The 57671-nt window shown below is 44.3% G+C and carries 60 protein-coding genes and 1 tRNA gene (2 of these 61 cut by a window edge); 23 read left to right on the top strand and 38 right to left on the bottom strand.

The window, feature by feature from the left end:
- From OA34_RS01795 to OA34_RS01760, 8 genes are all read right to left on the bottom strand, one after another.
- Positions 1–750, bottom strand: the beginning of a protein-coding gene (locus OA34_RS01795) for a bifunctional proline dehydrogenase/L-glutamate gamma-semialdehyde dehydrogenase (RefSeq protein WP_286682800.1). It extends 2847 nt beyond the left edge of the window; 750 of the gene's 3597 nt are visible here — the first part of the coding sequence; it begins with the start codon at positions 748–750; the stop codon falls past the left edge of the window.
- A 154-nt stretch (positions 751–904) separates the two neighbouring features.
- Positions 905–1621, bottom strand: a complete 717-nt coding sequence (locus tag OA34_RS01790) for an ABC transporter ATP-binding protein (RefSeq protein ID WP_039672116.1) — start codon at positions 1619–1621, stop codon at positions 905–907.
- Positions 1614–2396, bottom strand: a complete 783-nt coding sequence (locus OA34_RS01785) for an ABC transporter ATP-binding protein (RefSeq protein ID WP_039672115.1) — start codon at positions 2394–2396, stop codon at positions 1614–1616. The genes OA34_RS01790 and OA34_RS01785 overlap by 8 nt, the downstream gene beginning before the upstream one ends.
- Entirely contained in the window at positions 2393–3343 is a 951-nt protein-coding gene (locus tag OA34_RS01780; protein ID WP_039672114.1) for a branched-chain amino acid ABC transporter permease, read from the bottom strand. The genes OA34_RS01785 and OA34_RS01780 overlap by 4 nt, the downstream gene beginning before the upstream one ends.
- Complete coding sequence (locus tag OA34_RS01775; protein WP_039672113.1) at positions 3340–4242, bottom strand: branched-chain amino acid ABC transporter permease; 903 nt, start codon at positions 4240–4242, stop codon at positions 3340–3342. Before OA34_RS01775 ends, OA34_RS01780 begins: the two co-directional genes overlap by 4 nt.
- Before the next feature lie 157 nt (positions 4243–4399).
- On the bottom strand, positions 4400–5527 hold the full coding sequence (locus OA34_RS01770) for a branched-chain amino acid ABC transporter substrate-binding protein (protein WP_039672112.1): 1128 nt from the start codon (positions 5525–5527) through the stop codon (positions 4400–4402).
- A gap of 67 nt (positions 5528–5594) precedes the next feature.
- The gene (locus tag OA34_RS01765; protein WP_039672111.1) at positions 5595–6251 is read right to left on the bottom strand and encodes a hypothetical protein; all 657 of its coding nucleotides are present in this window, start codon (positions 6249–6251) and stop codon (positions 5595–5597) included.
- Positions 6244–6468: a hypothetical protein gene (locus OA34_RS01760; RefSeq protein WP_039672110.1), complete on the bottom strand. Its 225-nt coding sequence runs from the start codon at positions 6466–6468 to the stop codon at positions 6244–6246. Before OA34_RS01760 ends, OA34_RS01765 begins: the two co-directional genes overlap by 8 nt.
- A 273-nt stretch (positions 6469–6741) precedes the next feature.
- Between OA34_RS01760 and OA34_RS01755 the strand changes: the two genes are divergently transcribed.
- Genes OA34_RS01755 through OA34_RS01745 form a run of 3 tightly spaced genes read left to right on the top strand, consistent with a single transcriptional unit; the run spans position 6742 to position 8645 of the window.
- Positions 6742–7494 carry an SDR family oxidoreductase gene (locus OA34_RS01755; RefSeq protein ID WP_039672109.1) on the top strand — a complete coding sequence of 251 codons (753 nt, stop codon included), beginning with the start codon at positions 6742–6744 and terminating at the stop codon, positions 7492–7494.
- Between the two features lie 55 nt (positions 7495–7549).
- A complete protein-coding gene (locus OA34_RS01750; protein ID WP_039672108.1) occupies positions 7550–7774 on the top strand; it encodes a VF530 family protein in 225 nt (74 codons plus the stop codon).
- Complete coding sequence (locus tag OA34_RS01745; RefSeq protein WP_286682799.1) at positions 7734–8645, top strand: DMT family transporter; 912 nt, start codon at positions 7734–7736, stop codon at positions 8643–8645. Before OA34_RS01750 ends, OA34_RS01745 begins: the two co-directional genes overlap by 41 nt.
- Here the strand turns inward: OA34_RS01745 and OA34_RS01740 are convergent.
- Positions 8623–9048 (bottom strand): ester cyclase, encoded by a 426-nt coding sequence (locus tag OA34_RS01740; protein WP_039672107.1) that lies wholly within the window; start codon positions 9046–9048, stop codon positions 8623–8625. The genes OA34_RS01745 and OA34_RS01740 overlap by 23 nt on opposite strands.
- Complete coding sequence (locus OA34_RS01735) at positions 9049–9297, bottom strand: hypothetical protein (RefSeq protein ID WP_039672106.1); 249 nt, start codon at positions 9295–9297, stop codon at positions 9049–9051.
- A 144-nt stretch (positions 9298–9441) separates the two neighbouring features.
- Between OA34_RS01735 and OA34_RS01730 the strand changes: the two genes are divergently transcribed.
- Complete coding sequence (locus tag OA34_RS01730) at positions 9442–10335, top strand: polysaccharide deacetylase family protein (RefSeq protein WP_286682798.1); 894 nt, start codon at positions 9442–9444, stop codon at positions 10333–10335.
- On the opposite strand, the gene OA34_RS01725 is transcribed toward OA34_RS01730, so the two are convergent.
- Positions 10336–11124, bottom strand: a complete 789-nt coding sequence (locus tag OA34_RS01725; RefSeq protein WP_286682797.1) for a putative hydro-lyase — start codon at positions 11122–11124, stop codon at positions 10336–10338.
- A 237-nt stretch (positions 11125–11361) separates the two neighbouring features.
- On the opposite strand from OA34_RS01725, the gene OA34_RS01720 reads away from it, so the two are divergent.
- Entirely contained in the window at positions 11362–12198 is an 837-nt protein-coding gene (locus OA34_RS01720; RefSeq protein ID WP_039672104.1) for a DUF4392 domain-containing protein, read from the top strand.
- 3 nt (positions 12199–12201) lie between these two features.
- Positions 12202–12624: a thioredoxin TrxC gene (gene trxC / locus OA34_RS01715; RefSeq protein WP_039672103.1), complete on the top strand. Its 423-nt coding sequence runs from the start codon at positions 12202–12204 to the stop codon at positions 12622–12624.
- Positions 12625–12746: 122 nt separating this feature from the next.
- Here the strand turns inward: trxC and OA34_RS01710 are convergent, their stop codons facing one another.
- Both OA34_RS01710 and OA34_RS01705 read right to left on the bottom strand, forming a co-directional pair.
- Complete coding sequence (locus OA34_RS01710; RefSeq protein WP_286682796.1) at positions 12747–13172, bottom strand: HepT-like ribonuclease domain-containing protein; 426 nt, start codon at positions 13170–13172, stop codon at positions 12747–12749.
- Positions 13165–13449: a nucleotidyltransferase family protein gene (locus OA34_RS01705; protein WP_039672102.1), complete on the bottom strand. Its 285-nt coding sequence runs from the start codon at positions 13447–13449 to the stop codon at positions 13165–13167. Before OA34_RS01705 ends, OA34_RS01710 begins: the two co-directional genes overlap by 8 nt.
- 161 nt (positions 13450–13610) lie before the next feature.
- Here OA34_RS01705 and OA34_RS01700 point away from each other — a divergent pair, with 161 nt between their 5' ends.
- Positions 13611–13940 (top strand): hypothetical protein, encoded by a 330-nt coding sequence (locus tag OA34_RS01700; protein ID WP_286682795.1) that lies wholly within the window; start codon positions 13611–13613, stop codon positions 13938–13940.
- Between the two features lie 18 nt (positions 13941–13958).
- Here OA34_RS01700 and OA34_RS01695 read toward each other — a convergent pair whose 3' ends face one another.
- A complete protein-coding gene (locus OA34_RS01695) occupies positions 13959–15263 on the bottom strand; it encodes an EAL domain-containing protein (protein WP_039672101.1) in 1305 nt (434 codons plus the stop codon).
- Positions 15264–15400: 137 nt separating this feature from the next.
- On the opposite strand from OA34_RS01695, the gene OA34_RS01690 reads away from it, so the two are divergent.
- Positions 15401–15748: a hypothetical protein gene (locus tag OA34_RS01690; RefSeq protein WP_039672100.1), complete on the top strand. Its 348-nt coding sequence runs from the start codon at positions 15401–15403 to the stop codon at positions 15746–15748.
- Here the strand turns inward: OA34_RS01690 and OA34_RS01685 are convergent.
- Positions 15745–16107 carry a hypothetical protein gene (locus OA34_RS01685; protein WP_039672098.1) on the bottom strand — a complete coding sequence of 121 codons (363 nt, stop codon included), beginning with the start codon at positions 16105–16107 and terminating at the stop codon, positions 15745–15747. The genes OA34_RS01690 and OA34_RS01685 overlap by 4 nt on opposite strands.
- An 85-nt stretch (positions 16108–16192) precedes the next feature.
- Positions 16193–18013, bottom strand: coding sequence for a PhoX family protein (locus tag OA34_RS01680; RefSeq protein ID WP_039672097.1), 1821 nt, complete (start codon positions 18011–18013; stop codon positions 16193–16195).
- A gap of 161 nt (positions 18014–18174) precedes the next feature.
- Between OA34_RS01680 and OA34_RS01675 the strand changes: the two genes are divergently transcribed.
- From OA34_RS01675 to OA34_RS01650, 6 genes are all read left to right on the top strand, one after another.
- The gene (locus OA34_RS01675) at positions 18175–19923 is read left to right on the top strand and encodes an Aq_1262 family (lipo)protein (RefSeq protein ID WP_039672096.1); all 1749 of its coding nucleotides are present in this window, start codon (positions 18175–18177) and stop codon (positions 19921–19923) included.
- Between the two features lie 88 nt (positions 19924–20011).
- On the top strand, positions 20012–20590 hold the full coding sequence (locus OA34_RS01670) for a DJ-1/PfpI family protein (RefSeq protein ID WP_197051118.1): 579 nt from the start codon (positions 20012–20014) through the stop codon (positions 20588–20590).
- A gap of 91 nt (positions 20591–20681) precedes the next feature.
- The gene (locus OA34_RS01665) at positions 20682–21284 is read left to right on the top strand and encodes a DJ-1/PfpI family protein (protein WP_039672093.1); all 603 of its coding nucleotides are present in this window, start codon (positions 20682–20684) and stop codon (positions 21282–21284) included.
- 66 nt (positions 21285–21350) lie between these two features.
- Positions 21351–22481, top strand: a complete 1131-nt coding sequence (locus OA34_RS01660; protein WP_039672092.1) for a Fic family protein — start codon at positions 21351–21353, stop codon at positions 22479–22481.
- A 196-nt stretch (positions 22482–22677) separates the two neighbouring features.
- Complete coding sequence (locus tag OA34_RS01655) at positions 22678–22878, top strand: VOC family protein (RefSeq protein ID WP_286682794.1); 201 nt, start codon at positions 22678–22680, stop codon at positions 22876–22878.
- Positions 22879–22989: 111 nt separating this feature from the next.
- On the top strand, positions 22990–24036 hold the full coding sequence (locus tag OA34_RS01650) for a DNA cytosine methyltransferase (protein WP_286682793.1): 1047 nt from the start codon (positions 22990–22992) through the stop codon (positions 24034–24036).
- Here the strand turns inward: OA34_RS01650 and OA34_RS01645 are convergent.
- The 5 genes from OA34_RS01645 to OA34_RS13425 all read right to left on the bottom strand — a co-directional run bounded on the left by OA34_RS01645 (position 24033) and on the right by OA34_RS13425 (position 29653).
- Positions 24033–25370 carry a hypothetical protein gene (locus OA34_RS01645; RefSeq protein WP_039672091.1) on the bottom strand — a complete coding sequence of 446 codons (1338 nt, stop codon included), beginning with the start codon at positions 25368–25370 and terminating at the stop codon, positions 24033–24035. The genes OA34_RS01650 and OA34_RS01645 overlap by 4 nt on opposite strands.
- A gap of 10 nt (positions 25371–25380) precedes the next feature.
- Positions 25381–27498, bottom strand: a complete 2118-nt coding sequence (locus tag OA34_RS01640; protein WP_039672089.1) for an ATP-binding protein — start codon at positions 27496–27498, stop codon at positions 25381–25383.
- Positions 27495–27881 (bottom strand): very short patch repair endonuclease, encoded by a 387-nt coding sequence (locus tag OA34_RS01635; RefSeq protein WP_039672088.1) that lies wholly within the window; start codon positions 27879–27881, stop codon positions 27495–27497. Before OA34_RS01635 ends, OA34_RS01640 begins: the two co-directional genes overlap by 4 nt.
- A 96-nt stretch (positions 27882–27977) precedes the next feature.
- The gene (locus OA34_RS01630) at positions 27978–28742 is read right to left on the bottom strand and encodes a dimethylarginine dimethylaminohydrolase family protein (RefSeq protein ID WP_039672087.1); all 765 of its coding nucleotides are present in this window, start codon (positions 28740–28742) and stop codon (positions 27978–27980) included.
- Positions 28742–29653, bottom strand: a complete 912-nt coding sequence (locus tag OA34_RS13425; protein WP_286682792.1) for a hypothetical protein — start codon at positions 29651–29653, stop codon at positions 28742–28744. Before OA34_RS13425 ends, OA34_RS01630 begins: the two co-directional genes overlap by 1 nt.
- Positions 29654–29772: 119 nt before the next feature.
- Between OA34_RS13425 and OA34_RS01620 the strand changes: the two genes are divergently transcribed.
- Both OA34_RS01620 and OA34_RS01615 read left to right on the top strand, forming a co-directional pair.
- Complete coding sequence (locus OA34_RS01620; protein ID WP_039672086.1) at positions 29773–32133, top strand: phosphoketolase family protein; 2361 nt, start codon at positions 29773–29775, stop codon at positions 32131–32133.
- Positions 32134–32179: 46 nt separating this feature from the next.
- Entirely contained in the window at positions 32180–32746 is a 567-nt protein-coding gene (locus OA34_RS01615; protein ID WP_039672085.1) for a toxin-antitoxin system YwqK family antitoxin, read from the top strand.
- Here the strand turns inward: OA34_RS01615 and OA34_RS01610 are convergent.
- From OA34_RS01610 to OA34_RS01600, 3 genes are all read right to left on the bottom strand, one after another.
- Positions 32741–33670 (bottom strand): lactate/malate family dehydrogenase, encoded by a 930-nt coding sequence (locus OA34_RS01610; RefSeq protein ID WP_039672084.1) that lies wholly within the window; start codon positions 33668–33670, stop codon positions 32741–32743. The genes OA34_RS01615 and OA34_RS01610 overlap by 6 nt on opposite strands.
- Before the next feature lie 73 nt (positions 33671–33743).
- The gene (locus tag OA34_RS01605) at positions 33744–35420 is read right to left on the bottom strand and encodes a putative bifunctional diguanylate cyclase/phosphodiesterase (protein ID WP_286682791.1); all 1677 of its coding nucleotides are present in this window, start codon (positions 35418–35420) and stop codon (positions 33744–33746) included.
- Between the two features lie 10 nt (positions 35421–35430).
- Positions 35431–37047: a methyl-accepting chemotaxis protein gene (locus OA34_RS01600; RefSeq protein WP_039672083.1), complete on the bottom strand. Its 1617-nt coding sequence runs from the start codon at positions 37045–37047 to the stop codon at positions 35431–35433.
- Between the two features lie 246 nt (positions 37048–37293).
- On the opposite strand from OA34_RS01600, the gene OA34_RS01595 reads away from it, so the two are divergent.
- The 3 genes from OA34_RS01595 (at position 37294) to OA34_RS01585 (ending at position 39930) form a co-directional block, all read left to right on the top strand.
- Positions 37294–38007: a response regulator transcription factor gene (locus tag OA34_RS01595; protein ID WP_286682790.1), complete on the top strand. Its 714-nt coding sequence runs from the start codon at positions 37294–37296 to the stop codon at positions 38005–38007.
- Complete coding sequence (locus OA34_RS01590; protein WP_286682789.1) at positions 37955–38473, top strand: 7TMR-DISMED2 domain-containing protein; 519 nt, start codon at positions 37955–37957, stop codon at positions 38471–38473. The genes OA34_RS01595 and OA34_RS01590 overlap by 53 nt, the downstream gene beginning before the upstream one ends.
- Positions 38474–38541: 68 nt before the next feature.
- Positions 38542–39930, top strand: a complete 1389-nt coding sequence (locus OA34_RS01585) for a sensor histidine kinase (RefSeq protein ID WP_039672081.1) — start codon at positions 38542–38544, stop codon at positions 39928–39930.
- A gap of 205 nt (positions 39931–40135) precedes the next feature.
- Here the strand turns inward: OA34_RS01585 and OA34_RS01580 are convergent, their stop codons facing one another.
- Both OA34_RS01580 and OA34_RS01575 read right to left on the bottom strand, forming a co-directional pair.
- Positions 40136–40459: an integrase arm-type DNA-binding domain-containing protein gene (locus OA34_RS01580; protein WP_286682788.1), complete on the bottom strand. Its 324-nt coding sequence runs from the start codon at positions 40457–40459 to the stop codon at positions 40136–40138.
- A 186-nt stretch (positions 40460–40645) separates the two neighbouring features.
- Positions 40646–40720: transfer RNA gene (locus OA34_RS01575), tRNA-Asn, on the bottom strand.
- Between the two features lie 174 nt (positions 40721–40894).
- Here OA34_RS01575 and OA34_RS01570 point away from each other — a divergent pair.
- Positions 40895–41848: a TAXI family TRAP transporter solute-binding subunit gene (locus OA34_RS01570; protein WP_039672080.1), complete on the top strand. Its 954-nt coding sequence runs from the start codon at positions 40895–40897 to the stop codon at positions 41846–41848.
- 66 nt (positions 41849–41914) lie between these two features.
- Entirely contained in the window at positions 41915–43990 is a 2076-nt protein-coding gene (locus tag OA34_RS01565; RefSeq protein ID WP_039672079.1) for a TRAP transporter permease, read from the top strand.
- Between the two features lie 24 nt (positions 43991–44014).
- Here OA34_RS01565 and OA34_RS01560 read toward each other — a convergent pair whose 3' ends face one another.
- From OA34_RS01560 to OA34_RS01520, 9 genes are all read right to left on the bottom strand, one after another.
- The gene (locus OA34_RS01560) at positions 44015–44926 is read right to left on the bottom strand and encodes a radical SAM protein (protein WP_286682824.1); all 912 of its coding nucleotides are present in this window, start codon (positions 44924–44926) and stop codon (positions 44015–44017) included.
- Positions 44927–44977: 51 nt separating this feature from the next.
- Positions 44978–46000: a uroporphyrinogen decarboxylase gene (gene hemE, locus OA34_RS01555; protein ID WP_039672077.1), complete on the bottom strand. Its 1023-nt coding sequence runs from the start codon at positions 45998–46000 to the stop codon at positions 44978–44980.
- Positions 46000–46512: a YqhA family protein gene (locus tag OA34_RS01550; protein ID WP_039672076.1), complete on the bottom strand. Its 513-nt coding sequence runs from the start codon at positions 46510–46512 to the stop codon at positions 46000–46002. The genes hemE and OA34_RS01550 overlap by 1 nt, the downstream gene beginning before the upstream one ends.
- The gene (locus OA34_RS01545; RefSeq protein ID WP_039672075.1) at positions 46512–47540 is read right to left on the bottom strand and encodes an aspartate-semialdehyde dehydrogenase; all 1029 of its coding nucleotides are present in this window, start codon (positions 47538–47540) and stop codon (positions 46512–46514) included. Before OA34_RS01545 ends, OA34_RS01550 begins: the two co-directional genes overlap by 1 nt.
- A gap of 87 nt (positions 47541–47627) precedes the next feature.
- Positions 47628–48791 carry a sigma-54-dependent transcriptional regulator gene (locus OA34_RS01540; protein WP_039672074.1) on the bottom strand — a complete coding sequence of 388 codons (1164 nt, stop codon included), beginning with the start codon at positions 48789–48791 and terminating at the stop codon, positions 47628–47630.
- 23 nt (positions 48792–48814) lie between these two features.
- On the bottom strand, positions 48815–49207 hold the full coding sequence (locus OA34_RS01535; protein WP_039672073.1) for a hypothetical protein: 393 nt from the start codon (positions 49205–49207) through the stop codon (positions 48815–48817).
- On the bottom strand, positions 49183–49623 hold the full coding sequence (locus OA34_RS01530) for an LPP20 family lipoprotein (RefSeq protein WP_039672072.1): 441 nt from the start codon (positions 49621–49623) through the stop codon (positions 49183–49185). Before OA34_RS01530 ends, OA34_RS01535 begins: the two co-directional genes overlap by 25 nt.
- A 39-nt stretch (positions 49624–49662) precedes the next feature.
- Positions 49663–52197, bottom strand: a complete 2535-nt coding sequence (gyrA, locus tag OA34_RS01525; RefSeq protein ID WP_039672071.1) for a DNA gyrase subunit A — start codon at positions 52195–52197, stop codon at positions 49663–49665.
- A gap of 78 nt (positions 52198–52275) precedes the next feature.
- The gene (locus OA34_RS01520) at positions 52276–53034 is read right to left on the bottom strand and encodes a transposase (RefSeq protein WP_039672070.1); all 759 of its coding nucleotides are present in this window, start codon (positions 53032–53034) and stop codon (positions 52276–52278) included.
- A gap of 84 nt (positions 53035–53118) precedes the next feature.
- On the opposite strand from OA34_RS01520, the gene OA34_RS01515 reads away from it, so the two are divergent.
- On the top strand, positions 53119–53604 hold the full coding sequence (locus OA34_RS01515; RefSeq protein ID WP_039672069.1) for a hypothetical protein: 486 nt from the start codon (positions 53119–53121) through the stop codon (positions 53602–53604).
- Positions 53605–54020: 416 nt separating this feature from the next.
- On the opposite strand, the gene OA34_RS01510 is transcribed toward OA34_RS01515, so the two are convergent.
- The 3 genes from OA34_RS01510 to OA34_RS01500 all read right to left on the bottom strand — a co-directional run bounded on the left by OA34_RS01510 (position 54021) and on the right by OA34_RS01500 (position 57328).
- On the bottom strand, positions 54021–54518 hold the full coding sequence (locus tag OA34_RS01510) for a phosphoribosyltransferase family protein (protein ID WP_286682787.1): 498 nt from the start codon (positions 54516–54518) through the stop codon (positions 54021–54023).
- An 87-nt stretch (positions 54519–54605) separates the two neighbouring features.
- Positions 54606–56399: a translation elongation factor 4 gene (gene lepA / locus OA34_RS01505; protein ID WP_039672067.1), complete on the bottom strand. Its 1794-nt coding sequence runs from the start codon at positions 56397–56399 to the stop codon at positions 54606–54608.
- On the bottom strand, positions 56399–57328 hold the full coding sequence (locus OA34_RS01500; protein WP_039672066.1) for a ribose-phosphate pyrophosphokinase: 930 nt from the start codon (positions 57326–57328) through the stop codon (positions 56399–56401). The genes lepA and OA34_RS01500 overlap by 1 nt, the downstream gene beginning before the upstream one ends.
- 168 nt (positions 57329–57496) lie before the next feature.
- Here OA34_RS01500 and OA34_RS01495 point away from each other — a divergent pair, with 168 nt between their 5' ends.
- A protein-coding gene (locus tag OA34_RS01495) for a DUF4405 domain-containing protein (RefSeq protein ID WP_039672065.1) crosses the window boundary here: on the top strand, positions 57497–57671 show its start. The gene runs 653 nt beyond the window's last position; 175 of the gene's 828 nt are visible here — the first part of the coding sequence; its start codon is at positions 57497–57499; its stop codon lies off the right edge, out of view.

Raw genomic sequence — 57671 nt, 5'->3', positions numbered from 1 at the left:
TTCGAGCGTTTTGGTAAACGCATAGAACGTTAACGCCAAATCGCGATACTCTTCCATATCGAGGTTGATAAATTTATTTTCTTTTTCGCCTTTGGCATTGGTAAAGCTATATTTTTTTGCTTGCGCATAAATGCGGCTCAAACGTTTCACCAGTTCGTCGATCGTGTCTTCGAACGAAAGCGCGTTGATTTGCGAAAAAATCGTCGAGATTTTGATGGAAATATAATCGACGTTGGGATTTTCAAGCACTTTGAGGTATTTTTCAATGCGCTCTTGCGCTTCGTCTTCGCCCAAAACGATTTCGCCGATCAGGTTGATATTTACGCGCGTTCCCTCGGCACGTCGTTTTTCAAGGTGCGCGTTCAACGCCTCGTCTTCGCCTTTTAAGACGACCGTTTTGGTATCTTCGCGAACGTTTTTCACAAAAAGCGGTACGGAAATTTGCGGCAGATAAATACCCGCATGTAAAAATAAAAAGACTAAAAATCGCTCGCTCGTCGTAAAAAACGACGCCATACCGTATTTGTCAAATAAGTATTCGATCTGATTGGCCACGCGTGCGGGATTCGCGCTGCGAAAGCTCTGATCCATCAGTTCGATTAAAAAAACTTTGTCTTTGGGATGGCTGAGCATCGTGTTCATCTTGAGGGCAAAATTGCGATCAAAATCACTGACAAGCTCGCTTGCTCGGTTTTGCCATATCTCTGCCAAGGCAATAGCACGTTGAATCACTTCGGTATCTGGTTGCATGTTCGCTCCTTTAGCGGTTTATAATTGATGTTAATGCTTGCAAAACGCATTTTGTATGAAATCTATTTTTAGTATTCCTATTTGTACTACTTTTTTTACCATAGGAAAATCGGCCAAAAAAAACCGCCTGCCAAAAGCAGACGGTCACGACACCTTACTTCTTCTTGCCCAAATATGCTTCTTGAATGACTTCGGAATTGAGCAGCTCTTCACTGCTTCCCGTATGCGTAATCTTTCCTAATTCCAAAACATACCCTCGATCGGCAAGTTTAAGCGCGGCTTTGGCATTTTGCTCGACGAGCAAGACCGTCACGCCGCTTTTAGCAATCGCTTTAATCGCCTTGAAAATCACTTTGACCAAAACGGGAGCCAACCCTAAACTCGGTTCGTCCAAGATTAAAAGTTTGGGCTTGCTCATGATCGCCCGACCGATAGCAAGCATCTGTTGCTCGCCGCCGCTTAGCGTTCCGGCAAGCTGTTTGCGTCGTTCTTTCAAACGCGGCAAAATCTCGTAAATCCAATCCAAGGTCGCTTGATCGTATTTTTTCAACGTATAAGCACCCATCATCAAATTTTCTTCGACGCTGAGCGTACTAAAAACGCGCCTGCCCTCGGGCGAATGGCTCATACCCAACGCAACGATTTCGTGCGCTTGGAGTTTGCTCAGTTCCCTTCCGTCAAAAACGATGCTTCCCGAAGCGGCTTTAAGCAAGCCGCTGATCGTTCGGAGCGTGGTCGTTTTTCCGGCACCGTTCGCGCCTAAAATCGTTACGACTTCGCCTCGCGCGACGTGAAGATCGATACCTTTAATCGCGGCAATCGCACCGTAATTGACATGTAAGTCTTTCACTTCAAGAAGCATATCACGCATCTTCGTCCTCCTCGTCGCTTCCGATGTACGCTTCGACGACTTTCGGATCGGCTTGCACGAAAGAGGGGACGCCTTCGCTGATTTTCGCACCGAAGTTGATCACCGTGATGTACTCGCTAAGGCTCATCACCATCTCCATATCGTGCTCGATCATCATGATCGTCACGCCCATTGCCTGAATTTTACGTATCATCTCGGTCAACTCGATCGTCTCGTTTTCGTTGAGTCCGGCGGCGGGTTCGTCCAAAATCAGAAGTTCAGGCTCAGCCGCCAAAGCGCGCGCCATCTCGATACGTCGTTGAATACCGTACGACAAATCGCCCGCGGGCGTGGTCGCATAGAGCGATAGATTGAAAAACTCCATCAACTCGCCCACTTTCGTCCATTGGTATTTTTCGTCTTTAAAATACGCGGGTGTAGGAATGATGCCGTTGTACCAGCGTTGTTTGGATTTGATGTGGCGTCCGGACATAATATTCTCCGCAACGCTCATTTCGGAAAAGAGCCGAATCGTCTGAAACGTACGTAAAATGCCCAATCCCGCAATTTTATACGGACTGATGCCCTTAATGTCTTTGCCTTTCCATAAAATCTGTCCGATTTCGGGCGTATAAATACCCGTAATACAGTTAAACAACGTGGTTTTACCTGCTCCGTTGGGTCCGATAATGCCGTAAATCTGCCCTTTTTTCACTTTCATCGAAAGGTTGTCGATTGCCACGAGACCGGAAAAAAGTTTGCTGACGTTTTTAATTTCTAAAAGATACTCGCTCATTTCGCCCCCTTTTTAAGGAAGCTTGGAATATTGCCGAATTTCACCGGCCAAATACCTCGAGGTCTCAAAATCATCGTTAAAATCATCGCGACGCCGAACACCAAATAGCGTGCCGTTTCAAATTCCCTGAATACCTCGGGCAAAACAAACATCACGAACGTTCCGATTAAAACGCCGGGCAACGATGCCGAACCTCCGACCAATACGATCGTAAAAAACATAATCGACTGCGTCACGTTAAAGGCTTCGGGGCTAACCGCGGAATACTGCACGGAAAACATACTCCCCGCAGCCCCCGCAATGCCCGCACCCAAGATAAATGCGTACAATTTATAATAGCGCAAACTGATTCCCATACTTTGCGCCGCAATATCGTCTTTGTGAATGTAAAACATCGCGCGTCCGAACTTACTGCGATCCAGACTCCGCATAATAAACAGTGTGATACCGAGCAAAATAAACGCCATATAGTACATGTGAATTTGACTTGAAAAGTCGTAACCGAAAACGCGCACCACGTCGATTCCAAACAGTCCGTTTGGACCTCCGGTCAACCCGAAAACGTCGTTTTCCAAGATTTGAATAAAAATGATGTTAAATCCGATCGTCGCGACCAAAAGATAATCGCCTCTGAGATGAATAATCGGCGCAACCAAGGCAAACGCGCATGCCATCGGAATCACAACCGAGGGAATCCACGTCGCTAAAATCGCCCATCCGAACTGCACGTTCAAAATCGCGGTCGTATACGCACCCAAACCGAAAAACATGGCGTGTCCCATGTGAAAAACGCCCGCCCGTCCTAAGATAATATCTTGCGAAAATGCGACGCAGGCGAACACCAAAAAGGTCGTTCCGACGGCTAACCACGCCGAATCGACAAACAGCGGATACAAACCCGCGAACCCTAAAAGTAAAAGAGCGATCAGACTGGTTTTATTCATCATACTTTCTCCGCTACTTTTTCGCCGAGGATTCCGGTCGGTCTAAAAACCAAAATAACGATCAACAAAACAAAGGTAAACGTCTCCGCCCACTGTGTCGAGATGTAGCCGGTAATCATGGCGTTAAAGAGTCCCAACAAAAGACCTCCGAGCATAGCTCCGGGAATATTGCCGATGCCGCCCATAATCGCGGCGACAAACGCATTGAGTCCGTACATCCATCCCATATCGAAAGTAATGCCGCGATAATACGCTCCGATAAAAAGTCCCGCAACCGCACCGAGTGCCGAGCCGATGATGAAAATAATCATAACGATACGATTGACGTTAATTCCCATCAATTTAGCCGCGTCCTGATCGATAGCAACCGCACGAATCGCCGTTCCGATTTTAGTTTGATTGATAAAGAAGTACAGTCCGACCATTAAAACCGAGGAGAGGCTCAAAATCATCACCTGCGTAAACGTGATGACGATTCCGCCTATGCTCCAAAGCGTCGAGGGGAAAAAGTCGGTCGGGAAAATCTTCATATTAGGTCCCCAAATCAACATCACGGAATTTTGGATCACTAAACCCGCACCGAGCGCCGAAACGACGGCACTCAGCCTCGGAGCCGTTCGCAAAGGCCGATACGCCAAGCGTTCGAGTAAAACGCCTACGAACGCGACGACCAACGCGCTTAAAAGAAATACCGACACCACCGCTAAAAGCGACGTCGTTCCTTCCGAAAAGAGCGAACCGTAAACGCTCAAACCGACAAAAGCCGAAAAGGCGACGAGGTCTCCGTGAGCGAAGTTGATGAGACGCATCACCCCGTAAACCATCGTATACCCTAAAGCGACTAAAGCGTATAAGCTTCCGATCGTTAAACCGTTGACCATTTGTTGAAGAAAAATATCCATGGACGTTACTCTATCCTTTTCACAGTATGAAACTTCGTACAAAACACGCGTTTGCACGAAGCAAAAGTGCCGAAAATGCAAGGTTTAATCGAAAAAACCCTGCATCGGCGTGCTTGAAAAGCATGACGCGACAAGCCTGTTTTTACATGTTACCTTTTTATTGGTAAACGATTTTATAGCTTTTGTCCGCTTGAACTTCATAGGTCATATAACCGCCGCCGATACGCTCGCCGTCTTCTCTAAACGTCACAGGACCCGTGATGCCGGGGAAATCTTTGAGTTTATGCATTGCTTCGGCAACCACTTTGGTATCTTCGGATTTGGTTTGTTCCATCGCATGTAAAATCGCGCGCAAGCCGTCCACGTTCATCAAAGACCAAATCGAAGCGGGCATCGCGTTATACTTGGCTTTGTAATCGACTAAAAACGTTTTAGCGATGTCGTAAGGTAAAATGTCCGGAGTCGGCACGTTAATCATAAACGTTCCTTTCGCACTCTCTCCCGCTAGTTTCATAAAATCGGGGTTGTCGTTCGAGTCGCCGCCGACGAAATCGGCTTTAATACCGAGTTGTTGTTGTTGCGCCCTTAGCAATCCGCCGTCGGTATAGTAACCGCTAAAGTAGATGACGTCCGGTTCCATCGCTTTGATTTTGGTTAGCGTGGCGGTGAAATTTTGCGTGCCGGATTTGATTTTTCCTTCGTAAACGATGTTGGCGTTTTTCGCTTTTAACGCTTTAATCGTCGCATCGCCTAAGTCGGTCGAATAGCTTGAATAATCGGAGAGAACGACGATTTTTTTGTACTGTTTACCGTCAACGAAATATTTTGCCGTAAAATCGGCTTCCGCACTGTTGGGGAAGGAATTTCTAAAAAACGTCCAATATTTATGCGCGATCAACGAGTCGCTCGTACCGTCGCTGGTTTGAAGAACACCGGCTCTAAAATAGGTCGTTTGCGCCGCTTCGGTCGCTCCCGAAGTGTAAGAACCGATGACCGCTTTCACGCCTTCGTTGACCAATTTTTTAGCACAAATCGCCGCTTGTTGCGCCGTACCTTGATCGTCACATGTTACGACTTCGATTTTTTTACCGAGTATGCCGCCTTTGGCATTGTATTGCTCAACGATCAATTTAACGCCATTATCGATACTTTGTCCCTCGCTGGCGTACGATCCCGTAATCGGTGCTTGAACCCCGATTTTAATAACGTCTGCGGCAACGCTCGCACCGGCTAAAATAGAACAAACCGCTAGCGAAGCGGCAATTTTTGGTAACATTTTCTTCATCCCTTCTCCTTTTAAAAATTTTGAAACGACTTTTAAAGGCTTACATGTAAGCGTTCAAAACTCGTTTCTACTTCGGAAAAATGACGTAACAGCCCGCCGCCCACTCTCCGAGTTCTTCCACTTGCGTAATCGGCGTGGCGTAAAAATTTGACGAAAGTGAAGGAAAACGGTTGACGACTTCATCGAAACTGTGCACGATTTCGGGAATACGCTTGGCAAGTTTTTTACGCGCTTGCGTCGAAATATCCGCATAAAACGCAAAAATACCGTAATCAAGCAGCGATTCGTTTTTACTTTTGCGCTGAAGCATCTTGCACAAACGCTCGATTTCGAAAGTATACTCGGCTTTTGCGTTACACACGCCGTTTTTAAGCGTCATAATCACGCGTGAAATCGAATCGTTGTGGTTGTGGTGAACGAAACGTTCATCGAGCGTAATGCTAAACGCTCCTTGAGAAAGCGCGTTTTTTTCCATAAACGTTTTAAACGCTTTACGATTGGGAAGCGAACAGCGTAAAATATCCGAAACGCTCGCATCGATAAAGACTTCGGGGGCGTTTTCGATTAAGCCGAGTGCTTGTGCGACGTGAATACAGAGGATTTTTTGAGGACCGCTGGAGAGGCTCAAACGGTTATTCGTCCAAAATAAAAAATTTTTCTCCGCTTGCGTAATACCCTCTAAGACGGCTTGAACGACGCGCTCTTGGCTTGGAAAGTTACTCATAATAATTCTCCTCGACCTCTTGCACGATGCCGCTTTCGGTTAGAATATCTTCGATCAAGCGATTTTTGGAGATGTTGAGCGCATTGGCAAGTTTTCCCAAAGCATTGTCCAAATTGGCATCGATCTTAATCGTCAGTTGCGCAATTTCGCGTTTTTTGGTTTGATGCTTTTCGATCACGCTTTGAATGACGTCTCGTCCGAGCTTCTGTTTTGCCACGTGCGTCCTTTAGTAAAATTTTGGAATACTAAAAGTAGTACCTTTCAACCGACACGAAAATCTTAATATATTTTTGGAATATTGCGTCAATTTCGGATGATGAAATTTTATACATTATGTATGATTTGGTTGAATTTTAACGTCCAAAACGGCTATTTTAAGGCTATATTTAGAATAAACGAACCGACGAACGGTTTTTTTAAAGAGTTACCAAAGGTATCATTATGGCTTGAAAGATTATAATACGCTTATCTTTTTTGAGAAAGGACGTACATGTCAAAAGTCGTTTTAATTACGGGAGCAACTTCGGGGTTCGGCGAAGCAACCGCCGAAAAATTTGCCGTTTCGGGCTATAAAGTGATTATTACGGGACGTAGGCGTGAACGGTTAGATGCTTTCAAAGCCAAATTTCCCACATGCGACATTTTACCGATCTGCTTTGACGTCCGCGATAAACAAGCGGTTTTCGACGCCATCGCTTCCTTGCCCGAAGCGTATAAAAACATCGATATTCTCGTCAATAACGCAGGACTTGCCTTGGGACTCGGGCACGCGAACGAAGTCGATATCGAAGATTGGGAGACGATGGTCGATACGAATATCAAAGGGTTACTTTACGTGACACGTGCCGTTTTGCCGATTATGGTCGAGCGCAAAAGCGGTTACATCTTCAATCTCGGTTCCATCGCCGGAAACTGGCCGTATGAAGGCGGAAACGTTTACGGAGCGACCAAAGCGTTCGTAAAACAATTTTCACTCAACCTACGCACCGATCTTCGCGGCACCAACGTACGCGTGACCAATATCGAACCGGGATTTTCCGAAACGGAATTTTCCGACGTGCGATTCAAAGGCGACACAACCAAAGCCAAAAAAGTCTACGAAGGAACGAAAGCACTCGATAAGGAAGACATCGCCGATACGATCTTTACCTTGGCGCACTTGCCGCCGCACGTCAACGTCAACCGCATCGAAATTATGCCGACGATGCAAAGCTGCGGCGGACTTTTCGTCGAACGACGCTAATGGATATCGTGACATGTAAGCCTCAAAACCTTACATGTCATTCTTTGAGGAACCCATGAATCAACACCCGAACAACCCTTTACACGGCATCACCCTAGAAGCGATGCTTAAAGAGCTCCAATCGCACTACGGCTGGGAAAAACTGGATGAGATGATGCGCGTCAACTGTTTTCACGACAATCCAAGCATTGCTTCAAGCCTTAAATTTTTCCGTAAAACGCCGTGGGCAAGAGCTAAACTTGAAAAGCTCTACCTCGATTTTCGCAAAACTTCCCGGTAACACGATGTCGTATACGAAAGCATTTTGGATTACCTCTTTGGGTATGTTTTTGATGAGCTTTGAATCGCCGCTGATCAAAATGACGCACGTGAGCGCACAAAATTTCACGTTTTATTTCGGTCTTTGTATGTTTCTAAGCCTCAATACCGTTTTACTTTTTCAGTACAAAACGGCGATTTTTGCTCTGTATCGCCGACATGTCGTTTCGATTCTGGCGTGCGCGTTTTGCATCGCGCTTAGCAATTTTTTGTTTATCCTCGCCATCAAACATACCAGCGTCGCAAGTGCAGTTTTTATTTTGAGTACCGGTCCGTTGATCAGCGCGCTCTTTTCGTTTCTCTTGTTTCGCACTAAAACGCCGCTTCGTACGTTTGTTGCAATCTTTTTTGTCTTTGTCGGTCTGTTTATTATTCTGTTTAACGACTTGGGATTAGGCAATATGGAGGGAAATCTTTACGCTTTCGGATGCGTTTTTGCGTTTATTTCGATGCTGTTTATCTTGGAGAGGGACAAAGAGGTGAACCGCTTGGCGTGTTTTGGGACAGGCACGCTCATGGCGTCGTTTTTAGCACTCTTAAGCGCGCCTATCGTTCTGCCCGATACCTATTCGTTGAGCATTATCGTCTTTATGGGAGGCGTGCTAACACCTTTATCCCGCGCGTTTATCGGCACGGGAACGAAAGTGCTTCCGTCCGTGGAAGTAGCACTTTTAACGATTATCGAGCCGGTATTAGCCCCCGTTTGGGTGTGGTGTTTCATCGACGAAAAACCGCATCCCAATACGTTGATCGGAGGCGTGATTATTTTAATCACGCTCGTACTGCACTCGCTCAAAGCGCATCAAGACGCTATGCGTTTGCGTTCGAATTAGCGATGTTAATTTGTCCGTAGAGTGCGTTTAAGTCGCCCAAAACCCAGGCATCGACGATCTTTTCGTTTTCAAATTTAAAAAAGCACGCGCCCGAATACCGAATACGATTGCCCGTGGGTTCAAACCCGAAAAGCTTACCCGAGTGCGTTCCCGTATACACGAGTCTCACTGCGGCTTTATCGCCCTCAACGACGATGTCTTCGATGACATGGTACAAATTGGGAAATGCGCTAAAAAGCATTTTCGCATAATCGCAAAAACCGTTGATGCTATCCACACGCATCCCTAAAGAACCTCTAAAATTAAACGAAGGGTCGAAAAAGCGGTGCGCTTGATCGAGTTTTTTCTCGTTCCAGAGCACGTCGTAATACTCTTCAACCAACTGTCGTATCTGCTTTGCCATCTATTTCTTATCCTTTTCAAGCCCTTGTTTCGCAGGTGCTTTATGGGAAGCGGCAGAATTTTGGTCATACCAACTTTCGCTTGCATCGTACTCAAATTCGAAGACTTTATCCAAGCCTCGCTTTTCAAGTTCTTGGTCTATATTTTGCGGGGTAATCCCCTTTTTCTTGCATGCATCAAGAATCGCCTCAATATCTTCTTCGGGAATTCCGCTGTAACGCATTTCTAAAACTGCTTCGTTAGCCGTCATACTCTATTCTCGTCAAAACATTGAACTTATCGCTTAAGTTTCCAATTTGGTCTGAAAGCTCAAACACCGCCGTGTCATACAGGTACGAAATTATAATCATTTTTTTTCAAAAAATAGCTAAAATTCTTTTGAAAGGATTCGAACATGCTCAAAACGATTTTTCTTGTACTGTGCGCGGGACTTCATCTCTTCGCGCTGGAGAACTACACGCTTGATGCGCGGCAATTTTGGAAAGACAAAACCCTTTTTTTGGTTATTCGTCGTTTCGAGCAAAACGATCGCATACGTTACCTCACGCTCAATACCCAAACCCTACAAACACGGCTTATGAGCTTGGACGAAAGTATGCTAGAGCCGATTGCTCCTCGCGCTTTAGCCCAAACGCCTTTTGCACAAACCCTGAACGCCGCTACGGCACTTTGGCAAAAAGGCGGTATCGATCATGCGTCGAGGAGACTCGATGCAACGCTGTTTTTGACGATGGATTTATGCCCTTCGTCCAAAAAAGGCTACGAAAGCGAGTTTCTTCGTACGCTAACGCGGCAAAACGGCAAAACACCGATCGCCGTAGCGATCAGTTCGGCGTGGTTGGAGCATCACGAAGCGGAGTTTGAGGCACTGCGTAACAACCCAGATCTTAGCATCACGTGGGTTAATCACACGCATACGCATTTTTACGATCGAGCTTTACCGGATCGAAAAAACTTTATGCTGCATCAAGGTACCGACGTTCAAGCCGAGATTTTAAACGTCGAACAACGCGTGATCGAAAAAGGCGTAACGCCTTCGGTTTTTTTCCGTTTTCCCGGTCTCATTGCCGATGAACGCTTGATGCGGGCATTGCGTGAGCACTACTTTTTGATTCCGCTCTCCGCCGATGCGTGGATCGCGAAAAACCAACGCCCCGAAAACGGAAGTTTGATCTTGATTCACGGCAATAAAAACGAACCTTTGGGAATCGACATGTTAGAACACATGCTTCCCGATCTGCTGAAACGTTATCGCTTTCAAGCGATCGAAGAAGCGTTTGTGCCTTAATTATTCGTAGTATTCGCTGTCTTTGCGGTCGGTCACGAACATATGACCCGGCGCGTGCGTAATCGCAAACGGCAGTTTCATCTTCGTAATCACGTTTTGGGGCGTCACGCCGCAAGGCCAAAAAAGCGGAACTTCGCCCTCTTTAATCTCGATAGGATCGCCGTAATCGGGACGGGTAATATCGCCGATGCCGATACTTTCCGGCGTTCCCGAGTGAATGGGCGCACCGTGCATTTGCGGAAAATGCCCCGTCGCTTCATAGGCGTCGGCGACCTTTTCACGCTTGATCGGGCGCATGCTCACGACCATTTCTCCCTCAAACCCCTCAACCGGCGTCAGCCGAACGTTGGTGTTGTACATAGCAACGTTTTTTTGCATGTCGACGTGACGAAGCGGCATACCGTTTTCGATGAGCGCCGTCTCGAACGAAAAGCTGCATCCGATCAGAAAAAAAACCAGATCGGGCGTATAATAAGGCGTAATGTCCTTCACCGTTTCGACCAAAACGCCCTCACGTAAAATATTGTACTTGGGAATCTCGGTTAAAAGATCGGCACGGTCGGCTAAAATCTTGGTATGATGCCCTTCTTTGACGATCTCCAAAACGGGAATCGCTTTTGAGTTTGCCTTGGCAAACGCTTCAAAGCCTTCGGCGTACTGTCTCGGTAACGCCACCATATTCATCTGAATGTATCCCGGACATTCGCCCGCCGTAGGTCTTGAAAATTCGCCTTTTGCGATTTTGGCACGTAATTCTTTAGGAGTCATCGCTTTCCTTCTTTCCGACAAATTTGCCCTCAAACGCGCAATGCGTCAAAGGCTTTGCATCAAACTTCTCGTCAAACTCGTTTTTCACGAAGAAAAAGCACTCAAGGTGCATGGGCATCGCGCCAAGGACGACTCGGTGTTAACGAGGCTTTGACGTTTTGCCCTAAAGTTCTATAAGAACGCTATTGATTAATCGCATTGTACCCAATTTTTAGGTACAATTTTTCACGACAAGATTTTGAAAATAAAAAGGTTTTTATGAACGCATTTTCTTCGATTGAGGCGATTACGCTTCAACACTCCACTCGCCATATGGATAAGATTCAAGCGCAATTTCCCCAAGCACACACGCAAAAAGCCGTTGAAGCTTTTGTGAAACTCGATAAAGGGGTCGTTTTTATTTACACGGGATTTTACGTTGCGGGCTTCGCCGAAACGGACGGGCCCATAGGTGCTTATTTTCTCGCAAAGACGTTTCAGACGTTGGGTTTCACGCCCGTCATCATTACCGACCACTTTTGCGAAGACTACTTTTTTGAATTTAAAACGCTCTACATCCCTCTTGAGGGACTTTTTAAAGAGCAATACGAACTCTTGCTCAACACCTACAAACCCGTATGCCATTTTGCGATCGAACGTTGCGGACAAAACAAAGAGGGTCAGTACCTCAACGCGCGCGGCGTCGATATCAAGGAGTTTACCGCACCCGTAGACGAACTCTTCAAACTGGGCTCAAAAACCGCTCCTAGTTTCGGTATCGGCGACGGCGGTAACGAAATCGGTATGGGAAGCTTCGCCGAAGTGCTCCAAAACAAAGAATTTTTTTACGACTATTGCGTCATTGCTTGCGACTACCCGATGATTGCTTCGGTCTCCAACTGGGGCGGATACGGCTTTATCGCCGAGCTTGAAAAAGTCTTACATGTAAACGTTTTACCTAGCTTTGAAGAGGTTGAAAATTACCTTGCATTTATCGTTTCAAAAGGCTCGGTGGACGGCATCAAGCGTGAATCGACCATGTCCGTAGACGGTAAAGAATGGTCGATAGAACCCCAAATACTTCAAGCACTCAAAGAGTACGCTACGAAAGGATAAACGATGAAAGTCATCTGTCCCAACTGCTTGGCAACCAACAACGTTCCCAAACTCGAAGTCTATAAAAAAGCCAATTGCGGCAAATGCAAAGAGAGTTTGCTCGACCCTCATCCCATCGCCCTCTCAAGCGATACGATCGATGCGATTTTGGAAAGTACCGACGTACCCGTCATCGTCGACTTTTGGGCGCCGTGGTGCGGACCGTGCAAAGCCTTCGCCCCCACGTTCCAACAAGCCGCCCGCGCCTATCCGCTTCGCATTTTATTCGCCAAAGTCGACACCGAAGCCGAACAGTTCTTAGCTTCTCGCTTCAAAATCCGCTCGATTCCGACATTGATCGTTTTTAAAGACGGCGTGGAAGTTGAGCGCGTGAGCGGAGCCATGAGCGATGAAGATTTGGACGCTTTTGTGGAGAGGTTTTTGTAATTTACATGTAAGCCTAGTTGCTTACATGTAAGAATTACGGACAGACAAAAAGGCTATTCAAAATGTTGTGTTTAAAGGCTCTGCCAATTTTTTCTTGATCTCTGCAAGTTCTATTTTATATCCTAAACTTCAAAATTCGTTAAAAATCTCAAAACCTGCTCGTTCTTCACATTCTCTACTTTAGCGTGTGCGATGGCGTTTTCAAGCATAATCTTTTCTGTCGTAACAAGAAAAATTAACTCTTTTTGATATTCAGGTAATTTATGCGCGATTACTTCCCAAACGATCTCTTCATCAATACCGAAATAGCCATGATTGATTTGGTTACGAAAGTCGACGATGCGACGGTATTCACTTTTAAGAAGTCCTCTATTTAAGAGCATTTTGGTGGCTTCGCCGATGATCTCAAGCTCTCTAATGCACGCATCCCATGCCATTTCATGAGAGAGCAGTTCAGCTCCGTTTTGAATCTTACATGTAAAGCGGGAAATTTTGTCGATAGCAATGAAAATATCGACGATGTAAAGGCTTATATCGCGGTTAGACATAGAGTACTTCGTGGGCGATTTTCTCTTTGATGAGATTGCGAATGGACTTTTCAAGTCCCAAATCGACTTTCGCTCCCAACTCTTTTTCGAGAAGTTCTTTAAGCGCATAGTAGTTGTCAAAACTTGAGGGCATATCGACGATGATGTCGATGTCGCTTTGTGGGGTTTGTTGCTCTTTGGCGTAACTTCCAAAAAGCCCTATTTTTTTGACATTAAACTGCTCTTGTAAGAAAGGTTTGTGCGTTTTGAGATAGTCTAAAATCAACTCTTTGGTCATATGCCACTTCCTCTTTTTAGTGCTTCTATTGTATCAAAAAAAGAGTTTTTTGTGCATTATCTTTCATTCTGAAATATTTTCAACCCCTCAACTCCCACTTTGCTACCATACTCTCATAAATCAAAACTGAGGTGCGTCATGGTTCTTGGCAAGTGTCCGTATTGCGGGGGTACGGTAGTCTCTCTCAAAAGCTAACGATTCAAGGTCAAAAGGTCAACCTTTATGCGTGTGAGCATGCGAAAAAAGAGCGGGACATCAACGATGATTATGTGTTTAGCAGCGAGGCAACGTGTCGGTTTCGGGTCTACTCGAACACCTTTTTGCGCTGGAACAAACGCAGTTTGAGCGAGTATGAGATGAAACAGCTTTTAAAAGAGGGGCAAATTGCGGTGCGGTTGCACGGGCGAAAAGGCACGGGAGAGTATTTCAAATACGTCATCACCGATCCCGAATACGGCGTGAGTATTGTATGGGATAGCGAGGTCGCTTAGGGCTTACATGTCACGATTTTACGGGTTGATTTGAGGGGACGGCATATCGATGAAATAGCCTTGCGAATAGTCGATGCCGAGCTGTTTGACGGTGGAGAGAACCGTGCTAGAGTGCACAAACTCCGCGACCGTTTTAATGCCCATTTTTTTGGAAAACGCGACGATGGTTTCGACGACGATTTGGGCATTTTTGTCTTTGTCGATGTCTTTGATGAGGCTTCCGTCGATCTTGATAAAATCGGGATTGAGTTTGATGATGTACGAAAAGTTGGAAAACCCGCTTCCAAAATCGTCGATGGCGACTTTGGCACCGTAGCGTTTGATCTCGTTGAAAAAATGGACGACTTTATTATAATCGTTCACTCTTTCCGATTCTAAAAGTTCGAAGGTCAAACGCTCTCCCATACGAGAATCGTGAAGTTTTTGAATAATAAAATCGTAAATGTCTTGATTGACGATGTCTTCAAACGAGAGGTTAATGCTAAAGTCATAACTATTGTGCTCGAAAATCTCAAAGGTTTTTTCGATAATCGTCGTCGTAATTTTGTCGTAAACTTTGATCATTTTGGCAACGGGAATGAAGTTGTGCGGCGTGTGAATAATGCCCTCTTCATCAATCATACGCGAAAGCGACTCGAACTTGACCACGACGCCCGTTTCGTTGTCGATAATCGGCTGAAAATAAGGAACGATGCCCGAGCAATCAACGATGGCTTTGCGCACTTTGGTCGCGTATTTGAGGTTATTTTCATACTCTTGCGCAAACGGCATCGAGTCTTCGAAAATCCAGTATTTGAGTTGTTTCTTTTTCGCAAACTTTTGCGCCATGCTGACTTTGGAAAAAATATCGTCGTTGCTCTCGCTTGCGCTGGAAGATAAAGTCGAATCGACGTAAATTTCCGTTTGTGCGTACGCATACTTGATGTGCGTCAGTTTTTTACACAATTGGCTAACGTAGGCTTTCAGCGTGTAAAAATTCATTTTTTCCGAAAGCAAGATCGCAAATTCGTCTCCGGCGATGCGGTAAACGCGCGTATCGCCTAGCTCGCTTTTCAGTGTTTTTGCAAACGACTCCAAGATAAAATCGCCCACGACAAAACCGTAAAAATCGTTTAAAAGCTTGAAATTATCAATATTTGCGATGATTAGCGTAAAGCGCGTCGCCTCTTCAAGATCGTGTCGCAATTGGTACAAATTGGGAAGACGCGTCAAAGGGTCGATGTAAAATTGCTCGATAAGGCTCTGCTGCACAACGTGAAGCTCGCGACTGAGAAGTTTGACTTTGTCTTGCAACGCCGTTGCGCTCGATACGTCCCTATTCATCACATGACCTTATGGCATTTTTTGAGATTCGCTTATAATTGTACCGAAAAAGAGAGAAATTTAAAGCGTGTCGTTTTGCTATCGTATTTTACGAAAGGTTTTGCTAGAATCATTGCTAAAAACATCAAGGAAAAACTATGAAACGTTTATGTCTAATGATGACGGTTTTCTTCCTCTTTAACGCCTATGCCGCGCCTAGAACGAAAGAAGTCGAAGTGCCCAGAACGGCGTATCAAGATATTTATAAATATTACGTACTTGAAGAAAGCAAGAAAGCTACTAATTTTCAAGTGATTTATAAACGCGTGGGCGCAAGCTCGTTTGACTACGGTATCGTCGAGATCAATTGCGCGGGAAAAGTGATTCGTTTGCTCGGGAAAAGTGTCAAATCCGTACGCGACATCAATACCGACAATCCTTCTCCTTGGATCGCGCCTCCGCTTAGAACGATCGAATCGGATATGATCGCTTACGTTTGCCGTTAAGAGAGCAGTTGTTGTAAAAGCGGTTTCATTTGAGCGTAATCGTCACGTTTGCTAAACGCTTCCATCAGTTGCATTTTTGCCGCATACACTTGTGAATCGAAATAGGTCGTAGACGTACCAAAATCAAGTCCGCTTATGCCCAATGCATGCATGGCTTCCCAAACTTCAGGAGTACTGAAAGCCTGCGTCGTTTTTTCGACCGCAAGACGGCTTAGCCACGCGTTATCGCCTTTGTTCGCACCCGTCGAATCGTAGTGCAATAAAAAGTCTTCAAAGCTTGCATCTTCGCCTTTGACGGAAGTGTAAAGTGCATAACTTGCACCCGCGTACGGGTCAATCTCGAAAAGTCGGCTGTCCATGATGTGCTCCTTGTTCTTCGTTAAAAGCAAGCAAAAAACATACCTTTTCAAGCCTCAGGGAAACGACTCCCCGAGGCTTCGGATCTTATTCAAACGCCGGGAACGGCCCTACGACGCCGACCCACGACTCAATGTCTTGCGGCGAGCTTTTTTTATCTTTATCGCTCTCGCCGTAAGGATGTTGCACGACCGCGGTCAAATAAGCGTTACCGCCGATGTTAGGGTACCAAAACGGAGAGGTCGTTTCAGAACCGTAAGGGGTCGTGAAAATACGCGTCAACTTCTTCGTCTCAACGTTATACGCCCACATGTAATCGATTTGGCGTAGATTCGTATCTTCTCCGATAATGAGAAGGTTGGAGTTTTTGATAAACGTCAGATTGTCCGGCTCGGCAATCGCGTCGACGGAGCATTTGTTGCCCTCGTAATCGCTCCCCTTAGGATACGTCTTCATTTCGCCCATTACTTCGCCGACAAAAGTCGTCGCGACCATCGCACTCGCAAGCGGCGTACCGTTTACGTCTTTTTGTCCGGAGGCAATATCTAAACGGTAAACCCCGCCGCAGTCGTTACGCGGAAGTTTGATGTGATTTCCGCCGCCTTGGTCGTACTTATCGCTCGCTTCACCGCTTTTTTTGTAGTCTTCCATCCCGTAAAGTACGCGGCTAATCGCGATATAGAGCTGATTGGTTTTTGGATTGAACGTAATACCCTCTTTTTTATTGAACTCCGTCGTCGCACCGAGGTATGCCGCGTAACGTCGCGCTTCGAGGCGTGAAGCGGCTATTTCCATACCTTCTTTGAGTTTCAAACATTCAAAACCCCATGAAGTATTGACGGAACGAAAATCCGCCGGACATTTGCCGTTCATGTCTTTGGCGACTTCAAACATAGCGTCGATGGAGAGCTTTTTATCGACGTAACTTCTGATTTGGGCGTCGCTTGCATGTCCGAGATTGATCCACGTGAGGTTAAAAGCACCTCCGTTACGATCGCTTTTTTGTTCCAACTTTGCCGAATAAAGCGTTCCGGCACTAAGATCTTTGGGCTGATCGGCAATAAACATAAACAGTGCGCCGTTCACGCCGTCATCGGTTAGGTAGACGGTTTTTTCATCGGGCATAACGTAACCTAACTCATGCGCAAAGCGTCCCATCGCATAGTGCTTGACGTATTTCGTGTCGCCTTTGTCGCTGGTGATGGTCACTTCGGGCATCCAACCCCAGTAGTAAGGATTGAGTGCTTTTTCGCCTTCTTTAAAGTAGAGCGTGAAGTTAAAGTAGTATTCGTCTTTAGCTAAAGCTCTCGCGTTAGGTTCATACTCTTCGCTACCGAGATGGCTTCCCCACGGCGTTTTCATACCTGCACAGTGAACCCAACCGCCGTAATAATCTGCTTGGGAAATAGGGCTGGTTGCAACGGCTTTTAACCCACCGTCAGCCGTTTTTTCGAGTCTGGAAATGTACATCGCGCCCGGTCCGCATTCAAATTGGGTAATCGCGTACAATTGTCCGTTGCGTTCATGCAAGGTCGTATGATCGGGGCCTGAACCGTCTTTACTCGTTTTACAGACAAAAGGACTTCCATCTTTGTGGTTGATCGGCACGCCCGCTTCATTTTTGATTTGACCGAAAATCTCGGTTGTTTTGCCGTCTAAACTCGGTAAAACTTGACCTGTTCGAGCAATCGTATGCCAACCGATTTTATAACTTTTGCCGTTAATCGTCACCTCTTCGGAGGTTAGGATTTGCCTTTTTTGCGCATCGCTAATCGGTGCGTCGACGGATTTGAACGCAACATCGTTCAAGGATTGCGACGAGACGGAGGGTTGAGTCGTGCTACAGGCCGTGAAAACCAAGCCGAGCAACGCCGCACCGGTAACGCTTTTTAAAACGGTGTAAGCCATAGTTTTTTCCTTTCAATCGTAATTAAAGTCTACTGCGTAATCTTAAAATCAATTCATTACGGCTCTATTACAAACGTGTGACATTTTACAGTCTCAAAGACGTAATCAAATCGAAACCCTTGCACTTTATAATGAAGCCATCCCAACACAAGAGCGACACGATGCTAAAACCATCTCTTTTTTTAAGCACTTTTTGCGCACTTCTACTGACTGCCGACGAGGTCGATCTAAAAAACACGCACCTTGTCAACGAAACGGCGTATATTACGAGCCAGTGTTACACGAAAACCGAGGACGAACACACTAAAAACATTCTGCACAACCCCTGTTTTAGCTGCCATATTAAAAATAAAATTCCCAATTACACGCTTTACGACGACGATTTGCAACTGGCTTACGACTTTCCCTCTTCCGCACTGAAAAACCCGTGGACCAATCTCTTTTTAGACCGAAGCGAGGCGGTGCATAACATCACCGATGCGGAAATCTTGCGCTACGTCAGGGAGGACAACTACCGAAGAAACGGTCAAATCATTTTGCAAGAAAAGCTCACGCATCTCCCTTCGGCTTGGGACGCCGACGATAACGGCGTTTGGGACGGGTATATTCCCGATTGTTATTTTACGTTCGATCGCGAAGGTTTCGATAAAGATCCAAGCGGTGCGTACACGGGTTGGAGGGCTTTTGCCTATTACCCTTTTTTAGGAACGTTTTGGCCTACAAACGGTAGTACCGACGACGTAATGATTCGTCTCGATTCGCCTTTTCGGCAAGACGAAAACGGAAGGTTTAATAAAGAAGTTTACACGCTCAATCTTTTGATCGTCGAAGCGTTAATCAAACAAAAAAGCCTTGCAATCGACCCCGTAGACGAAAGACGTTACGGCGTCGATTTGAACCAAAACGGCATTCTCGATACCGCACGTGAAATCGTCTTTCATTGGGAACAACCGATGTACGACGCTACCGCGATGAAACTCTCAAACTTCAGCATGAGTTACGTCGGAAAAGCCAAAGCCCTATTGGAGTCCAACGACTACCTCATCGCGCCGGGGCTTTACCCGAAAAACACGGAATTTCTCCACTCCGTTCGCTATATCGACGTCAATCCCAAAGGCGATATCGTCTTAGCTCCCCGCATGAAAGAGCTTCGCTACGCCAAAAAACTCTTTTGGTATCCTTATTTTCAGCTCTCAAACGCCGGAATGGAAGAGGTCAAAGAGAAAGAAAGCTCCCCCGATAACGTCGACAAATACGTCGGGAACATCGAAACGGGTCTGAACAATAAACTCGGTTGGTACTATCAAGGTTTCATCGAAGATGCCCGAGGCGAACTACGCCCGCAAAGTTATGAAGAGACGCTTTTTTGCATGGGATGCCATAGCAATATCGGAGCGATTGCCGATAGTACCTTTGTGTTTCAACGAAAATTCGAAAAAGGAACGTATCAAAACGGGTGGTACCATTGGAGCCAAAAAGGATTTAAAAATATTCGCGATCGAATACTACCTAACGGCGAAAGCGAGTACGTCCGCTACCTCAAAAACAACAACGCCGGCGACGAATTTAGAGACAATCGTGAGATTATGGAGAAGTTTTTCGTTCAAGGATGGGAAAAAGACGAAGCGAACGTTCAAAAAGAGTTGCTGGCCAAACTCGAAAACCAAGACGTGCGCCTAGACGCATTTTGGAAGCTCAAAAAAGAGGCGATCAAACGCCTGCAAAACGATATATCGTACCTACTTTTACCCTCTCTCCCTCGTGCGCTAACGCTCGATAAAGCTTACAAAATCATTGTCGAAGAGCAAAGTTTTCGCTACGGTCGAGACGCACATGTCACACCCGTAACCAACGTGCATCGGGAAGTAAAATCCAAACAAATGACGCACCTTGAAAAAATAGAACACTAAAGGTTATTTTTGATTAAACGTCAAATAAAATCTTTTCATTGATAAAAATCGGTTATAATCTAAACACCACCACTTTAAAGGAGACATCATGGCAAAGAAGATTTTGTTTATCGTCGGAGATTTCGTAGAGGATTACGAGATTATGGTGCCTTTCCAAGCGCTTGCGGCCGTAGGTCATCACGTTACCGCCGTTTGCCCTAACAAAAAAGCGGGCGAATTCGTACGTACCGCCGTGCATGATTTTGAGGGAGACCAAACCTACAGCGAAAAACCCGGTCACAACTTTACGCTCAACGGTACGTTTGATGCGATCCATGCCGCCGATTTTGACGCTTTGGTCATTCCGGGAGGCAGAGCACCCGAATACTTAAGGCTCGATCCAAAAGTCTTAGAGTGCGTACGTCACTTCGCAACCGCCCATAAACCCATCGCCGCGATCTGCCACGGTGCGCAACTCTTAGCCGCCGCCGACGTTTTGGGCGGAAAAAGCTGCTCGGCGTATCCCGCATGCGCTCCCGAAGTCACCAAAGCGGGCGGAACATACGCGTCTATCGAAGTAACCGAAGCCGCGGTCGACGGCAATCTCGTCACAGCACCCGCTTGGCCCGCCCATCCGCAATGGATCGCCAAATTTTTAGAGGTTTTAGGTACAAAAATCACCTTGTAATCTTTACATGTAAGAAAAGAGAAGAGCGTCTCTTTTCTTACACAACGACGTTGAAACGTCTTGAAAGTAACGATAAAAGGAGAAAACCGGTATGTTACGTATAGGTATTTATATCTTCGATCAGGTTGAAGTGCTTGATTTTGCCGGACCGTTTGAGGTTTTTACGACGGCGACGCGAGTGTTTTTAAAGCATGCAAAAGGTACAAACGCTCCTTTTGAAGTCGTCACGATCGCACGTACGAAAGCGGCGATTCGCGCACGCGCGGGATTGGTTATTGCTCCCGATTTTACGATCGATAACCATCCTAAACTCGATGCGCTCTTGATTCCCGGCGGCGTCGTGGACGAAGAACTCAAAAGCCAAGCGTTGTGCGAGTGGATTCAAACCGTCGTACCGACGACGAAACTCAGTGCTTCCGTTTGCACGGGTGCTTTTTTATTGGCACGAGCGGGATTGCTTGAAGGGAAAAAAGCGACCACGCATTGGGAAGACATCGATGATTTAAAAGCGATGTTTCCCAACACGAACGTCGTCGAAAATGTCCGATGGGTCGATGAAGGGCATATCGTCACATCTGCGGGTATCTCGGCGGGCATCGATATGAGCTTGCATTTGGTGCGTCGCCTTGTCGATAACGATTTAGCCGAAAAAACGGCACGCCAATTGGAATTCGACTGGACGCAAAACGGATAACAGCACTAAATCGTACCATTTATGGTATGATTATGCCGTCTAATCATACCAATTTGGAACATACCCATGAAACGATGGATCTGGCAATACGAAAACTATCCACACTTTACCTATCAATTTGAAAAGCTAGAATATTTACTTCAAAAAATTGCCATGGAGCAAGGCTATCTACTAGCACTTTCGCAAACACTCAGCCAAGATACTATTCTTCAACGGCAATGTGATGCCTTGCTCAATGAAACATTGAGTACTGCTGCCATTGAAGGAGAGATACTCAATAGAGATAGCGTTAAAGCATCCATCGCTAAAAAATTTGGATTGAGAGAGATTGACGATAAAAAAATTGTTGATTCAACAGATAACTTAGTTTCAATCCTCATTGATGCCAATACCAACTATGATAAAGCCTTAACCTTAGAGAGACTCTTTGGATGGCACAATGCACTCTTTCCTAAAGGGTACAGTGGCTTACGTAAAATCAATACGGCTTCTTTTAGAGGTGAAGAGACGATGCAAATCGTTGGTGGCTCAATGGGCAAAGAAATTGTCTATTATGAAGCACCGCCTCGTGATAGACTAGAACAAGAGATGCAACGTTTCTTAGAATGGTTTAATAGCGAAAAACCAACGTTGATTAAAGCCTGTATTGCCCATCTTTGGTTTGTTATTATTCACCCTTTTGACGATGGTAATGGACGAATCACACGAGCTATCACCGATTTAGTGCTCTCCAATATTGAAAACTCTAAAATCTCAAGACTCTACTCGATGTCAAGTACGATTAATGATAATAGAAAGGCATACTATACAGCCCTTGAAAATACAACAGGATATGTTCAAAAAGATGGCGATGTTTTAGACATCACACTGTGGTGTGAGTGGTTTTTAACGACACTTTATCAAGCCCTATTGGATGCAAAGAGTAAACTAAGTCACATTGTCTTTAAAACACAGTTTTGGGATAAACATAGATATCAACCACTTAATGCTAGGCAAATTAAGGTGCTCAACTTTATTTTAGATATAGGAATAGAGAATTTCAAAGGGCATTTGAGTAAGAAAAAGTACATGAGTATTGCCGATACTGCTTCAACAACAGCATCAAGGGATATTGCAGAATTGTTAGAGTTTGGGTGTATTGAGCAGATTGAAGGAACGGCTGGGCGAAATGTGAGTTATAGGATCATTTGTAAGTAAAGAGTGGCGTTTCTTCGGATTCATTGCTTGTCAAATAATTTTGTAAGATAATCTCGAATTTTGTTTGCCACTCTACGGGAATTAAAATTTTAGTACGTATGGTATTTTACACGCGAGTTTTAGGTAAAGGAGAGATCACTTTTAGCGTTGAAATTTGCTCACGGCAAAATCAATCTTCATCAAATCGGACATGAGTTTGAGCCCAAAGCCGCACACAAGCGATCTTTGTTTTATCACCCAAAAAACCGTCGACGAAGTTTTAACTCACCTCAAAACGTGCAATGTCGTGTGCATCGAAGGACCCGTCAAACGAACGGGCACAAGAGCAAAACTCCTCTCCGTCTATTTTCGCGACCCCGACGGCAATCTGATCGAAGTTGCGAATGAGGTAAGATAAGGCATTGAAAATCTTTCAAAAAGCTAACTCATCCCTTCTTAAAACTATTGAAAAGTAAAGGGTATTTCAGGCATAATTTTATGTTAAATTTAGAACTCTAGGAAGTGTAAATTGAGTATAGTTGCGATCGATTTGTTTTGCGGAGTCGGCGGGTTGACTTGCGGACTTTTAGAAGCCGGTATCGACGTAATTTGTGGATTTGATATAGAGCCGGCAGCCAAAAATGCATACGAAAGAAATAATAAACGTCCTAACGGCGAGAATCCAAAATATTGTTTAAAAAGTGTTACGGAGCTCACAAAAGAAGACGTTTACGATATTGTCGGAACGAAAACGCAAAGAAGAAAAGAAAAGAAAAAATTTCTATTGGCCGGTTGCGCACCGTGTCAACCTTTTTCGTTAAAAAATAAAAATAGAGGCAATAAAAGCGACGAACGACGAACGCTTATTACATATTTTGCTAATCTCGTAAGAGATACGGATCCCGATTTTGTTTTCATGGAAAACGTTGCCGGATTAGAAAGATTTGAGCCCGATAATTTTAAATATTTCACGGATATTTTAGATCAAAAAGGTTATAGCTGGGATAAGCGTATCGTTAACGCATTAAATTACGGAGTAGCACAAAATAGAAAACGCTTTGTTTTACTTGCGTCTAAATGCGGTCAAGTCGAGATACCGAAAGGTGAATACGACGGTATCGAAAAACCTTATGAAACGGTTGAAAACGTTATAAAAAAGCTTGCACCCATAGAAGCCGGACAAACGCACTCGAAAATTCCAAATCATCGCTGTGCCAATTTAGCACCTATCAATAAAGAGCGTCTCAAATATAAAAATCGTTTAGATTGGCCGGAACATTTATGGTTAAAATGTCATAGAAACTTTAAAGGGCATACGGACGTCTACGGTCGAATGGATTGGAAAAAACCGGCACCGACGTTAACAACTAAATTTTTTAGCATTTCTACCGGTCGTTACGGCCATCCGGAACAAAATAGAGCTATTTCTTTACGCGAAGGCGCTTTGCTTCAATCTTTTCCTAAACATTATGTATTTGATGATGCACGAATCGAAAAAGCGGCACGACAAATCGGTAATGCCGTTCCGCCTAAAATGGCGGAAGCTTTCGGGAAGTATTTTCAAGCCCTTTCTTAGTATTTTATATTGTTAATAAAACTCACACCTAAACGTGAAATATGGGAAGAGTATTTTTGTAGAATATCAGCAAACAGACCATCATTTGCTCTGCCGATAAAATTTGTTCGAGAATCAGCAATACTTCCCATATACATCGTATTGAAGTCTAAAATAAAATAATAAGCTTGTCCATTATAAAAAATTGGGTGCAAAAAATTATAATACTTCGCTCCTTTTTTATTTTTTGCAATAGCAATATCACAAAACACGCCTTCCAAAAATTTTGGCTGAGTGCATCGACCCTGCGCAAAATCGCACGGGGGTGTTATCTCCAATAATACTTTTATTTGCCCATCAAATTCCGATTCTAAACAACTGCTGAACCCTTCAGGTACTTTATACACATTACCTGGCATAAAAAGATCTCGTGCGTACTCAGCGTTAAAATCAAATGCATAAATAGCATTTAACTGCCCAATTGTTTTTAATAATGAAGTATTATTAAGTATTTCTCCTTTTACATTGACACTTACTGCAACATCTGCATCCAATATAGTTTTAACAGTAAAACTGTCGCTGTAATCTTGTAAAACTTGGCAATCTTGAATCGAATCAGTTTTTTCTTTAATTACATCTTCAAGCATCCCTGCCATAGCTCTAAAAGAATGATTGGCAAGTTTAGTAGTATTATCTTCTTCATAACCGATATGTACTTTAGATAGATGATAAAGAAGAAAAGCTAAAATTGAATCTCTATCGGAATATCTATAATCAGCCAATATACGATTGATTTTCCCAAAAGTATCATAAACGGCATCTTTCATCAGATATGACCATCGAAAATAATACATTGCACTCTTACTCGTTTTTAACGAATTTTTAAAATGATCAAAAAACTCACTCCATTCATAAGTGCCGTCAATATATTTTAATTTATCTACTATTGATACATAATATAGAGGCGGATTTGCTAAACTTTTATCTGCTATGTCTGAGTCAATTCTAATCTTTATTTCATCGAATAATTTTTTACCTGCATCTTCATCAAAATGATCTTCACTGTGTTTACTCCAAAAGGCAATACCGTAAACCTTAAGATTGCTCGTTACTTTAGAGAGTACGTTTCTTATTGTGGCAATATTGTCTTTATGTTTGGCACCTTCAATGAGCTCAAAGTCAAGAATTATTAGCGTATTACCGCATTTAACTTCAACAGATTCAATTTCTGTGGGATTGATATATTTTGTTTGAATACTTTTGCTTGAAAGTTCCTCAATTAAGTTTTCAACTTCTTCATTCTTATCATCAACCACCAAAACAGAATCAATCGCGGAAGCTATATTAAAACTCATTTATCGCCCTTTAATTTTTTTTGAAACATAATGCTACAACCGCATGAGTAGAATCTCGTTCATCTGCTTCACTACCAAAGTCAATGTCGCCTTTTTCCGGAAACTTCAATTTACCGCCTATTTCTTTCATAAAAAGATCAACTAAATACAATCCGAGTCCCGTCCCGGAATTGAGAGGTTTACCGCTTACAAACGGTGTGGTTAACATCTCTTCCGGCATATTAAACTCATTCCCCGAATCAGCTATAACAATTGAATGATAGCCGTCTATTGCATCGGTTACTTTAATCGTAATACTTCTATTTGACTCGTCTTTTGATATACACGTCCAAAAGATTGCGTTATCAAGCAAATTTAGTAACATTGAAATTGATTGAGTTTCCGGCAACTTGCCCATTAATTCAGAACTTGAATATTCATTAATTAATTTAATTTTATGATCTTTAAATCTAAAGCGGACGGTATCCAAGGCTTTTTCAACCAACTTGCTTAATTGAATACTTTTAATGTCGCTTTTTTTCAATATATAGGAACTGCGTTCTACTATTTTATTGAGCATCTGAACATAATACAACGAATCATCATAATTCTTTTCTTGTATAGCTTTTATACTTCTAGCAATCATTTTCTCTGTCTCATGTACAATGACACCTAAACTAAGCCCTAAGCCCGCTTGTTTGATCAAAAGGTCTTTTATATTGTCGTAACTATTTTTGATTCTTCCGACATAACTTAATAACTGTGTTTTTGTCTCTTTTGCTATATCTTTATCATCGGCTACGCGGATATAATCTTCCAAATCATTCAAATCGGAAACTACCGGTTCAGATCTCTTCTCACTATTAAATACAGCCTTTATTCTTTGCTTGTCGAGATTTATTTCACGTACAAAAAGACTTAAAACACATTCAATTGCTTTTTCAAATGCCTCGTATGCTTCATTTTCAATAAAACCCTCTCGATTCGTTTTTTCTTCTAGCGCTCTGCTCGTTTTTCGATCCAAATTCACCGCACCGAGAATAATATTATTACTAATATTTCCTCCAACCCTTCCGACACGTTTAGCATCAATACCTAACCAATCATTCCCCTGTTCACCGTAATTAAATACCCGAATCCCATCTCTAAAAACTCTTACGCCGCCGTTATATTTTAAATATTCATTTACGCTTTGAATGCCGAACGGATAAAAGTTTTTCAATAAAGTATTTTTTTCAAAAACAAAAAGTTTAAATTTTATTTTTCCTATTTCATAATCTTCTAAATCAATAACTTCTTTCTTTTTTGTATCTATCTTTTGATATAAAGTTTTGTCGATTTCGTCCAACGCATCTTTATTTCTACCCTCAATCTTATCTATTATTGTTGTCCAAGGAGCAAATTCATAATCGAATTCTAAAATTGTAGAACCGCTAATAGTGGCTTCACATTTATACATTGCCGTCTGCAAGATATCTTGTACTTTCGGCAAATTATCAAATAGTTTCGGGTTATTTGAAGTTGCCTCTACCGTAAAAAGTTCAGTAGACTCAAAAGGCGTACTAAAGGTTAGTAAAGTGCGATAAATATCTCTTAATTTTCCTCTTGAATCCCAATTGCCTTTCAATTGACGAACTTTAAGAAATGTGCCGGTTGAATTATTTTTAAAAATAACCGGATTGTCTTTTTCTTCAATTTTGATTATAAACTGTTCAAGAGAATGAATATTTTCGATCTGATTCCAATCGATATACACATGTACTTCTTTGTCGTCTCTAGTCTTCGTATACATTTCAATTATATTGCCCAATTTATGTACGCTAAGACGACCTATTCCTTTTTCACCTAAAGGTAAACGGCCGCATGAATTTTCTTTGGTATTTTTTGCTTTATTGTCCGTTCCTATCGTTAGCCATACATTTTGGATAGTAAATAGGTTCATGCCAAAGCCGTTGTCTTTAATCATAATTTCATTAACAATATTCGGATTATTATCAGATGTCTGAAAGAAAATATCACATCGAGAAGCACAGGCATCATAACTATTTTTCACGAGTTCAAAAATAGCAATAGACTCGTCTTTGATTAAATCATTGCCCAAATGTTTCAATACTCTCGGTGATATGTTGAATGTTTGATTTATAATCATAATATTGATCTCTCTTCTATAATATTAATACACTGAGTTACATTGTTTTTTATATCTATCCCCCAGAATCTTAATACCTTCCATCCCTCGGTTTCAAGGATTCGATTCACTTCTTGATCTCGTTCAATGTTACGTTTAATTTTTGCTTCCCAAAACTCGTTATTGGTTTTAAATTGTTCTCCTGCGAGAAACTTTTTACCGTGCCAAAATTCGCTATCGCAAAAAATTGCAATCTTTTGTTTATGAAAAACAATATCCGGCTTGCCAAATACCGTTCTATCGTTTACTCGGTAACGATATCCTCGTTTCCATAATTCGCGACGCAGTAATAGCTCAATACCGGTATTTTTTGATTTGATTTTTTTAGCTGTTTTGGAATCCATTTTAAAGATATTATACAGAAAAATATTCTTTATTAAACAAAAACATTACACTACCTTCGCTTTGTAATTTATACTTTAACATGTAACTCAACCACCTCAACCGTTAAACGGTACACTCATACATGTAAGACCCGCTTCGGCTTTGACAAATTCAGTGATGTTGCAGGAGTCGACGTTGTAGCCGAGCGATTTTACAAGGGCTATGCTTTTGGGGAAGGCTTCGTTCATACAAAGAATGTCGCCCATTTTAAGGACGTTTGCGCCGAAAGGTTCATCCTCTGGCACGGCGATTTGCGTAAAACCTTCAAAGGCATTAGCGTCCACCCACGCGGCGTTGATCAGTACGGTTTTTTCATCGAGCGCGGTGCATCCGGTTTTGAGGTGCAAACACCCCGTGACGTTGACGGGAATGACGCTGTAGCCGTACGGTTTGATGATGGCTTCCAACGCTTGGATGCCTTCCTTATTCGTGCGAGGCGAAAGCCCGACAAAGATCTTCTTGCCGACTTTAAGCACGTCGCCGCCTTCGATTTTGGCGGGAAGTTCGATGCGTTTAACCGTGCGATACTTCGCAAAAACTCTTGCCATCGCTTCGCTCTCTTTTCTTCGCGACGCCACGCCCATGGAGGTCAAAACGGCGATCTCGTCAAAGACGATAACGGGGTCTTCCACAAAGACGCTGTCGGGACAATCTTGATTTTCGTCCAAAACGACGACGGTTGCACCGCATCGCTCCAACATCGCGCAATACGCCGCATGTTGGGCGGTCGCTTTTGGCATATCGATGGGTTCGCTTTGTAAAAACGTGAGTTCACAGTTTTGCAATTTTGGGGAAGGTAGGTGCGTTATGGCGTAAAACATTAAAAAAACTCCAATTCTTCTTCATCGTTCGAAGGCGTGAGCAGCATCTCAAATTGAATAATGCTCGAAAAAAGCGATGCGTCTAGATAGTGAATATCCACGGCGGTTTTTTCTTTCAACACCGCGTCCGTCCACGCGATTAAATCCTCGACGATCGCGTTTAATATCACCATAATTTTCTTTTGATCGCCGTGCGTCGCCAACAAAGGCATATGTGCCGACAATAACGCAGAAAGTTTCGAGAGGGTGAATCCCAAGTCGCGAAATTCCATATTTTTTTCCAAAACGGCGGCATAGGATTGAAATCGTTCGTTGACATGTAAGAAATACGCCTCATCATGCGCAATCGTTTCGTCTTGTACGCTTTGAGCAAGATCGTCGCAACTTTCCAAGATATCTTCAATATCCAACTCGTCGATGCTACCCTCGGCACAAAAATCAACGGCGCTTATTTTCACCGCGTCTTCGTAGTGCATCTTTTGCATATCCGAAGAGAGCACTTCCGAATCGTAGATGAAAAACTCCTCTTTGCTCTCGTTTTCTTTGGCGAACGATTCGTAAACGAACTGCTCGATGCTCTCTATATTTTTTCCGAAGCGGTCTTCGTTTTCGAAATGCTTTTGGTTCCACTCTTTGCACAACGTAAAATAGAGCGAATAAAACTCTCTAAGATTTTCAACCGGAATAAACTTCTCTTTATGCTTGAGCGCACCCTCTTGGATGTAAGCCCGCGCTCTTTTGAGATTCGCGTAAATATAAACGGTCAGCTTCGACACGGCAAGGTTATGTACTTTGGCGACTTCGGGATCTAAAAGGTACTCCGAAAACCTCGGATCTTCGATAATAAATTTTTCAAAAGGTAAAACCACATCGTCTACCAATGCCTCAAGATTTTTCCTGCTAATTCCCATGCCGACCCTTTCCGTTTAAATCAAAAAAAGCATTGTAGCATAGCTTTAAAGCCTCACGCTCTTTTTCTTTTAAGCCGAATCGAAGTAGCATACAGACGCGTGAACATAAAGGAGATACGATGAACGATCACGAGCTTTCTTTATCCGAAGTAGAAGCTATCGATGCGTATTGGCGTGCGGCAAATTACCTTTCCGTCGGACAAATTTACCTTTTGGACAACCCGCTTTTAAAAGAGCCTTTAGCGTCAAAGCATATCAAACCGCGCCTTTTGGGGCATTGGGGGACGACGCCGGGGCTCAATTTTATCTACGCGCATATGAACCGGCTGATCCTTAAATACGACATCGACGCCCTGTTTATCGCAGGTCCAGGACACGGAGGTCCCGCCCTCGTCGCCAATACCTATTTGGAAGGCACGTACAGTGAATTTTATCCCGATATTACCCGTGACGAAAAGGGACTTCAAAAGCTCTTTAAACAGTTTTCCTTTCCCGGAGGTATTCCCAGCCACGCCTCACCCGAAACGCCCGGTTCCATTCACGAAGGGGGCGAATTGGGTTATGCGCTTTCGCATGCCTACGGAGCGGTTTTCGACAATCCCGATCTGATCGCGTGTTGCGTTATCGGCGACGGCGAAGCGGAGACGGGAGCCTTAGCGACCGCATGGCACTCGAACAAATTTTTAAACCCCAAACGCGACGGTGCCGTTCTTCCGATCTTGCATCTCAACGGCTACAAAATCGCCAATCCGACCGTTTTGGCACGCATCTCGCACGATGAACTTGAAAAGCTTTTTATCGGCTACGGGTACGAGCCTTTTTTCGTTGAAGGCGACGAGCCTATGAGCATGCATCAAAAAATGGCGCACATCCTCGAAACCGTTACGCTAAAAATTAAAACGATTCAGCATGAAGCACGAAACGAAGGCAAAACGGCGCGTCCTATGTGGCCTATGATCGTGCTCAAAACGCCCAAAGGCTGGAGCGGTCCCAAAGAAGTGGACGGACTTCCAACCGAAGGGTCGTGGCGTTCGCATCAAGTCCCGCTTGCCAATCTCGATCACAATCCCGAACATATCGCTCTTCTTGAACGCTGGCTCAAAAGCTATCGCCCCGAAGAGCTTTTCGACGCAAACGGCACGCTCGTAGCAAAACTTGCCGCCTTAGCCCCCAAAGCCAAGCGACGTATGGGAGCCAATCCGCACGCCAACGGCGGCTTACTTTTAAAACCTTTAGCCCTGCCTCCTTTTAAAGATTACGGCGTTTCCATCGACGCACACGGTACGACGACCGCCGAATCTACCCGCGTTTTGGGCAACTTTTTACGCGACGTTATGCAAGGCAACCCCGATACGTTTCGCGTTTTCGGCCCCGATGAGACGGCATCGAACCGTCTCAGTGCCCTCTTTGAAGTTACCGAACGCGCATGGATGGCGGAACGCCTCGACACCGACGATCATTTAGCACCGCACGGACGGGTAATGGAAATACTCTCCGAACATACATGTCAAGGGTGGCTTGAGGGCTATTTGCTCACGGGAAGGCACGGTTTTTTCTCATGTTACGAAGCGTTTATTCACATTATCGACTCGATGTTCAACCAACACGCCAAATGGCTAAAAGTCACGAGCCGCGAAATTGCGTGGCGCAAACCCGTCGCATCGCTGAACTACCTTTTGACATCACACGTCTGGCGACAAGACCACAACGGCTTTTCGCACCAAGACCCCGGATTTATCGACGTCGTCGTCAATAAAAAAGCGTATATTATCAACGTCTACTTTCCGCCCGACGCCAACACGCTCTTACATGTCGCCGCGCGTTGCTTAAGCAGTTACGATGCCATCAACGTCATCGTCGCCGGAAAACAACCCGAATTGCAATGGCTGGGCATCGAAGAAGCGGTGCTTCATTGCGAAAAAGGAATGGACGTTTGGGCGTGGGCTAGCAACGACGCCAACCAAACGCCCGACGTCGTGATGGCGTGTTGCGGAGACGTTCCTACTTTAGAGACACTTGCCGCCGTGACGCTTTTACGAACGCTTGTGCCGGAATTGATCGTGCGCGTGGTCAATATCGTCGATTTGATGTGCCTGCAAAAAGAGCATCCTCACGGTTTTAGCGACGAGGCATTCGATGCGCTTTTCCCCAAAGACGTACCGTGCATCTTCGCGTATCACGGCTATCCGTGGTTGATTCATCGCCTAACGTACAAAAGAGCGTTTCACGACCACTTACATGTCAGAGGCTACAAAGAAGAGGGAACGACCACGACGCCTTTTGATATGGTCGTTTTAAACGATATGGATCGATTTCATTTGGTCATGGACGTCATGGAACGCGTCGATAAAATGCACCCTTACGCCGAAACAATCAAAGCGTCGATGCACGCAAAACTGACATGTCATAAAGAGTACATCCAAACCTACGGTCAAGATATGCCCGAAATCCAAGAATGGCAATGGAAACCTTTCGTTTAACCTACTATGCTACCATACGCTCTTCAAAACACGTCAAGGATACACGATGAGATCTATATTTATACTGCTTTTTGCCTTTTTAACGCTCTTCGCCGCCGACAAAAGTTACGAATACGGCGATTTGGAAGAGCGACACGACGGCCTTTTAATCGAGGTTAAAACCCACAACCTTGCCAACGGCATAGGGAAATTTTACTACGCTTCGGGAAAACTCCGCGGTGAAACGCCCTTTAAAGACGGTAAACGCGAAGGAATGGGAAAAACGTATTACGAAAGCGGCGAATTACAAGGCGAAGCACCTTTTAAAAACGACGTGATCGAAGGCGTTAAAAAGAGCTATTTTACCTCCGGACGCCTCCAAAGCGAAACACCGTTTCAAAACGACCAAGCCGAGGGAATCGCCACGTTGTACTACGAGTCGGGAAAAATCCAAAGCCAAACGCCTTTTCACGCCAATAAAGCCGAGGGCGTCGCTAAGATTTTTGACGAAAACGGTAAGCTATCTTACGAAGTAACGTTTGAACACAGCGTCGCGATCAAAGGCTTTGCCTACGATGCCAAAGGCTCCAAAACTCCGATGAGCGAAAACGAACTTAAAACCGTCGGCCTATAAAACCGTGCGCGCCAACGCTTGCATATTTTTTGCGCTGACATGTAAGGCTTCAAGCTCTTCGGGGAGGAGCTTGTAGTTTAATATTTTCGTAGCACCCTTGCGCGTCACGACGACCGGCACGTTTAGCACAACGTCAGTTAAACCGTACTCTCCTTGTAAATACACCCCCAAAGGAAGCACCGAATGTTCGTCGTTGGCAATTGCGCGAATAATGCGAAACACGCTTGCGGCGGTACTGTGGTTGGTGTTGCCTTTATGCTTGAAAACCTCAAATCCCGCGTTAATCACGTCTTGGTAAATCTGCGCGCGATCGAGCAAGGCTAAACCGTTGAGTTCGCAAAACGTATCGACGTCTAGCCCGCAAATATTGCAAATACTCCACGGAAGCGTGCTTCCTTTGCCGTGTTCGCCCAAAATATAGCCGTTGATATTTTTAGGATCGATGCCTACTTTTTTGCTCACGATTTTCATAAAACGTGCCGTATCGACCAACGTTCCCGCACTGATCAACCGCTCTTTAGGATACAATCCCTCTTTATAAGCGATGTGCGTTAAGACGTCGACGGGATTCGTGACCATAATGACGATCGCTTGCGGCGCATACATGTAAAGTTCGCGAATGATTTTTTGAATCAGCGCGGCGTTTTCACCCAAGAGCTCGTCCCTGCTTTGTCCCTCTTTGAGCGTAATACCCGCCGTAACGACGATAACGTCGCAATGCGCGCAATCGACGTAATCGCCGCTGTGCAAATGCGTATTGCGGGCGTAGGTAAACGACTCGACGAACGAAAAATCCGCCACTTCGCCTTGTGCTTTTTCTTGGTTGCGATTGACCAAAACGATCTCGCTCGTACTGCCTAACGTTAAGAGGTAATTAACCAATTCGACGCCCACGCCGCCCGCTCCGATAATTCCAACGCGCATCTTTTGTTCCTTGATGAAAATGGAAAAGTATAGCACGCTTGCACCCAAAAAAGATCGTAAAAATTAAGCAGTCTCAAAGTGCCGCCGAAGGAACGGGGCGACTCAAAAAATAGCCTTGAAAAAAACGACACCCCATGTCGCATAAGAGGGCGTATTGCTCGTACGTTTCCACGCCCTCGGCAACGACGTCGAGGTGAAATTGCCGAGCGATACCCAAAATCGTCCGCACCAAAATAATGTCGGCAGAATCAAACGTCAAATCGCGAATAAAAGTTTTATCGATTTTGAGCTCATGAATCGGCAAACGTTTCAAATAGGCTAAGGAAGAGTACCCCGTTCCAAAATCGTCGATCGAGAACGAAATACCGAGTTTGCTTAGCGTATGAATTTTACGCAACGAGCTTTTCAAATCCTGAATCAAAAGGCTCTCGGTCAATTCAAAACGCACTTTGGTCGGGTCACATTGCACATGTGAAAGCAATGCTTGGACGGTGGAAATAAAATCTTCTTGCTCGAATTGTTTGACGCTGATATTGATCGAAAGTTGCCAACGGCATTTGAAAGGGTCTTCTTCCCAACGTTTTAGCTCGCGAAACGCTTCGCTTAATATCCATTTTCCAAGCGGCACGATCAATCCGCTCTCTTCGGAGAGCGCAATAAAACGATCGGGCGCGACCTCGCCTTCGCCCTCTTTGTACCAACGCACCAAAGCCTCCGCGCCTATCACGCTCATAGGTGCGTCTTTTGCGTCGCTCGTCCACTGTTTTTGGTACACCAAACGCATATGACCCAAAGCAATCGCATCGCGCAATTGCGCCAATAAATCGACCCTTTCTTCCAATTTGCGTTGAATCGAGGGATCAAAAAAAGCGATCGTATTGCGTCCTGCTTTTTTTGCTTCGTATAACGCGTTATCAGCATATTGGATGATTTGATCGACCGTGTATTCGTCTTGGTCGAAAACGACGATACCGATGCTAGACGTTAAGAGAAACGTATGCCCTTGCACGTCTAAAGGTTCGGCAAGCACTTTGAAAAATGAGGCGGCGTGCCGATGCATTTGAGCTACCGTATCGTCAAAAGTACCGAATTGAGAGTGCAACACGATAGCAAACTCGTCGCCGTTTAGATGCTCCAACTCCGAAAATTTCACCAGAGACGCCAAGCGCTTCGTTATCAGCGACAACACTTCATCGCCGATTGCATACCCGTGCACGTGGTTGATCGTTTTAAAATGGTCGATATCGAGTAGACATAACGCACTTAAGCTTTGATGCAACGCGTTATAACGCATGGCTTCTTGCAGCATCGCATGTAAAAATAAAAAACGGTTAGGAAACTGCGCTAAAAAATAACGCTTCAAAGGAAAACGCGTCTGCGTCTTTTGTTGCAACATCAAAAGCATTAAAGTAGACCCGCTTGGATGCAACAGTCTTTGATAAACGACGACGGGAACGCATTCGCCCCGTAGGTCCAATAAGGTCGAGTATTGCGGACGATCCTTATGAAAGACCAAGCAAGCGTCCGCAAAAAACGTGAGAACGCTTGGATACGGACGTGTCTTGTCAAAAGAGGCTAAAGCGTCTTGAAGCGACCGGCTGAGTGCCAGCACGCGGTACGCTTCGTCGCAAACAAAAACGCCCTCACAAAAGAGCTCGGGCATCGCATCGCAAAAAGCAACGATGTCTTCCGCCGTTTCTTCAAGCGACGGCGACTGCCGTGATTTTCCCGTTACATACGGCGTCGTCATGACCTCACGCTCACGCCGTTTTAAATGCTGCAAGCGTCACGCTGAGTCCCTCGGACAACTTCGCCAAATGCTCGGCGGCGGAAGCAACTTCTTCGACGCTACGGGCATTGGTGTTGGAAAGTTGGCTGATATTTTGGATACGTGCGATCACTTCGGACGTTTTGATGCGTCCCGTTTTGGTATCTTCCACCGTTTGCTGCGCCATCGCTTTTGCTTCGTCCATATTGTTGACCGTTTGCAGCATTAGAGTTTGCGCACTTTGCGCCTTCTCGCCCAAAGCTTTGATCTGTGTCGCGCCCGTTTTCATCATCTCTGCCGTCGTGTTGACCGACTGAACGATAATCGCCACCGTGGCGTTGCTTTCTATCAAACTTTTTTGCGTTCTCTCGGCTAATTTACGAACCTCGTCGGCAACTACCGCAAACCCGCGTCCGTGGTCTCCAGCACGCGCGGCTTCGATCGCGGCATTCAGTGCTAACAGATTCGTCTGTTCGGCAATATCCGCGATGACCGATAAAATTTGCTTGACTTGCTCGACGTCGCGATCCAACTGTTCTAAGCGCGTCGACAAATCCATTTGCGTAACCACGACCTCTTGCAAATCGGTCGAAACGGTTAAAACTTCCTGTGCCGAGCTTTGCAATTCAGTAGCGACTTTGGTAATCAGCAATCCCGAATGATTGGAACTCTCTTCGCTTTTTAGTAAAATTTCTGCGACGGCTTTAGTCGCTTGCGTCGTCTCCTCGACGTCTTTAGCGGTCTCTTCGCTACGAACGCCTATTTGCATCGACGTACTCGAAAGCTCTTCAGAAACCGCCGCATTTTCAACCGCCGTTTTTTTGGCGTCGTCTAAGGCTTTTGCCAATTGCTTCAAAAGGTGGTTGAGCACGGAGGTGATGTGCGAAATTTCATCTTTATTTCCCGTATCGATCACGTAATGCAAATCTTTATGCTCTTCGATATAACGACACCCATCGATCGCTTTTTCGATGGCACGGCGAATCGCTCGGTTAATCACAAAAAAAATGAAAGATGCGACGACAAAAATCGCAAAGGCAAAGGCAAGTCCCGTGGTTTTTGATTGATCCAACTCGTCAAACGAACGTTTTTCGATTTGTTCTACCAAGGTCTTGACCGACTCCAAAGTTTTATAATAATACGTATTGGCGTCTTGACTGATTTGCTCCAACTTCTTTCCGTCCGCCGAAGCGCGAAATTCCGCCGTTTTAATTGCATCTTTATACTGTCCGACCAGTGCGAAACGCTCAAGATTGACTTTATGGTACGCCTCAAACGTTTGACGTGCATTTTGAAGAATTTTTTGCGTTTCTTCACTTTTTAATAAAGGAAGCAAAGCTTCGGCTTGTTGTAAAACCGCTCGGTACGTTTTGGTGTAATTATCGAGCATTCGCTCTTCGTAAAAGAGTTGATAGCCCCTCGTGTGCACCGCAAGTTGAGAACTAAGCAGCTGCATCTCTCCTGCACGCTTGATCTTATCCGCCGCAACTTTGGCTCCGTCGGTATTGTGCGAAAGCAAATACCCTAAACTCACAATAGCCACCAAAAAAACCAAGAACAAAAAAATCAAGAACAAAAAAATCAATTTAGCACGAATCGTCTGAAGCATAGAAGTCCTTCGATGAGAGTTTTGAACGGTCGTTTTTTCATGCATTGCGATGCTAGAGCGCGCTTTAGGGCTTACATGTTAAAACGCTATCCTTTTGAAAAGCACTGGGAAAATCATACATGTGCTTTCGTCCTAAAAGCGTCATCGATCTTCTCGTGCGTTATGACTTAAATATGACTTTCGTATGCTAAAATTTAAAAGCATCCACCTATAATGGTTATCCGAATTTGGACTCAAGGACGTATCGTGCAAAGCAATCTTCTCATGATGAAAAATAAATCGATTTTATTCGTCGAAGATGATATCATCGTAAGAACGCATATCGCCAGCACGCTTCAAATGCTCTTTTGTAACGTTTATTGTGCGCAAAACGGCGAAGAGGGATTTAACATGTACGAAGATTCCCGTCCCGATATCGTCTTGACGGATATTCAAATGCCCAAACAAGACGGTATGAAGCTAATTGCACAAATTCGCCGTATCGATTATGCGACGCCGATCGTCATTTTGACCGGATACGACGACAAACACCTCATTTTAAAAGCCGTCAATCTTGCCGTCGACGGCTATTTAATCAAGCCTATCGAGTTTTCGTCTCTCGTGAAGACGCTTTCGCAAGCAATCAAACGCATGCACAATACGCCCAACCTAATCACACTCAACGAACATCTTTTTTTCAACCGAGATACCAAAGAATTTTATTATAATAATGCGATTTATCGTCTGAGCACCAAAGAGTTAGAACTGGTCGAACTTTTAATCGACAATCACCACCGTATTCTCTCCAAACAGACCATTGAACTCTCGTTATGGAACCGCGACATCCCGTGCGAATCGGCCGTAAAAAACTTGGTTTTGCGCATTCGAAAAAAACTCGGAGATACGCTTATTTTTTCACAAAGAGGCCTTGGATATCGCATCAACATCAACGACGCACGGTATTTCGGCGATATGGGGTGACGGGCGTTTCCCTGCCGAAAACTTCACACTAAAAGCGACCGTTTTTATGAAATCTTGGGTCTTTCTTTTTTACTTTCTGACACCATTTTTATACGGAATTGAAACTCCGCAACCGACCCGCCCACGTCTTGAAAACGTCTCTTTTTTACGCGACACCGCCGCTTTATCGCACGAAGACGCGCTGATACTCCTTCGCTACGGTACATATCGAGCTTTACCGAACAAAGCGATCAGCTTCGGTGCCGATGATGCAACGTACTGGATCGCATTTGCCCTCCCGCCCAACCCTTCACAACGTTTTTATCTGGAATTCCTTTACGACCAACTGAGCCGCGTCGAAAGCTTTGTTTACGACAATGATCGACTCGTGCATACGTCGATCAACGGCAATAGCGTCCCTATCGATCAACGAGAAGTACAATACCCTCTACTCGTTTTATACTTCTTAGCTCGGAAAAAACGCTGACGTATCTCTTTAAAATCAACTCCCACCGCCCCTTAATCCTTGCGCTTCTCGTCGGGACACAAGCCGAATTGGACTATCAAACGTATCAAAACGTCTTGCCGATTATCTTTTTTTTAGGTGGTGTCGTTTTGGTTTTTTTCGTCAATTTAATGCTTTTTTACGAATTTAAGATGAAAGCTTACGGCTATTATGCGCTCTATCTGATGAGTGTGTGCTTCTTTGTCTTATGCGTGAATAACTTTGTCGTTTATGCTCTACGCTCGTCGGAGAATTTAGATCAGTGGTTCAAAACGCTCAGTATTACAGGAGTATACGTTTCTATGCTACTTTTTACGATTCACGTACTGGATTTGCGACGCTTTTCCGTATTCTGGCTAAAATCAACCTATCTTTTTTGCTTTGTCATTGCACTTTTATTTCCGCTTTTCTTCGCACACCGTATGCTCTTTGCGATTTTCGCAACAAGCGCTTTCATCATTCCGATTTATACCCTTTTGATCGCTTTTTTCGCCGTTTTAAAGCGTATCCGATTTGCCGTTTTATACACGATCGGACTTTTCGGTTTCCACACGGGCATGCTTGTGTATTGGTTAACGCAAATGGGTTTTATACCGCTTTTCCCGTTGGCAAAAACGGGCATTATCGTCGTCGGCAGTTTTTGGGAAATGATTTTTTTTATTTGGATATTGGTTTTAAAAAGCAAACAGACGCAAAAGCAGTACCATAGCGCTTTGATGCGTATCCGTGAAAAAGAGCAAGAACAACTCACTAATGCCAAATTTATCTCGATCGGCCGTACGATCGGCAACATCACCCACCAATGGCGACAACCGCTCAATGCTTTAGGCGCCGTTTTAACACACGTCAAAGCTTCGCTTCTTTTGCACAATACGGTGCGAAAACAACCGCTTCTCGAGTCGCTCGACACGAGTTTCGAAATACTCCAACATCTTTCCGAAACGATCGATACTTTTTACCGATTTTTATTGAAAGCCAAAAGTAACGATCAACCGTTTTGCGTCTCCAAGCAAACGGAAATTCTGCTCAATATGCTCGCATTTTCCTTTAAAAATCTCGGCATCGAGATACAACTGCGTATCCAAAGCGACGCGATATTGTTAGGAAACGCCAATGAATTTATGCAAGCGATTTTAAATATCCTGCAAAATGCGAAAGATCAATTTGAAATCGTTCACGTACCGCATCCGCTGATTCGTATCGTCGTCAAACAACGGTGCCGCCGATGCCGTATCGTCATCATCGATAACGCCGGAGGGATTCGTATTCATCCGATTGAGAGGATTTTTCTTCCGCACGTCTGTGCCAAAGCCGATAATTCGGGCATTGGTTTGTTCTTGGTCAAAGAGATTATTGAAAAACGTTTTCACGGTACGATTAGCGTTCGAAACTATCCCAAAGGTGCACTTTTTATCATGCGACTTCCGACGGTTGAATGAAAAAAAATAGAAGAAACGCTCGGATCGGGCAATCCGAACGTTTAGGTTAAAACAAGTAGGTAATCACAAAAAGGAGGTTTGTGTCTTGACTTTGAAAGTATAATCGTTTAGCTTAAACAAGACGTGAATCCTTTTTAAACAAACGGTAAATCGCCGTTAAAAATCGTATCGTCAAAACCGATACATGATCGCCAATCATAAACAACTAAGTGAAATTGCCCTTTAACATTATTTTCTTGTTCCATTTTTGATAATTTTTTTGTTCAGTAGGGCTGACACCTTCTAATGCCATAGCTTTATATTGGTCTCTTATTTTGCGAGCATTGGCAAGGCTTACTTGAGGGTATTTTCCAATAGTTGTTTTAGTCGTTTTACCACAAATTGTATATCTTACTTCCCAAACTTTAGAGCCTATTACTTTAACAAGTAATTGTAATCCATCACCATCTGGAAGAGTATAATCTTTATCTTTTGGTTTTGCTGTTTTGATGAGAGTATCGTTAAGTGGAGCAACTCGCCTATTTGCCATAGTTTTCTAACCTCTTAATGTACTTTTTGTGGAAGCTTTTCATAAATCTTATCCGAAGTACATTAAAAAGTACATTAATGTTGTAGATGGTATTGGTTTTTATTGGATTTCAGCAGACGAACAAAACCATCAAAATCTCGATATTTAGGGAGCTTATAGACTTTATTGGGTTATATTAAAAAAAAGTGGCTCCGGATGCTGGGTTCGAACCAGCGACCAAGTGATTAACAGTCACCTACTCTACCGCTGAGCTAATCCGGAACAATCTGAATGAGGTCGAAATTATAGTCAAAAAATAGTGTATTGTCAAGACATATAAGAGCTTCTTCTAAAAAAATACTAAAAAGCACAAAATGTCACCGGTTCATTCAAGATAAGGTAAGACGAAACATTGTAGGATTAAACGATTTAATTCTTAACGACTAAGGAGTCTCCATGCAAAAGAAACTGATCGGCTTGGCATTGGCGGGAACACTCAGCGTTCCTATGTTTGCGGCAGAATTCATTACGATCGGCACGGGCGGCGTTACGGGAACGTACTATCCCACAGGCGGCGCAATTTGCCAAATGGTTAACAAAAACAAGAAAGAGACCAATATTCGTTGTTCCGTAGAATCAACCGGCGGATCGGTCTATAACGTCAATACGATCAAAGCGGGCGAGCTGGATTTCGGTATCTCTCAAAGCGACACGGCGTATCAAGCCTATAAAGGCGAAGGTAAATTTGAAGGCGCGGCATCCGTACCCGAGCTTCGCAGTGCGATTGCGATCTATCCGGAACTTTTAGCACTGGTCGTCAGCCAAAAATCGGGCATTAAAACCATGGCGGATTTGAAAGGTAAAAAGATCAATTTAGACTCTCCCGGATCGGGCACCAATATGACGGTCGACGTCGTGTTTGAAGCTTTGGGCATCAAACGCTCCGACTTGGCGCTCGCCAACGAACTTAAATCGACCGAAGGTCCGACGATGCTTCAAGACAACCACATCGACGGTTATTTCTTCGTAGCGGGTCACCCGACGGCCAACATTAAAGACGCCGCCAATTCCGTAGATATTAACATCGTTCCTATTGAAGGTCCCGCCATCGACGCATTGGTCAAAAAATACCCTTATTACGCTAAAGGCATTATCTCGGGTACCTACTACAAAGGTGTTCCAAACGATGTTCCGAGCATCGGCGTCAAAGCGGTTCTTGTGACCAGCAGCAAAGTCAAAGACGAAGTGGTGTATCAAGTCGTTAAAACCATCTTGGACAACTTCGACAAATTTAAAGAGCTTCATCCCTCCTACAAAACGATTACCAAAGAGAGTTTGTTGGAAGGCTTAAGCGTACCTCAACATCCCGGTGCTATCAAAGCATTTAAAGAAGCGGGTCTGTTAAAATAATTCCAGAAAAGTTACATGTAGGGCTGTACGTTAAAAGCCTTACATGTACGACAGAAAGGTTTACGCGTGAAAACACTTGAAGAACGACTTGATGACGCAAAGCTCATCAGCGAATTCGAAGGTCATAGAGACTTTGAAAGCACGACGTGGCACTATTGGTTTGTCGCCGCTATCGCTTTTTGCTGGTCTTTATACCAACTCTACATTGTCGTCGATCCGGGGAACAGTGCGCATGTAAGGGCAATTCACTTGGCATTTGGACTGATCCTCGCATTTTCGATGCATGCTATTCGCAAAAGTGCCAAACTTCGATCGACGATTACATGGTACGATTTTCTTTTTATGATCATCGGCGCGGCCGCCGTTTTATACCAATGGTACGCCTATAAAGAGCTTGCGATGCGCGCAGGGGCATGGACGCAAACTGACATTATCGTGGGTATCGCAACGATTTTAATCGTCCTTGAAGCTTCACGAAGGGTCATGGGACTTCCGTTGATGCTTGCCGCGGTTTTGTTTTTACTTTACGACTATTTGGGTCCGTATCTTCCCGATATGATCGCTCACAAAGGCGCGAGCGTCACTAAAATGATGGGACAAATGGTTTTAACGACGGAAGGAATTTTCGGCGTTCCGCTCGGCGTGAGTGCTAGCTTTGTCTTTTTATTCGTCCTTTTCGGCGCATTGCTCGATCGCGCCGGAGCAGGCGAATATTTTATCAAAGTCTCCTACACCATTTTAGGTAAATACGACGGCGGTCCGGCAAAAGCTGCCGTTGCGGCTTCGGGAATGTTCGGTATGATTTCCGGTTCGTCCATCGCAAACACCGTCACGGTCGGTACGTTTACGATTCCGCTGATGAAACGCCTCGGTTTTAGTTCCCATAAAGCCGCCGCCGTCGAGACGGCCGCTTCGGTCAACGGGCAATTGATGCCTCCGATTATGGGTGCGGCGGCGTTTATCATGGCGGAATTTCTGGGTTTGGATTATACCGACATCGTTTTTGCGGCGTTTATTCCGGCGTTTACCTGTTATGCGGCGCTCTTTTATATCGTCCATATTGAAGCTAAAAAACAAGGGCTGAAAGGTGAAGACGCGAGCGTTTTAGGGCGAACGTGGCCTATTTTTATTCGAGGCATTCACTATCTCATCCCGATCTTCTTTTTGATTTACACACTCATCGTTTTAAGGCAATCCGCACAAAGTGCCGCTTTTAGTGCCATTATGTTTTTAATGCTCATCATGGTCGTGCAAAAACCGTTTAAAGCGTACCTCAATAAAGAAAAAATTACGCGCTACGTTATCCTTGAAGGTTTCGCCGACATCGGATACGGCATGGTCGCCGGAGCGAAAAATATGGTTTCTATCGCCGTAGCTACGGCAGTTGCCGGCATTATCGTCGGTTCGGTTACGCTTACGGGTATCGGCTTGGTTTTAGCCGAAGTCATCGACAACCTTTCCGGCGGATACATTGTTGCGGTGTTATTTATGACGGCGTTCGTATCGTTAATTTTGGGAATGGGGCTTCCGACGACAGCGAATTACATCGTTATGGCGGCACTGACTGCGCCGATTATTATGGAATTGGCGGGGAATAACGGTTATTTGATTCCGACGATTGCGGCGCACATGTTTGTCTTTTATTTCGGTATTTTAGCCGACGACACGCCTCCTGTGGGAATGGCGGCATACGCTTCGGCGGCTATTGCGAAGAGCGATCCGATCATTACAGGCATTCAGTCGTTTATCTACGACATACGAACGGGTATTTTGCCGTTTATGTTCTTCTTCAACAACGAGCTTTTATTGATCGGAGGTGTTGACCCGAACGATCCGAACGATGCTTCCAAATGGCAATGGATCACCAATCCGTTTGAAATTGCACTTATTTTCGGCGGAGCCGTACTCGGTATGTTTGCCTTTACTTCGGCGACGCAAGGGTTTATTTTAAAGAAAATCACTGTGATCGAGCGTATCGGATTGATCGTCGTTATTCCGTTTTTAATGCTACCCAAACTCGTAGCCGCTAAGCTCGGATTGCCGAGCCATTACGTCGCTTACGCGATCGGTCTTGGCATTTACGGCTTTATCTACCTCAACCAACGCATTCAGTATAAAAAAGACCAAAGCGTTCTTGCCTAAATACGTAGCGGACAGCCCTGTCCGCTACACGACTTTGTAAAAATCGACCCCTGCAATATTTTTCACATGTAAGCGTTTTTCGGAGAGCAAACGATTAAGGCAAACAAGACTTTGCTCATCAAAACAAAAGGCGACGTCTTCCGTACTTTGAGGCCTTCGCTTGAGAAGTTCTAAAATCTCCTCTTCGCTAAAACGACGTTTAGGCGCATCGTAATTTTTCCGATACGCAATATTGACATGTAAGCCTTCCAACGCGCTTGTAAGCTCGACCAAACGCTCGATACTCACACCCCTGACCGCGTATGCCGGAGGACGATCGATCGTTCCTACGTCGATGCGGTCGGGTCGTATCTTTCGTAAAGCCGCACTTAACGCTTCAAATTCCGCTTGCGTATCGTTAAGCCCTTCAACGACCAATATCTCGATCACCAATTCGCCTTGATAGCGTTTTCGAAACGTTTGCATTCCTTCCATAATGCTTTCGATTTCAATGCCTTTGCGGGCACGGTCCAATTTCTTAAAGCACTGAGGCGTTGCGCAATCAAGCGAAAGTTTGACGATATCCAAAGGAAAAAGCGCTTCTTGAACCAACGGATCGCCGATTGTCGAACCGTTCGAGAGTATCAACAACTTTGGACGATTGGCAAGCGCATGCATCGCTTCGATCAAAAGTTTCAAGTCGGGATAAAGCGTGGGTTCCCCGTTGGCGGTGAGCGTAACGACGTCGAGATTATGATGTATTTGTAAAGCTTTTTGCAAGGCGTCTAAGACGCTTTGAACGCTCGGTGCATCGTGGATGGTATCGACCGTTTTAGCACCTTTGAGCTCACAATACAAGCAGTCGAAGTTACATTGTTTGGTCGAAGGACTTAAATCGATGCCGAGGGATTGCCCGAAACGCCTAGAGGTAATGGGACCGAAAATAATCTGACTGATGGAAAATCCTTTACATGTGAAGAAGTTTGCCCTCTTTTAGAGGGCAAATTATTAGATTTTCGTGCGGGTTTGAACCTGTTCGATAAAATATTGGGCGTTTTCAACCGGAATGTCCGGCAAAATACCGTGTCCTAAGTTAAAGATATGTCGCTCATTTTTCATCACCGTGACAATATGATCAATTCCTTCATCAATCGCCTCTTTACTGTAAAGACGCGTTGGCTCCATATTGCCTTGAAGTACGTATTTATGACCTAATTTTGCTTTGGCAAGCTCAATCGGTGTCGACCAATCCACGCCAAAGACATCAAATTCACCATCGATTTTATCCAAGTATCCGCTAATGCCTTTAGGAAATAAAATGACAGGAACATGCGGGTATTTTGCTTTTAAATAGGCACTAATCTCTTTCATATACGACCAACTAAATTCAAAATAGGCACTCTGTTCAAGTGCCGCTGCCCATGAATCAAAGATCATCACGACATTCGCACCACTTTGAATTTGACGTTCCATATACCCCTTAAGCACTTCGGTCACTTTTTTCAAAAGGGCGTGCATAAACTGAGGATTCGAATAGATCATTTTCTTTACAAGTGCATACGTCTTAGTGCCTTGTCCTTCAATCATATACGTTGCCAATGTCCAAGGCGCCCCACAAAAACCAATGAGGGCTTTATCGGCAGCAAGTTTTCCACGAATCAATTTAATCGTCTCATAAACATATGCTAAGCTATCAATCGCTTTTTGAACATCAAGTTTGTCAAGATCGGCTTGATTGGTAATCGGGTGTGAAAACACCGGTCCTTCGCCTTTTAAAAACTGAAGCTCCATGCCCATTTCTAAAGGAACTACTAAAATATCGCTAAATAAAATCGCTGCATCCACACCCAAAATATCCACGGGTTGAAGGGTGACTTCACAGGCTTTTTGCGGGTCTTTGCACAACGAGAGAAAGTCTCCGGCTTGTGCTCTGACTTCCATATATTCGGGCAAATAGCGTCCGGCTTGGCGCATCATCCATACGGGCGTATACGCCGTTTTTTTTCCGAAACACGCATCGACAAAAATCATCAGTGCTTTCCTCCGTTTTTATGAAGAAAATAGAGTCCCAAAGAGAGCGCTAAAATCGAAAACGAAAGGTAAAGCATCTCTAAAGCGCCTTTATACTCGGCATGAAGGACGCGCTGAAAAAAACTAACGATCAAAACCATAACGATAACTTTTGCGATTTTATCCTTTAGTTCGTCCAAAGAACTAACGTATAAAATCTTATCGCCGCCCGTACCTTTGGCTACGTCGATTTCGGAAACAAACAACTCATAAATACCGAAACCGAAAATCAGCAACACGACGGCAATCAGATAAAGATCGATTGCACCGATAATATCCGCGACGATGTCGGCATGAAAGTTTTCGGGATGAAATCCCGCAAAGAAATACTGATACGTCTGTATCAAAACGTGGTACAAATCGGCACTGGCTAAAAAGAAAAGCGCAAATGCCGCAAAAATACTAAAAATGACCGCTAAAAGGGTCATAAGTCTTGTCGACCACAACCCTTTCTCAAATAGTTTTTCAAACATTAAGCCTCTTCTCTTTGAATCCATTTTTGAGCGATTCGAACCGCATTGGTTGCGGCACCCACACGAATTTGATCGGCGACGCACCATAAATGAAGCACGTTATCGCGGTTAATGTCTTTACGAATTCTTCCCACGTACGTTTCGTTGGTATCGGTCGAAATAATCGGCATTGGATACTCTTTTTTCGCCGGATTGTCGATCACGACGACGTTTTCGGCGTTTTGAAGTGCTTCAACCGCTTTTTCGACGTTCACGTCTTTTTCAAAATGAATCGTAATCGCTTCCGAATGGCTTCTCATAACGGGAACCCTAACGCACGTTGCGCTGATTTCCATCGTTTTACCCAAGATTTTTTGGGTTTCGTTAACCATTTTCATCTCTTCTTTAGTATAGTCGTTCTCCACGAAAACGTCGATATGAGGGATAACGTTTAATGCAATTTGATGAGCAAACGTTTTGGGTTCGCACTGATCCAATTTAAACGCAAAAAAGTCTTGCATTTGATTGACCAACTCTTCCATACCGCCTTTGCCCGCACCGCTAACGGCTTGGTAAGTCGCAACGTCCACGCGCGTAATGTTAAAAAGTTCGTCCAAAGGTTTTAAAACCTGCACCATCTGAATCGTAGAACAGTTCGGGTTGGCGATAATGCCTCGATTTTGCCATTGATCGATCGCTTCGGGATTGCATTCGGGAACGACCAACGGAACGTCCGGATCCATTCTAAAATGGCTGGTATTATCGATCACGACTGCTCCCGCTTCCGCCGCATAGGGTGCGTAATGCGCTGAAATATCGCCGCCGGCACTAAAAAATGCTATCTCGACATCGTTCTCTTCAAACGATTTTTCCGTTAATTCTAAAACTTTATAGGTTTTATCTTTAAATTCGATTTCAATGCCCACGCTTTTGCTACTTGCCAAGGGGACTAAATTATTTACGGGAAAATCCACTTCTTCAAGAACCCTAAAAAGTTCTTCGCCAACCGCACCCGTCGCTCCGACGACGGCTACATTGTACTTTTTCATCCATTTACCTTTTTATGATGTGAGACTTTTTTAATAACCCAATAACGCTATTAAGTTATCAAAAAAGTCTAAAGTATCTTGCTTTTTTTAAGCACTAAACCAACTGCGACTCTCTAAAAAGAGATCTTCTTTACTGATCGCTTCGCTATCGCTTAAAATAACGGCACGTTCGACGACCGAAATAAGCTCACGAATATTTCCCGGCCAACGATAGCTCATCAGCGACTCAATCGCTTCCTCGGAAAAATAACGTCTTGCAAGACCGTATTTTTGAATAACGCGTGCCAAAACCATCTCGCCGATCGGTAAAATTTCCTCTTTTCGTTGACGAAGCGGAGGAATTTCCACGGGAATCGTATTGAGCCTGTAATAAAGATCTTCTCGAAAACGTCCCTCTTTAATACTCTTTTTAATATCGGCATTGGTTGCGGAGACGATGCGTACGTCGATGGGAATTTCTTTGGTACCTCCCACGCGTACCATCACACGCTCTTGAATGACGCGAAGCAGTTTTGCCTGAAGCATAATCGGCATTTCACCGATTTCGTCCAAAAAGAGCGTACCGCCGTTAGCAACCTCAAAATAGCCTTTTTTTTCGCTCGTCGCATCGGTAAATGCGCCTTTTTCATAGCCGAACAATTCGCTTTCTAAAAGATTTTCCGGAATCGCCGCCATATTGATCGCCACAAACGCGTTTTTTGCCCTCGGCGAATTCTTATGCACGTAATTGGCGAAAAGCTCTTTCCCTACGCCGCTTTCACCCAAAAGCAAGACACTCACGTCCGTTTTTGCAGCTTTTTTGGCGATATTCAACGCTTTATCCAACTCCGGAGAGGTAGCGACGAAATCGCCGTCGTTTTCGTTCGTATGTTCTGTTTTTTCAGGATTTTCTTTAACTTTCGTACGGATTTTATCATGGCGTTTAATCGCCTCGACTAAGGTCTCGATTTCAAAAGGTTTCGTTAAAAAATCTTTGACACCCAAACGTACCGATTCGATGGCACGACTGAGCGTCGCGTTACCTGTAATAACGATAATATCATATTGTCCGTCAAGTTTTTTGATAAACTCGATTCCGTCCATACCGGGCATATTGATGTCCGTTACGATCAAATCGACGTTTTGGTCAATTTTTTTAAGAGCATCGATCGCACTTTTGTACGTTGAAATTTTAAATTCTTCATACTCCCCAAGTGCTATTTCGAGGGATTTTCTCATATTAATATCGTCTTCTACAATCACAACATGCATATGCGGTATGTCCTAAAAAAGTTTTACCTAACCGCATTTATGGTAGCAAATTCATCTTTAAAGTCTACTGTAAAGCGCACCGGCTCGATGATTAATTCGATTCTATCTTGTTGATGTTTGAGGTTACGTTCGTTTAAGGAGAGCATGTGCGTCGAGAGTCGATAAAAACAGGGCAAAATCGTATCAAAATGCTTTCTAAGAAAAGCCTCTTTCGACAAGGTCGTATCGAAAAGTAGCGGAATCGTACATAAAAGAGTCGATTGCCCGTCATAAGGAACCATGACGGGCGCAATATTTTTTTCTTCATAAACGACAAGACCGTTTGAGGTGGCGATTTTATACGAAAACCAAAAAAGATCGCCGCTAAAAAGTGCTTGCGTACCGAGTGCTATTAGTATGCAAAAAGTTCTTGCCACCTGCGTCCGCTCATGGAAACTTCCATTCTCACGCTATACAACCCGTCTTTAAACGTCGCGTCCGTCACAACCGCATCTTTGATTAACGCATTGACTTGCGCTGTAACGCGAGAGTCGCGCAACATCGCGTCTCTGACGGTTTCGGTAGAGTTGATTTTTACGCCGTACAATTTCTCGCCGAGTTGACGATACCCGTCGGTAATCGCCGCACGTTTTGCTAAAGCAATCGCTTGTGCGGGAGAAACCGTATTTTGCGGTGCAATGCCCTCACCGTAAACGACAATCGATTTATCGCTATTAAAATCGTACAATGCCGCTTTGGGGTCTTTGACGGGTTCTTCTTTTTTCGCTGCACATCCCACGATCAGAAGTAATACACATAAGCTTGCCGTACATGTCACAAGTCTTTTCAACATAGCTACGCCTTTTTAGAATTTTTTAATGAAAAGCAACTATTATTCCACCTCATCGGTCGCTCCGGTCTCCTCCGAGAGTAAAGAAGCTTCGTTATTTTCTCCGCCTTCTTCGTCGAGCAAGTCCGTCTCTTCGTCTTCTTCTTTCGGACAACGTGCGATACTGGCTACAACGTCGTTTCCTTCGATCGAAACCACTTTGACGCCGCTTGTGTTACGTCCCGCTTTGCGAATCGTTTCCATATCGACGCGAATCATTTTACCGCTACTGCTTAATGCCATCAAATCTTTGTCTTCATCCACGATAACGACACCGACTAAATCGGCCGTTTTCGCCGTAAGTTTCATGGCGATGACGCCTTTTCCGCCGCGATTTTGTAAGCGATACTCTTCGGCGGTCGTTCGCTTACCGATACCTTTTTCGGTAACGGTCAATAACTCTTCTTGATCGTTATAAATGACTGCCGCACCGACGACACAATCGTTTTCTTCTTTAAAACGAATTCCCGTAACGCCTCTTGCGGTTCTGCCGATTTCTCGTGCATCGCCGACTTCAAAACGGATACACATGCCTTTTTTCGTAACGATAAAGAGGAATTGCGCCTCTTGCGTGACGATTTTTGCAGTTACTAAATTGTCGTCGTCGTCTAAAGTAATCGCACGTACGCCTACGGAACGAATGTTTTTAAATTCGCTTAAATTCGTACGTTTGATAATACCGTTTTTCGTAAAGAAGGCTAGCGATTTGGTTTCGTCAAAATCGGTCGTCGGAATAATCGCCATAATTTTTTCTTCGGCTTGAAGCTGAATAAGATTAACGACCGCCTTGCCTTTTGCCGTACGGCTACCTTCTGGGATTTTATAGACTTTAAGCCAATAAAGCTGCCCTTTGTCCGTTACGAACATCAGCGTATCGTGCGTATCGGAGACGAAGAAACTTTCGATAAAGTCGTCGTCGTACGTCGTAACGGCGATTTTACCTTTTCCGCCGCGTTTTTGTTTTTCGTATTGTTTGAGCGGAACGCGTTTGATGTAGCCGCGGTGCGTAATGGTGACAACCATCGGCTCGTTCGCGATCAAGTCTTCCACGTCGATGTCGTCGTAGTCGTCTACGATTTCGGTAATACGTTTGGATTTGAATTTGTCTTTAAGCTCGATCAACTCTTCTTTAATCAAATCATTCAATAACGCTTCGCTGCGTAAGATATCGCTTAAGCGTTGAATCTCTTTGAGCAATTCGGCCAATTCGTTTTCGATTTTATCGCGCTCCAAGCCTGTTAAGCGTTGTAAACGCATATCTAAAATCGCGCCCGCTTGTACTTCGCTTAAGTGAAAACGCTCGATTAAGCCCTCTTTTGCACTTTTCGTATCGGCACTGCCTTTGATCAATGCAATGATTTCGTCGATGTTGTCAAGTGCGATTTTCAGACCTTCTAAAATGTGCGCTTTAGCTTTGGCTTTTTCAAGATCGAAAATCGTACGTCGGATAATAACCGTCTTTCTGTGGCGCAAGAAGAGTTGCAGCAACTCGATAAGTGTAAAAATTTTCGGCTCTTTATTGTAAATCGCCAACAAAATAACGCCGAACGTTACTTCCATGTTCGTCGATTTGTAGAGGTTGTTCAAAACGATGTCGCTCATCGCCTCGCGTTTAAGTTCGATTACCAAACGAATACCGTCGCGATCGCTTTCGTCTCTAATTTCGCTGATCCCTTCGATCATCTTCTCTTTCACGAGGGCTACGATTTGCTCGATCAAACGAACTTTGTTGACTTGATAGGGTAGTTCGTCTAGAACGATAATGTCTTTGTTGCCTTTTTTCTCGATATGCGTTTTAGCACGAATTCTCACGCGACCTCGTCCGGTGCGATACGCTTCGATGATACCTTTTTTACCGAAAATGATACCACTGGTAGGGAAATCGGGACCTTTGATAAATTCCATGATCTCTTCAAGCGTGGCTTCGGGATTGTCGATGAGCAATAAAAGACCGTCTAAGAGTTCGTCTAAACAGTGTGGAGGGATATTGGTCGCCATACCGACGGCAATACCGCTAGAGCCGTTTAGCAGCAAGTTTGGAACGCGACTCGGTAAAACGTCCGGTTCGACCATACTGTCGTCGTAGTTCGGTACGAAATCGACCGTGTCTTTATCAAGATCGCGTAAAAGTTCTTCCGCAAGCGGTGTCATACGAGCTTCCGTATAACGCATCGCCGCCGCGTTATCGCCGTCGATGGAACCGAAGTTTCCTTGCCCGTCAACCATCGGAATACGCATCGAAAAGGGTTGTGCCATACGAACAAGGGCATCGTAAACCGCCGTATCGCCGTGCGGGTGATACTTACCGATAACGTCGCCCACGATACGCGCCGACTTTTTATACGGACTTCGAGACGATACCGCCAAATCGTTCATCGCGTATAAAATACGTCGGTGAACCGGTTTGAGACCGTCTCTAGCATCGGGAAGCGCACGCCCGATAATAACGCTCATCGAGTAATCGAGATAACTCGTTTTAATCGACTCTTCGATGTTAATCGTTTTAATATCTTGGTTGGCATCAAAAATAGTATCCATTCATTAACCTTACAATATAAATTAATTTGATTATACTTTACTTTTCTTTTGTTTTCCATAGGGGTCAGGGCTAAACTTTTAACTTTTGAGGATTTTGCTCACTCCTGCAACGCTTAAAAGCAAATACCGTGCAATCTCGCTTTTACTGTAGCCATCCGCATAAGCTTTTTTGATAGCATCGTTACGTTCTGTTTTATGAGTTGCATAGGCAAAATGCGTCGCAAGTTCTTTGACATGTAACGCAACAATCGTCTCATCTTCTTTTTTGTACCGCGTACGATGAAACCGTTCGATCGAAGAACGCTCGTTATCGCTTAAAGGAATTGCCAATAAGTTAAATAACTCCCCTGTAGGATAGTCCCTTAAAACAAAGGAATTTTGCAAAAATGCAGGAATCGCATCTTTTAAAATCGCATAAGTGGCGCAATAAGGATAAAGACCTATTTTAGAACTTATTCCGGCTTTAACGGGATTGTTTTCGATATACTTAAACAATGTCAAAAGATAGTTTTCATCCAAGACATACCACGACTTGAAGCGATCTTGCCATAGATGTCCTGCGCGATTATGCCGCTTGTTAAAATACGAAGCGTACTGCGAATTGAGCTGACGCATCGCCGAGGAGAGATTTTCACGCTTGTTTTCAATCAAAAGGTGGTAATGATTGTCCATCAGGCAAAACGCATGAATGTTGAGCTTGAACTCACGCGCGATACTTGCCATCAGCTCAATAAACTTCACTTTATCGTTTTCATCTTCAAAAACATTGCCTTTGGCAACGCCTCGATTGTACACATGATGGTAGCCTAAATTTTCAATACGTAATCTTCGCGGCATAATGACTCTTTTTTTTGCTAAAATTATAACACGAAACGCTAAAAAGTAAAAAGTTTAGCCCTGACCCCTTTTGAAAGAAAACCGATGAATGAAACCGTTTTAAAAGTCGTGGTTATTATAGCGATCTTAATGATGTTTGTGCTTCTTTACGTCACGGGCATTGCCTTTGTCTTGAACCATTCGACGGCCGGCACGCTTTTTGGGCACAAACTTGCCGCATTGATTATTCTTATTCTCTTGGGCATTCACGCGTATTTGCGACGCTGTACGATTCGAAGGCTTTTACAAGAGTGTATCGCTATCGCGCGTAACAAGCACATTCGCCATGAAGATAATGTCGAATTTTTAATCCGTAATACTAAAAATCAATCGTTTCAAGAGCTCTGTACGTGGTTTGGTTGCGATGCTTCTTTGCTGCGGCAAAAGCTCTTAGAAAATCACGTTCTCATCCAACATACGGAAGATTCTCTCAAAACCATTGCCAAAGAGAACGATAAAGATTTGTATGAAATTTTTTTGCTGATGATAAAGCTACATGTAGAGCAAAAAAACGCCCTTAGTGAAGATTGACTCGATTTTAAGCAGATTATTACTATGATTAAAAATAAAATTAAAGGGCATGTATAATGAAAAAGTTAATACTGGCAATATTATTAAACTCTATGATGTTTGGGTGGGATTGTAGTTACGTCACCAACTCAGCCAAAGTATCGGACGATCTAATATGTCGAAGAGCCGCTTATCTTGAAACATCGATCCATACGGACAACTACCGAGATAACACAAGTTTTAGCGTCTCTCAATTAAAAAATGAAAAACATAGCGAAGTCGTACAACTTTTGATGCAAGAAGCCGAAACGTGTTTCACTTCGTGTATGAAAGCATTAAAATCACGAAAATAAAAGCTTTTTCAAGACGATTTGAAGCGTACACGCCTCCGGTCGTCTTTTTCTATCAACGTACGCTTTAGACTCAAAACTCCGTATTTACCCCTCTTTGGCATCTGCCAACACCAGTGCGAACAAGACATTGACACCGTGCTTTTTGAGTGTTTCATGCGCCTCTTCCAACGTACTTCCCGTAGTGATAATGTCGTCGATCAAAATAGCGTCTATTTCACCTTTACATGTAACGATAAAATCCCGTTTATTGGCTTGCCTAAAGGCTCTGCTTTTACCCGAATAACTCTGATGGTTTTGTGCTCTTAAACTCCCGTACAACGGTGTTAAAAAAGGCTGGGTCGCTTTGGCTAAAATCGCGCTGTGTGAATAGCCGTGTCTGACATGATCGTCAATGGGAACGGCGCAAATGCCGCTTGGAAGCTCAAAGGTTTTTAGAAACTCAAAAAAAGTGTGCTTTCCAAGTTGTGCGAAAATCTTTGCGCCGATGTAGGTATGTTTGGTATGAAGCAGTGGAGCAATATCAGAATAGTTGTAAAAAGAGTAGACCTTAAGTCCGCTCGGTAAAATTCGAAAAGCAGGCATTGGGGCTAAAAGGGTTTGCAGACACGTTTTACAAATCGGTTGCCAACTGAGTTTTAAACAAAGATGGCAACGCATGACATGTAAGGATCAATCGATTTTAAGAATGGTCAAAAACGCTTCTTGCGGGAGTTGGACTTTCCCGATCGATTTCATACGCTTTTTGCCCTCTTTTTGTTTTTCCAATAACTTTCGTTTACGGGTAATATCGCCGCCGTAACATTTTGCCGTGACGTTTTTACCCATCGACTTGACGGTTTCTCTTGCGATGACTTTGTTTCCGATGCTCGCTTGAATCGCCACTTCGAACAGTTGACGTGGAACGATCTCTTTCATCGCTTTGACAAAGTCACGTCCTCTACTTTGCGCGCTGATGCGAGGCACGATAATCGAAAGGGCATCCACGACTTCGCCCGCCACCAAGACGTCGAGTTTGACCAGATCGCCCGCTTGATAGCCGATCGGCTCGTAATCAAAACTCGCGTATCCTTTGCTGACCGACTTGAGCTTATCGTAAAAATCCATCACGATTTCATTGAGCGGAATCTCATACTCCAGAAGCACGCGCTCGGGACTCAAATAGTCCATCTTTTTTTGAAGCCCGCGTTTGTTGTTCATCAAAATGATAATATTGCCTAAAAATTCACTCGGCGTTAAAACGGTTGCTTTGACGTAAGGCTCTTGAATCTCTTCGATCTCGTTAACCGGCGGTAATTCGCTGGGATTTTGAATATCCAAGCTCGTACCTTTGGTTGTAACGACTTTATAGGTAACGGTCGGTGCGGTGGCGATCAAATCAAGATCGAACTCCCTCTCCAAACGCTCTTTGATGACTTCCATGTGCAGTAAGCCCAAAAAGCCGACGCGAAAGCCAAAGCCAAGGGCGGCAGAGGTTTCAGGCTCGTATGAGATGCTTGAGTCATTGAGTTTGAGTTTATCAAGCGCGTCTCTGAGTTCTTCGAATCTATCGGTTTCAATCGGATAAAGTCCGGCAAAAACAAACTGTTTGACTTTTTTAAAGCCGCCGACCGCTTCGGCAGTTTTGCGTTTGGCATCGGTAATCGTATCACCGACTTGGACGTCACCGACGTTTTTCAGACCCAAAACGACGATACCCACTTCACCCGTTTTAATTTCGTTCGTTTTTTGCATCGCCAAAGGGTGCGGGTACATGAGATTTAAAACCTCGTGTTTTTTACCCGTTCCCATGACGTAGACTTCCTGTCCCTTGACGATCGTCCCGTCGTAAACGCGTACCAAAGCCAAAGCTCCCAAATAGTTGTCAAACCAGCTATCGTAGATCAACGCTTTGGTCGGTGCATTTTCATCGCCCGTGGGGGCTGGGATTTTATCCACCAAGGTATCAAGCAGTTCTCTAATGCCGATACCGCTTTTTGCACTCACGCTTAACGCTTCAGAGCAATCGAGTCCGATGGTATGCTCGATTTCATCTTTCACGCGCTCAGGATCTGCCGCGGGAAGATCAATTTTATTAAGAACCGGAATAATTTCTAAGTTATTTTCTAAAGCGATGTATACATTGGCAATCGTTTGGGCTTCAACGCCCTGAGAGGCATCAACCACTAAAAGTGCACCGTCGCTCGAAGCCAAAGAACGGCTGACTTCATACGAAAAATCCACGTGACCCGGAGTGTCGATAAGATTCAGAATATAGGGCTGGCCGTCTTTGACGTAGGTCAGACGTACGCTTTGTGCTTTGATGGTAATACCGCGCTCTTTTTCGATATCCATCGTGTCCATCATTTGCGTCGTCATTTCGCGTTCGCTGACCGCACCGCACTCTTGAATCAGACGATCGGCTAAGGTACTCTTACCGTGATCGATATGGGCAATGATTGAAAAGTTTCGAATACGACTCTGCATTAAATAAACAATCCGTTAACGCTTTCGTTATGGTACACACGACGAATTACTTCGGCAAATACCGGAGCAACGCTTAGCACTTTAATTTTTTCGCTCGCTTCTTTGAGAGGAATCGTATCGGTAACGATAAGTTCGTCCAACTCGCCTTTAGCTATTCGCTCATACGCAGGGCCGCTCAAAACCGCATGCGTACAACATGCCATCACGCTGGTTGCGCCTCTTTTTTTGAGCACTTCCGCCGCTTTGACGATCGTTCCCGCCGTATCGATCATATCGTCGACTAAAATGACGTCTTTACCGTTCACGTCGCCGATAATATTCATCACTTCCGATTCGTTAGCGCGTTCTCGGCGTTTATCGACAATGACCATATCGACGCCTAAGAGTTTTGCAAAACTACGCGCTCGCGCAACGCCGCCGATGTCGGGACTTGCGATAATAGGGCTTTTAAGGTTTTTAGCTTTAACGTAGTCGTTGAAGACAATAGAGCCGTAAAGGTTATCGACGGGAATATCGAAAAAACCTTGGATTTGTCCGGCATGAAGATCGATCGTGACAACGCGGTCGATTCCCGCCGTTTGCATCATATTGGCAACGAGTTTTGCCGTAATCGGAACGCGTGGTGCGGCTTTTCTGTCTTGTCTGGCATAACCGAAATAAGGAACGACCGCCGTAATACTGTTCGCAGAACTGCGTCGTAACGCATCCGTCAAAATCAATAACTCCATTAAATTTACATTGGCCGGAGCACATGTAGGTTGAATGATAAAAACATCTTTCCCGCGAACGCTTTCGCTGATCTGTACGCTAATCTCACCGTCACTAAAACGTTTGATTTCAGCCGCCGACAAAGGGAGAGAAAGGTGTTTGGCAACGCGTTTAGCGAACTCGGGATTCGCCGTTCCGGCAAAGACTTTGTAGCCTCTCATAGTTGTGTATCCTTTAGCATCAAAAAAGTGTTTTATTCTATCTCAAAGGGACTTAAGAAAGCGTTAAGATTAAATTTTGCCGCATTAACATTTGCTTAACACTTTCATGCCATACTTTCAAAAGAGTTGTTGTAAAACTTTCTCTAATTATCCTAATCGGAGTCTTTTATGATTCGTTTACGCCGTTTAATCTCTTTTTGCATCGCTTTTTCGTTTCTAGCCATGAGCTATACGGGAATTTTACTTTTTATCGCACCCAAAGGCCGTGTCGCTTACTGGACGGATTGGCATCTTTTAGGCTTAGATAAAACGCAATACACGAACCTACATGTAAGCTTTATGA

The organism is Sulfurospirillum sp. MES (assembly GCF_000789415.1).
Taxonomy (GTDB): Bacteria; Campylobacterota; Campylobacteria; order Campylobacterales; family Sulfurospirillaceae; genus Sulfurospirillum; species Sulfurospirillum cavolei.
The sequence above is the reverse complement of the archived record's forward strand: the minus strand, read 5'-3'. Positions and strand labels throughout refer to the sequence as shown.

Bases quoted from the DNA above. Each gene is read 5' to 3' on its own strand.
- OA34_RS01790 (WP_039672116.1), bottom strand. From the start codon at position 1,621: ATGCGTGATATGCTTCTTGAAGTGAAAGACTTACATGTCAATTACGGT.
- OA34_RS01785 (WP_039672115.1), bottom strand. From the start codon at position 2,396: ATGAGCGAGTATCTTTTAGAAATTAAAAACGTCAGCAAACTTTTTTCC.
- OA34_RS01780 (WP_039672114.1), bottom strand. From the start codon at position 3,343: ATGATGAATAAAACCAGTCTGATCGCTCTTTTACTTTTAGGGTTCGCG.
- OA34_RS01775 (WP_039672113.1), bottom strand. From the start codon at position 4,242: ATGGATATTTTTCTTCAACAAATGGTCAACGGTTTAACGATCGGAAGC.
- OA34_RS01770 (WP_039672112.1), bottom strand. From the start codon at position 5,527: ATGAAGAAAATGTTACCAAAAATTGCCGCTTCGCTAGCGGTTTGTTCT.
- OA34_RS01765 (WP_039672111.1), bottom strand. From the start codon at position 6,251: ATGAGTAACTTTCCAAGCCAAGAGCGCGTCGTTCAAGCCGTCTTAGAG.
- OA34_RS01755 (WP_039672109.1), top strand. From the start codon at position 6,742: ATGTCAAAAGTCGTTTTAATTACGGGAGCAACTTCGGGGTTCGGCGAA.
- OA34_RS01750 (WP_039672108.1), top strand. From the start codon at position 7,550: ATGAATCAACACCCGAACAACCCTTTACACGGCATCACCCTAGAAGCG.
- OA34_RS01740 (WP_039672107.1), bottom strand. From the start codon at position 9,048: ATGGCAAAGCAGATACGACAGTTGGTTGAAGAGTATTACGACGTGCTC.
- OA34_RS01735 (WP_039672106.1), bottom strand. From the start codon at position 9,297: ATGACGGCTAACGAAGCAGTTTTAGAAATGCGTTACAGCGGAATTCCC.
- OA34_RS01730 (WP_286682798.1), top strand. From the start codon at position 9,442: ATGCTCAAAACGATTTTTCTTGTACTGTGCGCGGGACTTCATCTCTTC.
- OA34_RS01720 (WP_039672104.1), top strand. From the start codon at position 11,362: ATGAACGCATTTTCTTCGATTGAGGCGATTACGCTTCAACACTCCACT.
- trxC (WP_039672103.1), top strand. From the start codon at position 12,202: ATGAAAGTCATCTGTCCCAACTGCTTGGCAACCAACAACGTTCCCAAA.
- OA34_RS01710 (WP_286682796.1), bottom strand. From the start codon at position 13,172: ATGTCTAACCGCGATATAAGCCTTTACATCGTCGATATTTTCATTGCT.
- OA34_RS01705 (WP_039672102.1), bottom strand. From the start codon at position 13,449: ATGACCAAAGAGTTGATTTTAGACTATCTCAAAACGCACAAACCTTTC.
- OA34_RS01695 (WP_039672101.1), bottom strand. From the start codon at position 15,263: ATGAATAGGGACGTATCGAGCGCAACGGCGTTGCAAGACAAAGTCAAA.
- OA34_RS01690 (WP_039672100.1), top strand. From the start codon at position 15,401: ATGAAACGTTTATGTCTAATGATGACGGTTTTCTTCCTCTTTAACGCC.
- OA34_RS01685 (WP_039672098.1), bottom strand. From the start codon at position 16,107: ATGGACAGCCGACTTTTCGAGATTGACCCGTACGCGGGTGCAAGTTAT.
- OA34_RS01680 (WP_039672097.1), bottom strand. From the start codon at position 18,013: ATGGCTTACACCGTTTTAAAAAGCGTTACCGGTGCGGCGTTGCTCGGC.
- OA34_RS01675 (WP_039672096.1), top strand. From the start codon at position 18,175: ATGCTAAAACCATCTCTTTTTTTAAGCACTTTTTGCGCACTTCTACTG.
- OA34_RS01670 (WP_197051118.1), top strand. From the start codon at position 20,012: ATGGCAAAGAAGATTTTGTTTATCGTCGGAGATTTCGTAGAGGATTAC.
- OA34_RS01665 (WP_039672093.1), top strand. From the start codon at position 20,682: ATGTTACGTATAGGTATTTATATCTTCGATCAGGTTGAAGTGCTTGAT.
- OA34_RS01660 (WP_039672092.1), top strand. From the start codon at position 21,351: ATGAAACGATGGATCTGGCAATACGAAAACTATCCACACTTTACCTAT.
- OA34_RS01645 (WP_039672091.1), bottom strand. From the start codon at position 25,370: ATGAGTTTTAATATAGCTTCCGCGATTGATTCTGTTTTGGTGGTTGAT.
- OA34_RS01640 (WP_039672089.1), bottom strand. From the start codon at position 27,498: ATGATTATAAATCAAACATTCAACATATCACCGAGAGTATTGAAACAT.
- OA34_RS01635 (WP_039672088.1), bottom strand. From the start codon at position 27,881: ATGGATTCCAAAACAGCTAAAAAAATCAAATCAAAAAATACCGGTATT.
- OA34_RS01630 (WP_039672087.1), bottom strand. From the start codon at position 28,742: ATGTTTTACGCCATAACGCACCTACCTTCCCCAAAATTGCAAAACTGT.
- OA34_RS13425 (WP_286682792.1), bottom strand. From the start codon at position 29,653: ATGGGAATTAGCAGGAAAAATCTTGAGGCATTGGTAGACGATGTGGTT.
- OA34_RS01620 (WP_039672086.1), top strand. From the start codon at position 29,773: ATGAACGATCACGAGCTTTCTTTATCCGAAGTAGAAGCTATCGATGCG.
- OA34_RS01615 (WP_039672085.1), top strand. From the start codon at position 32,180: ATGAGATCTATATTTATACTGCTTTTTGCCTTTTTAACGCTCTTCGCC.
- OA34_RS01610 (WP_039672084.1), bottom strand. From the start codon at position 33,670: ATGCGCGTTGGAATTATCGGAGCGGGCGGCGTGGGCGTCGAATTGGTT.
- OA34_RS01605 (WP_286682791.1), bottom strand. From the start codon at position 35,420: ATGACGACGCCGTATGTAACGGGAAAATCACGGCAGTCGCCGTCGCTT.
- OA34_RS01600 (WP_039672083.1), bottom strand. From the start codon at position 37,047: ATGCTTCAGACGATTCGTGCTAAATTGATTTTTTTGTTCTTGATTTTT.
- OA34_RS01580 (WP_286682788.1), bottom strand. From the start codon at position 40,459: ATGGCAAATAGGCGAGTTGCTCCACTTAACGATACTCTCATCAAAACA.
- OA34_RS01570 (WP_039672080.1), top strand. From the start codon at position 40,895: ATGCAAAAGAAACTGATCGGCTTGGCATTGGCGGGAACACTCAGCGTT.
- hemE (WP_039672077.1), bottom strand. From the start codon at position 46,000: ATGATTTTTGTCGATGCGTGTTTCGGAAAAAAAACGGCGTATACGCCC.
- OA34_RS01550 (WP_039672076.1), bottom strand. From the start codon at position 46,512: ATGTTTGAAAAACTATTTGAGAAAGGGTTGTGGTCGACAAGACTTATG.
- OA34_RS01545 (WP_039672075.1), bottom strand. From the start codon at position 47,540: ATGAAAAAGTACAATGTAGCCGTCGTCGGAGCGACGGGTGCGGTTGGC.
- OA34_RS01540 (WP_039672074.1), bottom strand. From the start codon at position 48,791: ATGCATGTTGTGATTGTAGAAGACGATATTAATATGAGAAAATCCCTC.
- OA34_RS01530 (WP_039672072.1), bottom strand. From the start codon at position 49,623: ATGTTGAAAAGACTTGTGACATGTACGGCAAGCTTATGTGTATTACTT.
- gyrA (WP_039672071.1), bottom strand. From the start codon at position 52,197: ATGGATACTATTTTTGATGCCAACCAAGATATTAAAACGATTAACATC.
- OA34_RS01520 (WP_039672070.1), bottom strand. From the start codon at position 53,034: ATGCCGCGAAGATTACGTATTGAAAATTTAGGCTACCATCATGTGTAC.
- OA34_RS01515 (WP_039672069.1), top strand. From the start codon at position 53,119: ATGAATGAAACCGTTTTAAAAGTCGTGGTTATTATAGCGATCTTAATG.
- OA34_RS01510 (WP_286682787.1), bottom strand. From the start codon at position 54,518: ATGCCTGCTTTTCGAATTTTACCGAGCGGACTTAAGGTCTACTCTTTT.
- lepA (WP_039672067.1), bottom strand. From the start codon at position 56,399: ATGCAGAGTCGTATTCGAAACTTTTCAATCATTGCCCATATCGATCAC.
- OA34_RS01500 (WP_039672066.1), bottom strand. From the start codon at position 57,328: ATGAGAGGCTACAAAGTCTTTGCCGGAACGGCGAATCCCGAGTTCGCT.